The 57,671-nt window shown below is 69.8% G+C and carries 46 protein-coding genes and 2 CRISPR repeat arrays (1 of these 48 running past the window's edge); of the genes, 27 read left to right on the forward strand and 19 right to left on the reverse strand.

Annotated elements, in window-relative coordinates; genetic code table 11:
• Positions 1–29: 29 nt before the first annotated feature.
• Positions 30–257: a hypothetical protein gene (locus IDM40_RS24980; RefSeq protein WP_193124518.1), complete on the reverse strand. Its 228-nt coding sequence runs from the start codon at positions 255–257 to the stop codon at positions 30–32.
• Between the two features lie 365 nt (positions 258–622).
• Between IDM40_RS24980 and IDM40_RS24985 the strand changes: the two genes are divergently transcribed.
• On the forward strand, positions 623–2,086 hold the full coding sequence (locus IDM40_RS24985) for a Gfo/Idh/MocA family protein (protein ID WP_193124519.1): 1,464 nt from the start codon (positions 623–625) through the stop codon (positions 2,084–2,086).
• Positions 2,087–2,335: 249 nt separating this feature from the next.
• Here IDM40_RS24985 and IDM40_RS24990 read toward each other — a convergent pair whose 3' ends face one another.
• Complete coding sequence (locus IDM40_RS24990; protein ID WP_193124520.1) at positions 2,336–3,646, reverse strand: AI-2E family transporter; 1,311 nt, start codon at positions 3,644–3,646, stop codon at positions 2,336–2,338.
• A 994-nt stretch (positions 3,647–4,640) separates the two neighbouring features.
• Between IDM40_RS24990 and IDM40_RS24995 the strand changes: the two genes are divergently transcribed.
• Positions 4,641–7,445 (forward strand): WD40 repeat domain-containing serine/threonine protein kinase, encoded by a 2,805-nt coding sequence (locus IDM40_RS24995; RefSeq protein WP_328807124.1) that lies wholly within the window; start codon positions 4,641–4,643, stop codon positions 7,443–7,445.
• 103 nt (positions 7,446–7,548) lie between these two features.
• On the opposite strand, the gene IDM40_RS25000 is transcribed toward IDM40_RS24995, so the two are convergent.
• Genes IDM40_RS25000 through IDM40_RS25010 form a run of 3 tightly spaced genes read right to left on the reverse strand, consistent with a single transcriptional unit; the run spans position 7,549 to position 10,380 of the window.
• Positions 7,549–9,159 (reverse strand): PTS ascorbate transporter subunit IIC, encoded by a 1,611-nt coding sequence (locus tag IDM40_RS25000; RefSeq protein WP_193124522.1) that lies wholly within the window; start codon positions 9,157–9,159, stop codon positions 7,549–7,551.
• Between the two features lie 12 nt (positions 9,160–9,171).
• The gene (locus IDM40_RS25005; RefSeq protein ID WP_193124523.1) at positions 9,172–10,104 is read right to left on the reverse strand and encodes a PTS sugar transporter subunit IIA; all 933 of its coding nucleotides are present in this window, start codon (positions 10,102–10,104) and stop codon (positions 9,172–9,174) included.
• A 3-nt stretch (positions 10,105–10,107) separates the two neighbouring features.
• Entirely contained in the window at positions 10,108–10,380 is a 273-nt protein-coding gene (locus IDM40_RS25010; protein ID WP_193124524.1) for an HPr family phosphocarrier protein, read from the reverse strand.
• A 418-nt stretch (positions 10,381–10,798) separates the two neighbouring features.
• Between IDM40_RS25010 and IDM40_RS25015 the strand changes: the two genes are divergently transcribed.
• A complete protein-coding gene (locus IDM40_RS25015; protein WP_193124525.1) occupies positions 10,799–11,944 on the forward strand; it encodes an amidohydrolase family protein in 1,146 nt (381 codons plus the stop codon).
• A 30-nt stretch (positions 11,945–11,974) separates the two neighbouring features.
• On the opposite strand, the gene IDM40_RS25020 is transcribed toward IDM40_RS25015, so the two are convergent.
• Positions 11,975–12,916 (reverse strand): SGNH/GDSL hydrolase family protein, encoded by a 942-nt coding sequence (locus IDM40_RS25020; RefSeq protein ID WP_193124526.1) that lies wholly within the window; start codon positions 12,914–12,916, stop codon positions 11,975–11,977.
• A 105-nt stretch (positions 12,917–13,021) separates the two neighbouring features.
• On the opposite strand from IDM40_RS25020, the gene IDM40_RS28920 reads away from it, so the two are divergent.
• On the forward strand, positions 13,022–14,356 hold the full coding sequence (locus IDM40_RS28920) for a PucR family transcriptional regulator (protein ID WP_193124527.1): 1,335 nt from the start codon (positions 13,022–13,024) through the stop codon (positions 14,354–14,356).
• A 51-nt stretch (positions 14,357–14,407) separates the two neighbouring features.
• Here IDM40_RS28920 and IDM40_RS25030 read toward each other — a convergent pair whose 3' ends face one another.
• From IDM40_RS25030 to IDM40_RS25050, 5 genes are all read right to left on the reverse strand, one after another.
• A complete protein-coding gene (locus IDM40_RS25030) occupies positions 14,408–15,370 on the reverse strand; it encodes a glycine betaine ABC transporter substrate-binding protein (protein WP_235997925.1) in 963 nt (320 codons plus the stop codon).
• 11 nt (positions 15,371–15,381) lie between these two features.
• Positions 15,382–16,131: an ABC transporter permease gene (locus IDM40_RS25035; RefSeq protein ID WP_193124529.1), complete on the reverse strand. Its 750-nt coding sequence runs from the start codon at positions 16,129–16,131 to the stop codon at positions 15,382–15,384.
• Complete coding sequence (locus tag IDM40_RS25040; protein ID WP_193124530.1) at positions 16,131–17,288, reverse strand: ABC transporter ATP-binding protein; 1,158 nt, start codon at positions 17,286–17,288, stop codon at positions 16,131–16,133. The genes IDM40_RS25035 and IDM40_RS25040 overlap by 1 nt, the downstream gene beginning before the upstream one ends.
• Complete coding sequence (locus tag IDM40_RS25045) at positions 17,285–17,926, reverse strand: ABC transporter permease (RefSeq protein WP_193124531.1); 642 nt, start codon at positions 17,924–17,926, stop codon at positions 17,285–17,287. The genes IDM40_RS25040 and IDM40_RS25045 overlap by 4 nt, the downstream gene beginning before the upstream one ends.
• An 88-nt stretch (positions 17,927–18,014) precedes the next feature.
• Positions 18,015–19,268, reverse strand: coding sequence for a M24 family metallopeptidase (locus IDM40_RS25050; protein WP_193124532.1), 1,254 nt, complete (start codon positions 19,266–19,268; stop codon positions 18,015–18,017).
• Between the two features lie 255 nt (positions 19,269–19,523).
• Here IDM40_RS25050 and IDM40_RS25055 point away from each other — a divergent pair, with 255 nt between their 5' ends.
• The 3 genes from IDM40_RS25055 (at position 19,524) to IDM40_RS25065 (ending at position 22,980) form a co-directional block, all read left to right on the forward strand.
• On the forward strand, positions 19,524–20,762 hold the full coding sequence (locus tag IDM40_RS25055; protein ID WP_193124533.1) for a PucR family transcriptional regulator: 1,239 nt from the start codon (positions 19,524–19,526) through the stop codon (positions 20,760–20,762).
• A 203-nt stretch (positions 20,763–20,965) separates the two neighbouring features.
• Positions 20,966–22,114, forward strand: a complete 1,149-nt coding sequence (locus IDM40_RS25060; RefSeq protein WP_193124534.1) for a hypothetical protein — start codon at positions 20,966–20,968, stop codon at positions 22,112–22,114.
• Positions 22,115–22,455: 341 nt separating this feature from the next.
• Positions 22,456–22,980, forward strand: coding sequence for a pyridoxamine 5'-phosphate oxidase family protein (locus tag IDM40_RS25065; RefSeq protein ID WP_193124535.1), 525 nt, complete (start codon positions 22,456–22,458; stop codon positions 22,978–22,980).
• 33 nt (positions 22,981–23,013) lie between these two features.
• Here the strand turns inward: IDM40_RS25065 and IDM40_RS25070 are convergent, their stop codons facing one another.
• Entirely contained in the window at positions 23,014–23,412 is a 399-nt protein-coding gene (locus IDM40_RS25070) for an effector-associated constant component EACC1 (protein WP_193124536.1), read from the reverse strand.
• Positions 23,413–23,958: 546 nt separating this feature from the next.
• Here IDM40_RS25070 and IDM40_RS25075 point away from each other — a divergent pair.
• Positions 23,959–24,891: an ion transporter gene (locus tag IDM40_RS25075; RefSeq protein ID WP_193124537.1), complete on the forward strand. Its 933-nt coding sequence runs from the start codon at positions 23,959–23,961 to the stop codon at positions 24,889–24,891.
• 70 nt (positions 24,892–24,961) lie between these two features.
• Here the strand turns inward: IDM40_RS25075 and IDM40_RS25080 are convergent, their stop codons facing one another.
• Both IDM40_RS25080 and IDM40_RS25085 read right to left on the reverse strand, forming a co-directional pair.
• Complete coding sequence (locus IDM40_RS25080) at positions 24,962–26,383, reverse strand: pentapeptide repeat-containing protein (RefSeq protein ID WP_193124538.1); 1,422 nt, start codon at positions 26,381–26,383, stop codon at positions 24,962–24,964.
• Between the two features lie 224 nt (positions 26,384–26,607).
• Positions 26,608–27,336, reverse strand: a complete 729-nt coding sequence (locus IDM40_RS25085; protein ID WP_193124539.1) for a TetR/AcrR family transcriptional regulator — start codon at positions 27,334–27,336, stop codon at positions 26,608–26,610.
• Positions 27,337–27,444: 108 nt separating this feature from the next.
• On the opposite strand from IDM40_RS25085, the gene IDM40_RS25090 reads away from it, so the two are divergent.
• The 5 genes from IDM40_RS25090 to IDM40_RS25110 all read left to right on the forward strand — a co-directional run bounded on the left by IDM40_RS25090 (position 27,445) and on the right by IDM40_RS25110 (position 34,046).
• Positions 27,445–28,098 carry a hypothetical protein gene (locus IDM40_RS25090; protein ID WP_193124540.1) on the forward strand — a complete coding sequence of 218 codons (654 nt, stop codon included), beginning with the start codon at positions 27,445–27,447 and terminating at the stop codon, positions 28,096–28,098.
• Between the two features lie 503 nt (positions 28,099–28,601).
• On the forward strand, positions 28,602–32,054 hold the full coding sequence (locus tag IDM40_RS28725) for a protein kinase domain-containing protein (RefSeq protein WP_268959397.1): 3,453 nt from the start codon (positions 28,602–28,604) through the stop codon (positions 32,052–32,054).
• Positions 32,055–32,329: 275 nt separating this feature from the next.
• Positions 32,330–32,608: a hypothetical protein gene (locus IDM40_RS25100; protein ID WP_193124541.1), complete on the forward strand. Its 279-nt coding sequence runs from the start codon at positions 32,330–32,332 to the stop codon at positions 32,606–32,608.
• A gap of 115 nt (positions 32,609–32,723) precedes the next feature.
• A complete protein-coding gene (locus tag IDM40_RS25105; RefSeq protein ID WP_193124542.1) occupies positions 32,724–32,999 on the forward strand; it encodes a hypothetical protein in 276 nt (91 codons plus the stop codon).
• 168 nt (positions 33,000–33,167) lie between these two features.
• Positions 33,168–34,046 (forward strand): class I SAM-dependent methyltransferase, encoded by an 879-nt coding sequence (locus IDM40_RS25110; protein WP_193124543.1) that lies wholly within the window; start codon positions 33,168–33,170, stop codon positions 34,044–34,046.
• Positions 34,047–34,423: 377 nt separating this feature from the next.
• Here the strand turns inward: IDM40_RS25110 and IDM40_RS25115 are convergent, their stop codons facing one another.
• A complete protein-coding gene (locus tag IDM40_RS25115) occupies positions 34,424–34,669 on the reverse strand; it encodes a GntR family transcriptional regulator (RefSeq protein WP_193124544.1) in 246 nt (81 codons plus the stop codon).
• A 171-nt stretch (positions 34,670–34,840) separates the two neighbouring features.
• Here IDM40_RS25115 and IDM40_RS25120 point away from each other — a divergent pair, with 171 nt between their 5' ends.
• The 10 genes from IDM40_RS25120 (at position 34,841) to IDM40_RS25165 (ending at position 48,274) form a co-directional block, all read left to right on the forward strand.
• On the forward strand, positions 34,841–35,488 hold the full coding sequence (locus IDM40_RS25120) for a hypothetical protein (protein ID WP_193124545.1): 648 nt from the start codon (positions 34,841–34,843) through the stop codon (positions 35,486–35,488).
• Entirely contained in the window at positions 35,488–35,868 is a 381-nt protein-coding gene (locus IDM40_RS25125) for a hypothetical protein (protein ID WP_235997927.1), read from the forward strand. Before IDM40_RS25120 ends, IDM40_RS25125 begins: the two co-directional genes overlap by 1 nt.
• A 256-nt stretch (positions 35,869–36,124) precedes the next feature.
• A CRISPR array of direct repeats spans positions 36,125–36,398; the repeat unit is 29 nt.
• Positions 36,399–36,445: 47 nt separating this feature from the next.
• Entirely contained in the window at positions 36,446–36,928 is a 483-nt protein-coding gene (locus IDM40_RS25130) for a hypothetical protein (RefSeq protein WP_193124546.1), read from the forward strand.
• A 1,852-nt stretch (positions 36,929–38,780) separates the two neighbouring features.
• A CRISPR array of direct repeats spans positions 38,781–39,297; the repeat unit is 29 nt; unit sequence GTGCTCCCCACGCACGTGGGGATGGCCCG.
• 87 nt (positions 39,298–39,384) lie between these two features.
• A complete protein-coding gene (locus IDM40_RS25135; protein WP_193124547.1) occupies positions 39,385–39,960 on the forward strand; it encodes a glycerol-3-phosphate responsive antiterminator in 576 nt (191 codons plus the stop codon).
• A gap of 278 nt (positions 39,961–40,238) precedes the next feature.
• Positions 40,239–41,558 (forward strand): MFS transporter, encoded by a 1,320-nt coding sequence (locus IDM40_RS25140; RefSeq protein ID WP_193124548.1) that lies wholly within the window; start codon positions 40,239–40,241, stop codon positions 41,556–41,558.
• Between the two features lie 158 nt (positions 41,559–41,716).
• Positions 41,717–42,493 (forward strand): SDR family NAD(P)-dependent oxidoreductase, encoded by a 777-nt coding sequence (locus tag IDM40_RS25145; protein WP_193124549.1) that lies wholly within the window; start codon positions 41,717–41,719, stop codon positions 42,491–42,493.
• Positions 42,494–42,633: 140 nt separating this feature from the next.
• Positions 42,634–44,097, forward strand: coding sequence for an FAD-binding oxidoreductase (locus IDM40_RS25150; RefSeq protein WP_193124550.1), 1,464 nt, complete (start codon positions 42,634–42,636; stop codon positions 44,095–44,097).
• 147 nt (positions 44,098–44,244) lie between these two features.
• Positions 44,245–45,684 (forward strand): FGGY-family carbohydrate kinase, encoded by a 1,440-nt coding sequence (locus IDM40_RS25155; RefSeq protein ID WP_193124551.1) that lies wholly within the window; start codon positions 44,245–44,247, stop codon positions 45,682–45,684.
• A gap of 257 nt (positions 45,685–45,941) precedes the next feature.
• On the forward strand, positions 45,942–46,958 hold the full coding sequence (gene adhP, locus IDM40_RS25160; RefSeq protein ID WP_193124552.1) for an alcohol dehydrogenase AdhP: 1,017 nt from the start codon (positions 45,942–45,944) through the stop codon (positions 46,956–46,958).
• A gap of 29 nt (positions 46,959–46,987) precedes the next feature.
• Entirely contained in the window at positions 46,988–48,274 is a 1,287-nt protein-coding gene (locus tag IDM40_RS25165) for a GAF domain-containing protein (protein WP_193124553.1), read from the forward strand.
• A 141-nt stretch (positions 48,275–48,415) separates the two neighbouring features.
• On the opposite strand, the gene IDM40_RS25170 is transcribed toward IDM40_RS25165, so the two are convergent.
• The 4 genes from IDM40_RS25170 to IDM40_RS25185 form a co-directional block, all read right to left on the reverse strand.
• The gene (locus tag IDM40_RS25170; protein WP_193124554.1) at positions 48,416–49,543 is read right to left on the reverse strand and encodes an L-talarate/galactarate dehydratase; all 1,128 of its coding nucleotides are present in this window, start codon (positions 49,541–49,543) and stop codon (positions 48,416–48,418) included.
• A gap of 89 nt (positions 49,544–49,632) precedes the next feature.
• Positions 49,633–51,306 (reverse strand): tripartite tricarboxylate transporter permease, encoded by a 1,674-nt coding sequence (locus IDM40_RS25175; RefSeq protein WP_193124555.1) that lies wholly within the window; start codon positions 51,304–51,306, stop codon positions 49,633–49,635.
• A 28-nt stretch (positions 51,307–51,334) separates the two neighbouring features.
• Positions 51,335–51,925, reverse strand: a complete 591-nt coding sequence (locus IDM40_RS25180) for a tripartite tricarboxylate transporter TctB family protein (RefSeq protein ID WP_193124556.1) — start codon at positions 51,923–51,925, stop codon at positions 51,335–51,337.
• Positions 51,922–52,929 (reverse strand): tripartite tricarboxylate transporter substrate binding protein, encoded by a 1,008-nt coding sequence (locus IDM40_RS25185; RefSeq protein WP_193124557.1) that lies wholly within the window; start codon positions 52,927–52,929, stop codon positions 51,922–51,924. The genes IDM40_RS25180 and IDM40_RS25185 overlap by 4 nt, the downstream gene beginning before the upstream one ends.
• 184 nt (positions 52,930–53,113) lie before the next feature.
• On the opposite strand from IDM40_RS25185, the gene IDM40_RS25190 reads away from it, so the two are divergent.
• The 4 genes from IDM40_RS25190 to IDM40_RS25205 all read left to right on the forward strand — a co-directional run.
• Positions 53,114–54,013: a LysR family transcriptional regulator gene (locus IDM40_RS25190; RefSeq protein WP_193124558.1), complete on the forward strand. Its 900-nt coding sequence runs from the start codon at positions 53,114–53,116 to the stop codon at positions 54,011–54,013.
• Positions 54,014–54,105: 92 nt separating this feature from the next.
• Positions 54,106–55,032: a 5-dehydro-4-deoxyglucarate dehydratase gene (gene kdgD / locus IDM40_RS25195; RefSeq protein ID WP_193124559.1), complete on the forward strand. Its 927-nt coding sequence runs from the start codon at positions 54,106–54,108 to the stop codon at positions 55,030–55,032.
• 118 nt (positions 55,033–55,150) lie between these two features.
• Positions 55,151–56,788 (forward strand): aldehyde dehydrogenase (NADP(+)), encoded by a 1,638-nt coding sequence (locus IDM40_RS25200; RefSeq protein ID WP_193124560.1) that lies wholly within the window; start codon positions 55,151–55,153, stop codon positions 56,786–56,788.
• On the forward strand, positions 56,785–57,671 hold the 5' portion of the coding sequence (locus IDM40_RS25205) for an enolase C-terminal domain-like protein (RefSeq protein WP_193124561.1). The gene runs 442 nt beyond the window's last position; only the first 887 of its 1,329 coding nucleotides appear in the window; its start codon is at positions 56,785–56,787; its stop codon lies off the right edge, out of view. The genes IDM40_RS25200 and IDM40_RS25205 overlap by 4 nt, the downstream gene beginning before the upstream one ends.

Consider the following 57,671-nt stretch of genomic DNA (forward strand, 5'->3'; position numbering starts at 1 on the left):
ACCACTATCGAAAAGCAAACTCACTGAGATCACCTCAGTACCCCCGTTTCAGTGTTGATCTCATAGGTCATGCCGACTTGGCGTCCGGATACATACGTGGTGATGGCGGAGAACTCTCCATCGCGATCAACGCTGTAGCCGGTGAAGGCCGAGCCCTGGTAGGTCGCGGAGATGTTGCCGGAGGGGGAGAGCTCGGACTCGTCGATGTGGATCATGGTTCGGTTGCGGCTCTGGGGGTTGCGTTCCTCGCGAACCATGCTTCGAGCTCCCCTCCATCCATCGGGTCCCAGGTGTGCGAGGCCGAGGCCCAGGCCGACGCACTCCAAGGTGAAGCGTCCCATGGCGGGCAGGGCATGGTCGGCCCCGGGTGCTGGGCTCGATGCTCGAGGTCTCCGTGGGTGGTGGGTCCGGCTTCGGTGCCCGCTCGACGCGGGGCACCCGCCGGCGCTCGCGCCCCGCAACAAGTGTTGCTGGGGCAGGGGTCGTGGGAGAAGAGGGCGTCCCATGGCCGGTCTCTCCACACCAGGCGTTCCGGGGCGCGTTACCCGGACGGGCGTTAAGGGGGAGCCCCACGAGGAACGATCTGGGGTGTCCGCGCACCACCCCCGGCAGGAGATGATCCGTGCCCGAGCCCAGCCCCGTCCGCACGTCGGCCACCGCGCAGTCGGCCTCCGCGCAGGGGGACACCGTGCCCTCGCCCGCTGCCACGCCGGCCACCACCGCGTCGGCCCCCGCCCCCGCCCCCGTCCGCATCGCCGTGCTCGGCGCCGGAGGCCGGGGCGCCGCCAACTACGGCCGCTGGTTCGCCGACCACCCCGACCGCGCCCGCCTCGTCGCCGTCGCCGAACCGATCGGGCACCGGCGCGACGCCCTCGCCGACCGGGCCGAGGTTCCCGCCGAGTTCCGCTACCCCTCCTGGCACGACCTCATGGCCGACGCCGACCGCCTCCACCTCGACGCCGTCGTGGTCGCGCTCCCCGACCACGACCACGTCGAACCGACCGTCGCCGCGGCAGAACGCGGGCTGGCCGTGCTCCTGGAAAAACCCATCGCGCCCGCCCTCGAACCCCTCCTCGACCTCGAACACCGGCTCTCCGGGCTGAAGCCGCGCATCGCCGTCGCACACGTGCTCCGCGAGACCGCGTTCTGGCGCGAGACCCAACAGCTCATCTCGGCCGGGCAGATCGGCGACCCCGTCACCATCCGCATCGAGGAGAACATCGGGTTCTGGCACTTCGCCCACTCCTACGTGCGCGGCAACTGGCGCCGCACCGACACCTCCAGCCCCATGGTGCTCGCCAAGACCTGCCACGACCTCGACCTCATCCGCTGGATCACCGGCCGCGCCCCCGAACGTGTCTCCAGCATGGGCGGCCTCCAGCACTTCCACCCCGGCAACGCCCCCGAAGGCGCACCCACCCACTGCGCACACGGCTGCCCCGTCGCCGACACCTGCCCGTTCCACGCCCCGCGCTACTACGCCGACGCCCTCGCCCACACCGACGACTGGCCCGTCGCCCTGCTCGGCCCCGACACCACCCCGGAAGGGCGCATGAAGGCGCTGGAAACAGGGCCGTACGGGCGGTGCGTGTACCGGTGCGACAACGACGCCGCCGACCACCAGCAGACCGTGTTCGCCTTCCCCGGAGGCCTCACCGCCACCCTCACCACCTCCGCGTTCACCGGAGCCAACACCCGGACCTTCCAGATCACCGGAACCCGCGGGGAACTCTCCGGACGCATGGAGACCGGGGCGCTGCGCCTGGAACGCTTCGCGCCCGGCCCGTACCCCGTCCCGCCGCACCTGGCCGGGCACGTGCGGGTCTCGTCCGAGGGGCCGATGGGGCACGAGGTGCACGAGTGGACCGCAGGGGCCGGAGGGGACACCGACATCGACCACCGCGGGCACGCGGGCGGCGACGACGCGCTCACCGAACGGTTCGTGGAGGCCGTGGCCTCCGGCGACTTCGAGGCGCACGTGGCCACGACGTTGGACGCGTCGATGGACAGCCACTGGATGGCGTTCGCCGCCGAGCGCTCCCGGCTGACGGGGAAAACGGTGGAGTGGGAGGACTTCCGGCGGTGAGGGTCTTCCGGCGGTGACGTTCTGGCGTGCTTGACGTGCTGGCGTTCTGGCTGACGTCTTGGCGCTGCGGGGTGCGGGGTGCGGGAGCGGGCTCACGGTGCGCGGGAGAGGAACGGGGCGAGGTCGTGGCTCCGACCTTCGGTCACCACGGATACGCGGGCGGCGGCTCAGGGGCCGGGGCGAGGCCGCGCCTCCGAACCCCGGTCCCCTGCCCCGAACCCCGATCCCCACGGGTACGTATGCCGCGGTTCAGTCGGCCGTCGAACCGGACCGTTCGGTCTCTGCCGACCCCTGCTGCGGTCCGTTCTCGCCCGCCGGATTCTGGGCGGACGCCGACGACGAAGGCCGGTTGCGCAACAGCGCGGTGAGCACCGCCGCGATGGGCGTGGCCAGGAACAGCCCGATGACCCCGCCGAGGATCCCGCCGATGGTGAGCACGATCAGGACCACGGCCGACGGCAGCTCCAGGGCCTGGCCGTAGATCCGCGGTGCGAAGACGTTGCTCTCCAGCTGCTGCACGAGGATCACCGCCGCGAGCACGATCAGCGCCACGATCCAGTTCTCCGTCACCAGGGCGACCAGAACGGCGAGCAGCCCGCTCACGAACGCACCGATGACCGGGAGGAACGCGCCCACGAAGGTGAGCACGATCAGCGGGATCGCCAGGCCGGTGTCGAGCACGATCAGCAACACGATGCCGATACCGACCGCGTCGAAGAGACCGACCAACGCCACGCCGCGCACGTAGCGGCCCATGACCCCGTAGGCGACCTGGCTGGAGTGGCGCAGGAGCGGGCGGGAGCGGCGCGGCAGGAGCGAGGCGACCCACTCCATGAGCTGGTCGCCCGAGTGCACGAAGTAGATGGTCAGCACGAGGACCAGCACGATGCCGAGCACGACCTGGCCCACCGCGGTCGTCGCCGTCCACGCGCCGCTGACGATCTGGCTGGTGTTGTCCGAGACCACCCCCTGGACCTGGCTCCAAGCGTTCTGGATCGCGTCCGTGAGCAGCGCCGGGTCGAGCCCGAAGGGCAGGTTCAGGGCCTGGAGCCCCGTAACCGCCTCGTTGACGCTGTTCACCAGGTCTTCGAAGCTCGCGACGGCCGGGGTCACGATCAAGGTGACGGCGAGGCTGTAGACCGCGAGGGCGATCACCAGGGTGAGCAGCGTGGACGACCCCCGGCCGAACCCGCGGCGCTTGACGGGGTTGGGCCGGCGCAACCAGTTGGCCAGCGGCATCAGCAGCGCGGTGAGGAACACGGCCAGAATCAGCGGGAGCGTCACCACCGCCAGGTAGGTGAGCGCGTAGACCAGCAGGCCCACCACGACGCCGACGACCAGCAGCCGCCAGCCCGCATCGCTCGCCGTGCGCAGGAGGTCAGCGGCGCGGGTGTCGTCGTCCGGGTCGGGCGCGGCCGAAGCTGCTGTTGCGCCTGCGGCCTCCTCCGCGTCCGAGGCCTCGGGATCGTCCTGCTGGGGGTGGTCCTGACGGGGGCGGGCCTGGCGGGCGGCCTCCCACTTCCTGCTCAGTTTCCCTGCTCCTGGCCATGGGGATCGCACATGCACTCCGTTCGCTGAATGGTGTGGGGAGGAGGCCGGGGCGGACGCGTGGTCGGTCCGTTCGGTCTCGTCCGCACGAGGGTGTGATCGTTGTGTGCCGTGTCCGAGCCCGGTCCGGAACCCGGGAGGCCGGACCCAAGAGGCCCGGAACCCGGGAGGCCCGCTGCCCCTCATCGCGGACCATCACGACCATGGGGGTTCCGGTGTCCTCCTTGCGGCACGGTCGGAATCAGTGGGCGCCCACTTCCCTGCGCCCACTACCCCCAGGTCGGACCGTAAGACGGCCTGCCGGATGAACAGGAAGAACACACGGGGTTCCGCGCGGGTGCCGTGCGGACACCCGGGGTTCTGCGCCGCCCAACGCGCCGACGGCACGGGTGCGCAGGTGCGGGTGCGCGGGTGGACGCCGGGCGCTTCAGAGTCTGCCCGGACCGACGTGAACCGGCGGGGAGGTCGGAGCCCGACCCCGGGATGGGCGTGTCGGCGGGGCGGCGCGCGTGGTCCGCGGGGGCGGCAGGGATGTCCCCATCGGTGGGAAGGGCGGGGAGGGGTGCCCATATCGCTGGAGGGGGTCCGCATCGGCGGGTGTGGCCCGTGTCGGGGGTGCCCGGATCGGCCACGCGCAGGCCCTGTGGGCGTTCAGCTCGGGCGTCGTCACAGCCGTGCGCCTGAGCTCTCCCAGGTCGCTGCCGAGGACTGAAGGTGGTCGGTCGCCCGAGTTCCGCGTGGGGTGGATGGGGGCACCGCGGACCGCACACGGCCGTTGCACCCCAGACCCGTTACCCCGCAGGACTTCCCGCTCCACAATCGATCGACGTGAACATAGGATCTGGTGGATCCACCATGGTCGACCGCTTGCGATGACCACCTTCCCGCAGCCGCCCCATCCACCTGAGGGAAGTGTCGTCCCGCTGCTGTGAGCAGTACAAACCCCCCAAGTCCTTGGCATGAGAGTAGATCCGTGGACCCCCTTCACCCCTCAGACCCCCCACACGTGGGGAGGTACCGGCTCACCGCACGTCTGGGCGCTGGCGGCATGGGCCAGGTCTATCTCGCCTCTACCCCCTCGGGACGCCAGCTCGTCGTCAAGATGATCCGCCCCGAACTGGCCGCCGAAGACGGGTTCCGTGCCCGTTTCGCCCGTGAGGCCGACGCCGCACACAGGGTCGGCGGCTTCCACACCGCCCAGGTCGTGGACGCCGACCCCGATGCTGAATCTCCGTGGATCGCCACCGCCCACATCCCCGGCCTCACCCTGGAACAGACCGTCCGCCGCAGCGGGCCCATCACCCCGTCCCCACTCCACAGCCTGGCCACCGGGCTCGCCGAGGGGCTCGACGCCATCCACGCCTGCGGCCTGGTCCACCGCGACCTCAAGCCCGCCAACATCATCCTGGCCGAGGACGGCCCCCGGATCATCGACTTCGGCATCGCCCGCCCTCTGGACGCCGACAGCCTGACCACCCAGGGCACGGTGTTCGGCACCCTGCCCTACATGTCGCCGGAGCAGACCGACGGCTCCCGCCTCGGCTCCGCCTCGGACGTGTTCTCCCTGGGGACCGTCCTGGCCTACGCCGCGACCGGCACCAGCCCTTTCACGGGCGCCACCATGGCGGAGACCCTGCGTCGCCTCATCAGCCCTCCGCCCGACCCGGGCGAGGTCACACCGGACGTGCGAGAGCTGATTGCCGACTGCTGGAACCACGACCCCGCCCTGCGGCCCACCCCCGGCCAGATCCTCGCCCGCTTCGAAGGGCTCGACCTCCACGGTTCCTCTCCGGCGTCCCATGCCTCCGGTGCCTCCCGGGCCGAACCGGGCAGTGATCCCCCACCGGCCTCCGAGACCCCTGACGCGGCACGCTCCCAACCTCCCGACGCTTCTCCGGACGACGCCGAGACCGAACGCAAGGCCACCCTGCGCCGCACCGAAGTCCAACCGCGGCGGGACACTGTCGAGGCGGAGGACTCTCCACAACCACGTTCTCCGGAGCGCAAACCCCGCGGCCCGAGCCCTTGGAAACTGTCACGAAGGCAGCAAACAGGGATCTTCGCCGGGGCGGCGGCAGTGGCGCTGATCGGTGTCCTCCTCTTCGTGCGCGACACCGACGAACCCGAACCGCCGGCCGAGCCCAGCGAAGCGACCACGTTCACCGGACACATCGACTCCGCGTGGTCGGTGGCCTTCGGTTCCGACGGCGCCACCCTCGCCACCGGAAGCCGCGACGGAACCGCACGGCTCTGGAACACCGACACCGGAGAGACCATCACCACCTTCGAAACGGACGACGAGAACATCTGGGTGAGGTCGGTGGCCTTGAGCCCCGACGGCGCCACGCTCGCCACCGGGAGCGATGACAACACCGTGCGGCTCTGGGACGCCGACACCGGAGAAACCACCGCCACCTTCGAGGGACAGGACGACCCGTGGTCCGTGGCGTTCAGCCCCGACGGCGCCACCCTCGCCACCGGAAATATCGACGGCACCGCACGACTCCTGGACGCCGACACCGGAGAGACCATCACCACCTTCGAAGGACACAACACCACGGTGAGGTCGGTGGCGTTCAGCCCTGACGGCGCCACCCTCGCCACCGGAAATATCGACGGCACCGCACGACTCCTGGACGCCGACACCGGAGAGACCATCACCACCTTCGAAGGACACAACACCACGGTGAGGTCGGTGGCGTTCAGCCCTGACGGTGCCACCCTCGCCACCGGGAGCGGAGACATCGCACGGCTCTGGGACACCGACACCGGAGAAACCACCGCCACCTTCGAAGGACACGACGACGACCCGTGGGCGAGCGAGAGCGTGAACTCGGTGGCGTTCAGCCCCGATGGCGCCATCCTGGCGACCGGGAGCGCTGACAACACCGCACGCCTCTGGGACACCGATACCGGAGAATCCATCACCACTTTGGAGGGGCATGAAGACACCGTGAGGTCGGTGGCGTTCAGCCCTGACGGTGCCACCCTCGCCACCGGGAGCGGAGACATCGCACGGCTCTGGGACACCGACACCGGAGAAACCACCGCCACCTTCGAAGGACACGACGACGACCCGTGGGCGAGCGAGAGCGTGAACTCGGTGGCGTTCAGCCCCGATGGCGCCATCCTGGCGACCGGGAGCGCTGACAACACCGCACGCCTCTGGGACACCGATACCGGAGAATCCATCACCACTTTGGAGGGGCATGAAGACACCGTGAGGTCGGTGGCGTTCAGCCCTGACGGCGCCGTCCTCGCGACCGGGAGCGCTGACAACCCCGCACGCCTCTGGGACACCGATACCGGAGAATCCAGCACCACTTTGGAGGGGCATGACGACACCGTGAGGTCGGTGGCGGTCAGCCCTGACGGCGCCGTCCTCGCGACCGGGAGCGCTGACAACCCCGCACGCCTCTGGGACACCGATACCGGAGAATCCAGCACCACTTTGGAGGGGCATGACGACACCGTGAGGTCGGTGGCGTTCAGCCCTGACGGCGCCGTCCTCGCCACCGGGAGCGATGACGAGACCGCACGGCTCTGGAACACCGACACCGGAGAAACCATCACCACCTTGGAGGGGCACGAGGACACCGTGAGGTCGGTGGCGTTCAGCCCTGACGGCGCCGTCCTCGCCACCGCGAGCGATGACGAGACCGCACGGCTCTGGAACACCGACACCGGAGCAACCATCACCACCTTGGAGGGGCATGAAGACACCGTGAGGTCGGTGGCGGTCAGCCCTGACGGCGCCACCCTCGCGACCGGGAGCGCTGACAACACCGCACGCCTCTGGGACATCGACTGAGCGCCCGTCCCGAGAGACGACGGGCCCGGCCGGAGCAGCTCCGGCCGGGCCCGCCCGGTCCATCACTCACGGGCGCTGCGCGGGAAACGCACGGTCTCCGGTGTCATTGCCCGGCGCGCGGCGGAGGCTTCGGTGCCCCCTTCGGGGGTGTGATCTTCGGGTAGGCCGAGGCGGTTCCGGCAGCGGACCCGCCGGCAGTGCCGCCCGAGCCGCCGGCCGTCGACGGTGCGCCGGCGGTCTCGGTGTCCTCGGTCTTCTCGGTCTCCCCGGTGGTGCCGGCCACCGGAGCGCGATGCGGCGAGGGGTCCCACCCCCGGTCCACCACGCGGCGCTGCACCAGGATCGCCGACAACAGGATCAGCAGACCCAACAGGCCCACGACGACGATCCCGCCCACCGAGCCGATGCCCGCGCCGTAGCCGACCAGGACACCGAACCAACCGAAATCGGTGTCGCCGAAGGTGGTGCCGGCCTCCCCGAAATCGCCGAGCACCAGGAGCAGCACCGCCGGCAGGAACGTGATCAACAGGCCGTTGACGAACCCGCCGGCCATCGCGCCCCGGCGGCCACCGGTGGCGTTGCCGTAGACACCCGCCGCGCCACCGGTGAAGAAGTGCGGCACCAGGCCGGGCAGGATCAGCGCCAGGCCCAGAGCCGGGTTCAGCCACAGCGTGAGCACCGCCAGACCGAGCAGCCCGCCCGTGAAGCTGAAGAGGAAACCGATCAGTACCGCGTTCTGGGCATAGGGGAAGACGATCGGGGCATCCAGAGCCGGCCTGGCACCGGGCACGATCTTGGCGGCGATCCCCTGGAAGGCCGGGACGATCTCGGCGAGGATCGTGCGCACACCGAAGAGGATCACCGCCACGGCGATACCGAACTGCAGTCCCTGGGTGAGCGCCTGCATGACGAAGTTGCCCGGGTTCTCGGCCCCGCCCTCGAAGGCCCCGTAGGCCGCCTCACCCTCGCGGGCGAAGTAGATCAGCGCGATCACCACGTACATCAGCACCATCGACAGTGCCGTCGCCACCATGGAATCGCGCAGGAACCGCAGCGACTCGGGCAGTTTCAGGTCCTCGGTGGAGCGGCTGGTCTTGCCGCCGACCAGCCGGCCGACCGCACCGGCGGCCACGTACCCCGCCGTGCCGAAGTGCCCCATGGCGATGCTGTCACCACCGGTGATCCGCTTGGTCCACGGCTGGGAGAACGCCGGGAGCGAGACCATGAGCACGCCCAGCAGCACACCGCCCACCGTGACCGTGAGGGCCCCGGAGTAACCCGCGGTGGCCAGCACGATGGTCAACAGCGTGGCCATGAACAGGATGTGGTGCCCGGTGAGGAACACATAGCTCAGCGGCGTGAAACGGGCCAGCACCAGGGAGACCGCGAAGCCCAGGATCATCAGCCAGGCCACCTGTGCCCCGTACTCCTCCTGGGCGATGCCGACGATGGCCTCATTGGTCGGGATCACGCCCTGGGCACCGGTCGCCCCCTGGATCATCACCCCCAGCGGGTCCAGCGCGGCCACCACCAGGTCCGCCCCCGCCCCGATGAGCAGGAAACCCAGGGTGGCCTTGACCGCGCCGCCGATGACCTGGCCGGTGGACTTGCGCAGGGCCATCAACCCGACCGCGGTGATCAGACCGATCAGGAAGGCCGGCACGGAAAGGATTTCATTGACAACGAATTCGGCGATGCCGACGAGCCAGTTCATTTACGTCCTCCCTCAGACGTCGTAGAGGTCGCGCAACGCCGCGTCGAGCTCGTCGGTGCTGGTGAAGTTCTCGATGACGCGCACCGGAACCCCGACGTCGCCCAAGGTCCGGGCGATCTCCTCCGACGTCAGGATCGCCTTGGCCTCACCGGCCCGCCCACGCGCGGAGATGGTGTCCGTGGCCTCCACGGTGAGGAACCGGGACCACCCCCAGGTGTCCAGGACCTGCTCGAGGGTGTTCTTCAGGAACAGCGAGGTCCCCAGGCCGTTGCCGCACACGGTCAGCACCAGGTGCCAGTCCTCGCCGGCGGATCCGGAGGGGGCCGCTGCCGAGGCGCCCCCGGCGTGTGCCTCCTCCGGGGCGGCCGTCGTTCCGGGGGTGTTGGCGGTCGCGGTGGTTCCGGCAGTTCCGGCAGTTCCGGTGGTTCCGGCAGTTCCGGCAGTTCCGGTGGTTCCGGTGCTTCCGGCGGTCCCGGTGGCCGGGGCAGGGGCCGGTTCCTGACCGGTGAGGATCGCCCTGACCTCGGCGGGCGACCGTGCGGCGTCGAGCGCGGCACGCTTGTCCGGCTTCCCGAGGATCTTGGCCAGGTCCGCCATCGCCCGGGTGTGAGCGCTGGAGTCCTCGGCGGCCAGCGCGACCACCAGGTCGACCGGATCGTGCGACTCGTGCCCGAAAGCGACCGGTTCGGCCAGCCGCACCCACGACATCCCGGTCCGGAGCACGGCCCCGGAAGGGCGGGCGTGGGCGAAGGCGAAGCCCGGGGCGACCACGATGTAGGGGCCGTTCTCGGTGACGTTGTCGACCATCGCCTGCGTGTAGGCCTCGGTGGAGACCCCGGCGGATTCCAGGAGTGCTCCTGCGCTGCGGATCGCGTCCTGCCAGTCCGCGGCCTGCACGTCGAGAACGATGGACTCGTCGCTGATGAGTTCGTCGAGGGACGCCATCGCTCAGGTGTCCAGCTCGGTCTCGAGCGTTTCGGCCAGCTCCTGCAGGGCGGCCTCCGCGCCCTCACCCTCCGCGGTGAGAACGACTTCATGGCCGTACTCGGCGCCGAGCGCCATCAGCCCCAGGATGCTGGCGGCGTCGAACGACTCCTGCGGTGTGTCGGCCTTCGCGATGCTGATGGCCATCGGCTGCGCGGCGGCGGCCTTGACGAACACCGAGGCAGGGCGGGCGTGCAGACCGGCTTTGGAACCGACGGTGGCGGTCTTCTGTGGCATGGGTTTCTCCCGAGGATCTGGTGATCATCTGCGCGCCGCCCGTACTGACGGTCCGGGTTCAGGGGTGAGGCCATCGGGGCGGAGGGGACAGGATGATATGCGGTGCGGGCCACAGGGGTACCAGGCCTGAGGTGGGCGGCCGGCGGCGGGGTCCTCGCGCCCGTTCACCTGCTGCTGGGTCTGCGTCGCGCACCCGTTGCTGTGTCTGTCCCGGTTGCCCCGGTGACCCCGGTCAGCCTGGTCGCCCGGGTCGCTCCGCTTCCACTAGTCCTCCGTCCACGAGGAAGTCCCAGGCGACATCCGCCGACGCCCCGTCCTCCACACAGACGTGCGGAAGGTTGGTCGGTCGCCCGAGTTCCGCGCGGGGTGGGTGGGGACGCTGGGGGAGAAGGGCAGCAGGTGGAAGGGGTGGGACACCATGGCCACAGGTTCCGATCCGGGTGGCAGCTCTGTTCCGGGTGGCACCTTCGGTCGGGGAGGCGCCTCCGGCCCGGGCAGCACCTCGCTTCCGGGCCGCGACGCCGACCTGGGCAGTGCGCCTGACCCCGACAGCGCCCCTGACCCGGGTGACCCGGGCAGTGTTCGGGCACGGGCGACCGCGATCGACACCCACGCACACGTGTATCCGGCCTGGTACCTGGACCGTCTCGAAGAGATCGGCGTCGACCCACAGAGCACGAGGATCGCCCGCGGCCTGGGCGCGGACTCGACCGGCCAGGACCTGGCGGAGCGCTTCCGGTGGATGGACCGCGCACGGGTCGGCCTGCAGGTGCTCGCCGTGACACCCCAGGTCCCTTCCGGCCCCGACCCGGCGTCCTCACTCGCCGCCGCCCGGGAGGTCAACGACCACTACGCCGACCTCGTGCGCGGCCGCCCCGACCGGTTCCTCGCGTACGGAACGCTCCCGCTCCCGCACATCCGGGAATCCCTCGCCGAGATCCCGCGCATCTTCGGGGAGCTCGGCATGGCCGGGGTGTCAGTCACGACGCTCGCCGGCGGCCTCTCCCTCGCGAGCAGTGAACTCGACCCCGTGTGGGAAGCGCTCGACGAGCACGGCGCCGTGGTCAACATTCACCCCACCGGGTGCGGGGCGCGCTCGCCCATGATCACCGAGCACCGGCTGGAATGGGTCAACGGAGCCCCCGTCGAGGACGCGACCGCCACGCTGCACCTGCTCAAGGCCGACGTTCCCCGCCGGTTTCCGCGCCTGCGCTTCCACATCGCGCACCTGGGCGGGGACCTCCCCTTCCTCGCACAGAGGATCGAGGACAACTACGAGGACTGGAACGCCTTCCCGGCCTCACCGAACGAGGTCCTGCGCACCATGTGGTTCGACGCGGCCAACTTCCACACGCCGTCGCTGCAGCTCGCCGCGGCCACACTCGGGGCGTCGCAGATCCTCGCCGGTTCCGACCACCCGTACTTCCAGCGGGAGAAGTACGTCAGGGCGTTCCACTACGTTCGCCGGGCGCCCCTGTCCGAGGCGGACATCGACGCTGTGCTCACCGGCAACGCCGCGGCGCTCTACGGGTTGGAGGGCAACGGCCGGGCCGGGGGCCGTTGAGGGCCGACCCGGGCCCGGCCGTCCGACGCTTCACAGCAGCGGCGTAGCGCCCTGCGGTCCGACCTGTTCGGCGATCGCCCGCCCGAAGGCCTCCATGCCCTGCTCGTTGGGGTGCAACGGGGCGGCCGCGCTCTGCGGAACCAGTCCCTCGATGAAACGCTCCTCCGGGTCCGCGCACACGTCGTGCCCGGTCCCCACCGCTTCCAGGTCCACGTACGTCGCACCGTGCTCGTGCGCCCGATCGGCGAGGGCCTCGTTGAGGTAGCTCGTCGAGCCCTGCAGATAGTCGGCGTCATCGGCCCAGACCGGCTGGGTCGGCCAGCAGCCGCCTTCCCGGATGTAGTGCCCATAGCCCGCCACGACGACCTCGGCGTCCGGGGAACGCTCACCGATCTCAGCCAGCGCCTCGTCGAGCTCGGGAACCCAGGCGTCCACCGCCTCGGCGATGGTGTCACCGCCGTCGCCGGTCAGCGCCTCCTCACACGACCTGCCGTGGGGTTCGGGGGCGAGATTGATGCACGAGAGCGCGTGCACGACCAGGTCGACGTCGTTGCCGCCGACCGTGAGGGTGACCAGGTCGGTGTCCTCCTCCAGGGCGTCGTACTGCGGGGGAAGGAACCCGAACTGGCGGCCCTCGAAGTCGGAGGTCTTCGCGCCCGAACACGTCACGTCGTTCAGCTCGGCGCCCAGCTCCTCGGCCAGGACGGCCGGGTAGTTCCGGTTCGAACGCAGGCAGGCCAGGTTGGGGTCCTGGTCCGGGATGAGGGGGCCCGCGGCGGCCGAATCCCCCAGTGCCACGTAGTCGAAAGTGCCCGCCGTCGCGCCGACCTCAGCCCCGTCGCTGTCGCCGGTGTCCGCGCCGCCGGTGTCGTCCGTGCGTTCCGGTGCGCTCGCGTGCGCCGGCGGGGCCGCCCATCCGAGGCCGGCCGCCAGCACGACCACGACACCGCTCTTGATCCATCTTCCGCTCATACTGCCTCCGCTGTACGTTCGCGGTCAGTGACCTTCCAGAGCATGGTGTGGGTCACAGGCGCCCCGTCGCCTTGGAACCTGAACAGAGTTGTGGAGGCCGCCGTTGTGACCCGTGACAAGACCGGCGAGCACACGGGCCCGCCCCTGCCCGCCACCCCCTCCCCGACGACCCGTCCCCGCACCCCCGAGTACCGGCCCCCGAGCATCGGCGGCACCGAGGCACACCTGCGGCTCCTCGCCCGACTGCCCGAACTCACCGCGCTCACCACGGCACAGCTCGTCGAACACATCGCGGTCTACGCACGCCTGCCCGCCGAGGAGATCGACGGGGAGGTCCGCGACATCGCCGCATGGCTCATCCGCACCTTCGCCGAGACCTTGAGGACCGGACGCCCGCCCGAGGCCGCCGACCTCGACCGGTTGCGCCTGTCCGCGGCCAAGCGGGCCGAGGAGGGCGTGGCCGCGGACGCGGTCGTCTCCGCCTACCACGTGGGTGCCTGCGCCTGCGCGGACGACCTCTTCTCCAGGGCCGAACCGGACGACCTGCCCGACGTGCTCGCCCTCAACAGAACCCTCGTCGACTACCTCGGCCGGGTCTGCGCCGCCGTCACCGCCGGCTACACCGAGGAGTACCGGGCCCTGCTCGGCGAAGGCACCGCCGAACGCCAGTCCCTGCTCTCGACCCTGCTCGCGGGGGAGTGGGAACAGGGGGCACCCGACCACGCCGGGGTCCGCCCCGAACCCTGTTACCTCGTGCTCTCCCTGTCCGTGGGAACCCACCCGGACGAGCACGCCAGCGGCGTCGACACGGCCGTGGCCGCCCGGCGCAAGGTCAGGCGCCTGCGTACCGAACTCGAACGCCACAGCGCCGCGCCCGTCCTGACCCGCATCTCCCCGAGCGAGGGCGTCGCCCTGCTCCCGCACCCCGGCCCGCCCACCCACGTCGCCGACCGGGACTGGCAGAGGGTCGAGGAGCTCCTACGCATGCTGACCCGCACCGCCGGCGTTCCGGTCACCGCGGGCGCGGCCCCCAGCGACCCGGGCGGGGTTCCAGAGGCCGCGCGCCTGGCCGCGCAGCTGCGCACCATCGCCGTGTCCGGACGCCGGCCACCGGGACTTTACCGCCTCACCGACCTGCTGCTGGAGTACCAGCTCACCCGGCCCGGGCCCGCCCTCGACCACCTGGTCGGCCTGCTCTCGCCCGGCCTCGACCACCCCGACCTGCTGCCCACCCTGCGCTCTTTCCTGGACAGCGACCTCAACCGGCGGAGCACGGCCACGCGGTTGGGGGTGCACCCCAACACGGTGGACTACCGCCTGCGCCGGCTCACCAGGCGTACCGGGCTCGACCTGGCACGCAACCACGACCGGATGCTCGCCCGTGCGGCGCTGGCCGCGTTGGACCTCAGGGAGGGAGAGGCCACGGAGCCCGGGCCCTGAGGTGCGGGGGCGCTGGGCGCATTGGTGGCCGGTCACGCCGCGACGGTCGCCTCACCCCGCGGACACGAAGCCCTCCTGCACGAGGAAGTCCCAGGCGACATCCGCCGGCTCCTCGCCCTCCACATCGACACGGGCGTTGAGCCCGGTCATCGTGTCGTCGTCCAGGCGCTCGGTCAGCGGGTCCATCAGCTCGGCGATCTGCGGGTACTCCGCCAAGGCCTCCGCGTTCACCACGGCGGAGGCGTTGTAGCGGGGGAAGTACCCCTCGTCGTCCTCGAGCAGCACCAGATCCAGGGCGAGGACACGGCCGTCGGTGCTCTGCACCTGGGCGGCGGTGCAGACACCGTCGGCCACAGCCTGGTAGGTGGCGCCCTCGTCCATGAGGCTCTGGGCCTCGCGGGGCACCGGCGGGATCCCGTACTGCTCCAACATCGGTTCGAAACCGTCGTTGCGGGCCGCGAACTGGGCGTCGAGGCAGAAGGTGCGGTCGGCCTCGTCCAGATCGGCGAGGTCGGAGATCCGACTCAGACCGAGCTCCTCCGCCGTCTCCCGGGTCACCGCGAACGCGTAGGTGTTGTTCAGGTCGGCCGGTTCCAACCACGCCAGGCCGTTCTCCGCGTCGGCGTCGCGAACGGCCTCGTACTGTCCGCGTTCGTCGTCGATCGGTTCCTCGTTGCCCAGGTAGTTGATCCAGCCCGTCCCCGTGTACTCCCAGTGCAGATCCAGGTGCCCTTGCAGCATCGACTCACGGCCGCTGTTGGACCCCGGGATGTTGGTGAGGTCCTCCACCTCGGCCCCCGCCGACCGCATCAGGATCACGGCCATCTTTCCGAGCACGATCTGTTCGGTGAAGTCCTTCGACCCCACACTGAGGGTGGCGCCGTCCAACTCCACCCCCTCGACCGGGCCGGCCGGATCCCCGCTCGGCGTGTAGCCGCCCGCGGTGCCCAGACCGCAACCGGCCAGCACCCCGAGCGCGACAGCACCCGCCGTCAACGCACCTGCCCTGGACATGGTCGGTCGGTTCATACGAGCCCCCGAGGCCGCAGGAGCAACTCCATGACACGGCCGGCCCACTCCACGAGCAGCGCCAGCAGAGCCACGAGGATCGCCCCCGAGACCAGAATCGAATAGCGGAACATGATGATGCCGGTCTGGACGAGCAGGCCCAGGCCTCCGGCGTCGATGAAGGTCGCGAACGCCGCCGCGCCCACCAGCAGGACGAGCGCCGTGCGCGCGCCCGCCATGATCACGGGCATCGCGACGGGCAGTTCCACGCGCATCAGCACCTGCGTCGGCGACATGCCCATCCCGCGCGCCGCCTCGACCGTGCCCCGGTCGACGCCGCGCAGGCCCGCGACCGTGTTGGCCAGCACCGGCAGGAACGCGTACAGCGTCAGCGCCAGCACCGCCGTCCAGAGGCCGAAGCCCAGCACGAGCGCCAGCAGCACGATCACGCCGATCACCGGGGCCGCCTGCCCGGCGTTGGCGATCCCCGTCACCAGAGGGGACAGGAACGCGGCGCGGCTGCGGGTCAACAGCACACCGCAGGGAACCGCGAGTGCCAGCACCAGCACGGTGCAGATGAGCACGATCTGCAGGTGCTGCCAGGTGAGCTCGAGGATGTTGCTCCACGTCAACAGCCGGGCCTCGACGTCCCCGAGGTCCGCGGTCAGCCGCCAGATCACCCATGCGGCCAGGACCAGCACGACGAACGCCGGCAACCCTTGGATGAGCAGCTTGTCCTCGCGCGAGAGTGTGGACAGCCGCCGCATCACAGGGCTTCCTTCTGCAGGCCCTGGATGTGCGCGGTGACCGTGTCGTAGCTGATCACCCCGAGGTAGCGGTCCCGTGCTCCGGTGACCATCGCACCCCCGTGGCTGGAGACCAGCATCGCGTCCAGGGCGTCGGACAGGGTGGAGCGGTGGTCGACGACCGTCTGCAGCGCGTGGCCGGGCGCCGGCACCGTGCGGTGCTGGGCGAGCGTGCGCAGGAACAGCCATTCCCGAGGGCGGTCGCGCTCGTCCAGGACCACGACGGACCTCTCACCGGCGGCCTCGACCCGGGGGACGACCTCCGCCACCGGTTCACCCACACGGCAGGTCTGCGGGTGGCTCAACCCCAGCTCACCCACGCGTTGCAGGGTGAGCTGCTTGAGCTTGGACCCGGACCCGATGAAGTCCGCGACAAAATCGTCGGCGGGCGAGGCAAGGATCGTCTCCGGGGCGTCGTACTGGGCGATGTGCGCGCCCTCCTGCAGGATCAGGATCCGGTCGCCCAGTTTGATGGCCTCGTCGATGTCGTGCGTGACGCAGACGATGGTCTTGCGCAGCTCCTCCTGGATGCTCATGAGCTCGTCCTGCAGCCGCTGCCGGGTGATGGGGTCCACAGCGCCGAACGGTTCGTCCATGAGCACGATCGGAGGGTCTGCCGCGAGCCCGCGGGCCACACCCACGCGCTGTTGTTGCCCGCCGGACAGCTCCTTGGGGAACCGGTCCCGGTAGACGTGCGGGTCCAGCCCGACCATGTCCAGGAGCTCGTCCACGCGTTCGGCCGTGCGATCGCGTTCCCAGTGGAGCAGGCCGGGGACCAGCCCGACGTTGTCCGCGACGGTCATGTGGGGAAGCAGTCCGCCGCCCTGGATGACGTAACCGATCGAACGCCGCAACCGGGTCGGATCGTGGGCCGTGATGTCCTCGCCGTCGATCAGGATTCTGCCGGAGTCCGGTTCGATCAGCCGGTTGATCATCTTCAACGACGTGGTCTTGCCGCAGCCGGACGGGCCGACGAACATCACGGTCTCGCCCGGTTCCACGGTGAGCGACAGGCCGCCGACCGCCGGGGCCTTCTGCCCCGCGTACTGCTTGACCACGTCCACGAGCTCGAGCTGCGCCCCGGTACCGGCCTGTTCTGTGGTGGCGGTCTGATTCATACGGTGATCCCCTTCGGAGTGGTCAGGCGCGAGAGCAGGACGAGAACGGCGTCCAGGACCAGGGCCAGGAGCACGATCCCGACGGTGCCCACGAGCGCGGAGTTCAGGGCGTTCGCGCCGCCGGCCTGAGCGAGCCCGGTGAAGATGTACGTGCCGAGCCCCGGGCCGAGGGCGTAGGCGGCGATCGCCGCGACACCCATCGACATCTGTGCCGACACCCGGACACCGGTCATGACCACCGGCCAGGCCAGGGGGAGGCGCACCCGCCAGAACACGGCGGCACCGCTCATGCCCTGTCCCCGCGCGGCTTCGATGAGTCCGGCGTCCACGCCCTGCAGGCCGACCACGGTGTTCCGCAGGACGGGCAGAGTCGCGTAGAAGGTCACCAGCACCACTGCCGGGACCGCGCCGATACCGACCAGGGGCAGAAGCAGCCCCAGGAGCGCGAAGGAGGGGATGGTCAGACCCACGGCGGAGACGGTGTTGGCCACCGGGGCCAGGCCCTCGCGCGAGGTGACCAGGGCCGCCAGCGCAACTGCGGCGACGGTCGCCAGAAGAAGGGACTGAACGACCAGGGAGAAATGTTGATACGACTGAAAGAGAACGTCCGTCCAGCGCGCATCGATGAACTGGACCATCGAATTATTTCCTGTTCGGAATCTGAAGGTCTCTGTGCATGCTCACTTCGAGGTGAGTTCGTTCTGCGGTGGTTTTCGCGGCGGGGGATCAGTGCAGGAGGCCCTCCTCGAACGGGAAGCGCGAGAGCACCTCCACCCCCGTCTCGGTGACCAGCACCTGGTCCTCCAGCTTCACGCCCTCATCGCCACCGTCGAGGCCGATGTAGCTCTCCACGCAGATGACCATCCCGGGGGTGATATCACCGTCGTAGCCGGCGTCGGGGAAGTCGCCCTCGTGGTACAGGTACGGGTACTCGCCCGTCATCCCGCACCCGTGCGCGGACAGGTAATAACGGTTCGCGTAGTACCGGTCGGGGATGTCCCAGGCCTGCCGGGCGTAATCGCGGAACGACATTCCCGGGCGCAGGATCGAAATGTTGTGCTGCAGTTGTTCGTGCGCGACCTTGTACAGGGTCTTCTGCTCCTCGGACGGGGCGTTCGGGCCCGAGTGGAACGACCTCGAGAAGTCCGAGTAGTAGCCGAAACAGCCCACCACATCGGTGTCCAGGGCGATGAGCTCGTCGGGGCCGATGACGTTGCGGCTCGTCTCCTGGAACCACGGGTTGGTCCGCTGCCCGGCGTTCAGCAGACGCGTCTCGATGTAGTCGCCGTCCTGGGCGATCACCGAACCGTGCAGCACCGACCACAGTTCCGTCTCCGTGAGACCGGGCTCGATCGCCGCACGCAGCGCCGCCACACCCCGTTCGGTGGCGCGGAGCGAGGCGCGCACGCACTTCATCTCCTCGTCGGACTTGACCGACCGCGCGAGTTCGAGCGCGTACTGGGCGTCGACGACACGGATCCCCTTGCCGTTCAGCTCGATCGCGGCGCCGGCGTTCATCCGCTCCAGGCCCACGGTCGCGCGCTCGCCGACCAGGCGGGACAGCTCCTGGGCCATGTCGTCGGCCCAGGCGCGCTCCCTGGCGCCGATGAACGGTCCGGCGGCGACAAAACTGGCGGTCCTGGCGGGGCGGATCTCGTCGATGGTCTCGAGCCCCTCGGCGAGGTGCATGCAGCCGGTGAACTCGTAGAGCACGGAGCGCTCCTGCGTGAGGAGGAGGTACCGCGAAGGCGCATTGCGCATCGAGAAGACCTGCATGTTCCGCGCTCCGGTGGCGTAGCGGATATTCACCGGATCGGACAGGATCACCGCGTCCATTCCGAGGTCGGCCATCTGGGACCGAACCCTGTCCATTCGGTATTTCCGAACCGCCGGCAGGTCGATGTCACCGCGGGGTTCGCGGTCCAGGTGCGCAATTCCGTCCAGGTCTGCGCGTTCGGCATGCCAATCGAGTTCGGCCACTGAAAGATCCCTTCCCCTTGCTGTTCCCCTCGGTGCGTAGGGCCGTCGCCCTGCCGCGGGGTCCCGCTCTCCGGTCCGATGCACCATCGTGGCTGGTCCAGTAGGTGTGTGTCATCGGACCCGAGTCCAGACTTCGGGAGGTCCCACCGGCCTGTGTTGCTACACTTGTCGAAATATGGGCATCACACCGAAAGAAAATTTTTCCGGCCGTCGTTCCCGGTTCCGCGTCGCCGTGGGAGGACAGAAGGAGAAACGGTGAACAGCCTGCAATGGATCACCGACCAGATCTCCGAACGTCTGGAACGGGCCGTCTATGTCGAGGACGGGTCGTATCGCCCCTTGGTGAACAGCGCCCAGATCGGCCGGATCGACGATGCTCGCGTGAAGGCCCTGCTGGACCGGAGCGTCACCGAAGAACACTTCCGCTATTTCGTCGACTCCGGGGTCTCGGCCGCCATGGAACCCCTGCGGGTGCCGGCCAGCACCGAGCACGGGCTGCTGGCGCGAGTCGTGGTTCCGGTGACGTCGGGCTCGCACGTGCTCGCGAGGGTCTGGCTCATCGACAGTCCGCGCCTGGAGGAGGACGACCTCGCGTGGATCCTCGAAGCGAGCGCCGGCATGAGGCCGTACCTGTTCGACCGCAACGAGCAGGCCCGGCGACGGACCGAGGCCGACGGCCAGGTGCTGCGGGAGATCCTCCACGCCGGGCAGGACCGCAGGGAGGACCTGTTCCGGCGGCTGTACGACGACCACCACGGTTCCGTCGCGCAGCAGGCACGCGCGTGCGTCCTGCAGTTCACCCCCTCGTCCCCGGACCCGGGCCGCGGCGCACCCGAGCCGGTCGCGCCCGTCCAGCCGGCCGAGATCCTGGACACCCTCGTCGCTCTCCTCGAGTCGCACAAGGTGGCGGGGTACCAGCGGGGTGACGAGCTGCTGATGCTCGTCTCGCCCCGCCGCCCGGATGCCTCCGTGCTCGAGCCGGTCTCCGGTGCAGCGCGCCGCGCGGCCCTGTTGCACCGCGTCGGCCTGGACGCGATCGGGCTCGGGGGCGCACTGCACTCCGCCGATGGGGTCGGGGTATCGGCACGGCAGGCCGCCTACGCCGCGCGGGTTGCGCGTCGTGTCGGGGGTTCGAACGGTGAGGCGTGCTGGGACACCCTCGGCGAATACCGCCTGTTCGCGGACGTCGGCTGGGACCTGGACGGGGTGGCGTCCCTCCACGAGGGGGCGGCGGCGCTGGTCGCGGACCATCGCACGCCGCTCGCGGCCACGCTGCTCGCCTACCTGGAACGCGAGGGCGACGTCGGTGTGACCGCGGAGGCGTTGAACGTGCACCGGACGACGCTGTACTACCGCATCAAGCGGGCGCGCGAGGTGTTGGGCGAGGACCCCGCCGGGTCGGCCCGGTTCGGGATCCACGCCGCGCTGCGGCTCGCGGAGCTGGCTGGGCTGTGCACACCCCCGCCGCGGGGGCCGGCGGGCCAGGTGCGTTGAACCTGCCGGGGCGGACGCGCGGTCGGGCCGCGGGTGCCGAACAGATGCGGTCGGCGCTGCGGCGCGCGCCGCTTGTGAACGCCTTCCCCTGTACGGGCGTCCCATGTGAACAACGGGGGCCGGGTCACCGTGCCCACGGGGCCGACGCAGCGAAGGACGCAGCGAAGGACGCAACGAAGGACGCAACAAAAAGGGGATGCTTCATGGGCAACGGGCCCACCGAACACAGGACGAACCGCAGGCGTACCCGCACCCGCGCCGGGGGCGCAGCGGTGGCCGCAGCGGCAGGCGTCGCCGGGGTCGCAACCGCCGTGGCGCTGGCCTCGCCCGCGCACGCGCAGGCGGATTGGGAACAGGTCCACGGATCCGTCGAGGAAGGCGGCTCCTACACCGCGGTCGCCGCCACCGCCGCCGACGAGGTGTGGGCGTTCGGGTCCGACGGGGAGGACTCCGACCCCGAGACCCCGCGGCTCCAGCGCTGGGACGGGCAGGACTGGCAGGAGGAGACCGCCCCGGACGCGCTGACCTCCACCCCCGTCGCCGCCGACGCCGACAGCGACGGCCAGGTCTGGGCCCTCGCGCACTCCTACGACGCCGGTGCCTCGGCCGCCCACTACGACGGCGAGGCCTGGTCGGGCGTCGAGATCGATGCCGACCTGGAGCCCACGGCGCTCGCCGCCACGGGGGAAGGCAACGCCTGGCTGCTGTCCGGATCCGCCATGGGTGAGCCCGAGGCCGCCTACTTCGACGGCGAGGCGTGGACCCCGCAGTCCGCTCCCTCTGTCAGCGAGGGCCTGGGTTCCGATGAGGCCGGTGAGGTCTTCGCGGTCGGCAGCGGCGGGGGCGGGGACCTGGTCGTGGAACGCTGGGACGGCAGCGGCTGGGTCCCGGAAGACATCCCCGAGGTCGACATCCCGGGCGGTGAACCCGGAGGGTCCTTCAACGACGTGCTGGTGCGCTCCGCGGACGACGTGTGGGCGGCCGGCCACATCAGCTGGAAGGACAACGACGAGCTCAACCACAGCCTGCCCGTGCTCGCCCAGTACGACGGCACCGAGTGGACCGTGGAGGTCGGCGAGGAAGAGGGCGCCTACGAAGCGATCGTCGACGACGGCGAGGGCGGCCTGTACCTGGCCGACAGCCACTGGAACCCCGTGCTGGAGCACCGGACCGCCGACGGTGAGTCCACCCGCCAGGAGATCGTCGGCGAGGACCACGACATCGTGTTCGGCGAGCTGGACAGCGTGCCCGACGGTGCCGGCGCGGTCATGGCCGCGGGCGCCGTCGACCAGGGTGACCCCGAGGAGCCCAGCGGGCACGGACGTATCTACGGCACCGGGACCTGGTACTAGAACCGGGGCGTTCCCCGGAAGGTCTACGACCCCGGGGATCTTGCTACTGGAGGCAATATCGGCGCTGAACCCGGCTCCGGTAGCAAGATCCCCGCAGAATGAACCCGGCCGGAGCAGAGCTGCGGCCGGGTTCCGCTGTGTCGGTCGCATTCGGACGGGACGCACAGGACAAGGGATCGGTCGGCCGCGGTCGCCTTCGGGAGCCGGGGGGCGTGGTTTCGAGCCAGCGGTCCCTGCTGCGCGACGGGTGGAGGTTTCCCAGGCGCAGGCCGGGGCCGGGTTCTTCCGGGCCGGCGGGGTACATCCGAGCGAGGACATCCGCTCGAGACCGAGGACAGCCGATGAGCGCCGCCGTTCCCACACCTCCCACCCCCGAACTCCACCCCGATTACAGCGACCCCTCAGCCGACCCGACACCGTGGGCGGCGGTGGTGGAGGCGGTCCAGCGCGCGGAGATCTTCTGGCTGACCACCGTGCGCCGCGACGGTCGCCCGCACGTCACCCCGCTGCCGGCGATCTGGTTGGACGGGGTGCTGTACTTCTGCACCGGCGCCGAGGAACAGAAGGCGGTCAACCTCGCCGCCGAGGACCGGTGCATCCTCACCACCGGGAGCGACCGGTTCCGCAGCGGCCTGGACGTGGTGGTCGAGGGCACGGCCGCCCGGGTCACGGAGGAGCCGTTGCTCCGGCGGCTGGCGGACCTGTGGTTGGAGAAGCTGGACTGGCCCTGGGTGGTGGCCGACGGCGCCTTCCAGCACGAGACGGGCGGGGCGGCGCTGGTGTTCGGGTTGACGCCGCACAAGGTGCTCGCGTTCAGCAAGGGCGACCCGTTCGCCCAGACCCGGTTCCGGTTCCAGGAGCGCTGATCGGGGCGCCGGGTATCGGGACGCGTCGGCGATTCAGGAGGGGGCGGGATCGGCGTCGGGATCAGGGCCGTCCTGCTCCACGACCTCGGCCTTCGAACCGGACTCCAACTCCTCGGTGACGCGCTCGATGAGCTGTTCCGGCTCCGAGACACGCTTGGCCTGCAGCTCGAGGGTCGTGCCGTCCTTACGGGTGATCTTCAATGACACGTCGGTCGTGCGGTGCTTGATGTAGGTGACCATGGCCGTGGTGACCGCTGCGGGTGCGCCGGCCGCCACGAGGGCGAGGATCTCCGGGAAGAAGGAGACCACGTCTCTGGCCTGGACGACTCGGCCGCCGGTGACTTCGCCAGAGATGGTGTTCCGGACGGCGGGCTCTTCGGCGTGCTTCTCCGTGGGCTCTTCGTCGGGAGGTTCGTGGTGGGGGCTCTCCATGCGGGCAGTGTAGAGGCCCCCGATTTCTGCGTCGGCGTTTTTCGGATGGTGCATACGAGAACTCTCGGGCAACCGGAAACGCGTGGGGCTCAGGAGAAACAGAAACCGTCCGAGAGTCACGAGTTCGGGGCCCTCGGGGCGGCTCGCAGGCGTACCTTCGGTGGGTGCCTCTCGCGGCCCCGATCAGGCCGACCAGGTCCCGTCCGTGCCCCGGCCAGGCTCTGACCAGGGCCCGGACGGTGGTGGAACCCTACGCTCCCTGATGCGCGGGGATCATAGGACGTTCGGGGACGCGAGTGAGGGACGTTTGGCGCTGCTTCGCTATATTTGGACCCTCTGTGTCTGAATGAGGGGTGGGAATTGTCCACGGAAACACCGGCACCCGCTGACCAGGTCCACGGACCCGGCGGTCCCGATGGGCCCGATGGGCCTGGCGGGTCCGACGGGTCCGAGGGTTTCGGCAGGTCGGACGGGCCCGGCAGGGGCGACAGGGATGAGGCCGGGGCCGGTGCGCGCCTTCCGGCCGGGGTCGCCGGCATCGACCGAATGGTGAGCAGCCGCTGGTTCACCAACAGCATGCTCGCCGTCATTCTGGTCAATGCCGGAATTTTGGGCGCCGCGACCTATGAGAATGCGGCGCTCCCATATTTGATCGCCGCCGAGCGTGTCATCATCGCCGTCTTCGTCGTCGAGATGCTGCTCAAGCTCTACGCGTGGCGGGGATCCTTCTTCAAGAACGGCTGGAACTGGTTCGACCTGTTCGTCGTGGGGGTCTCCCTCATCCCCGCCAGCGGCCCCTTCGCCGTGCTGCGCGTCCTGCGGGTGCTGCGGATACTACGCATCATCACCGCCGTCCCCCAGATGCGGCAGGTCGTCAGCGCCCTCTTCAAGTCCGTGCCGGGCATGGGCACCGCCATCGGGCTGCTGCTCGTCGCCGTCTACACCTTCGCGATCCTCGCCCAGCAGCTGTTCGGCGAGACCGTGCCCGAGTTCTTCGGCGACCTCGGCACGACCCTGTACACGCTCTTCATGGTGATGACCACCGAGGACTGGCCCGACGTCTCCGACGCGGTGCTCGAACACCACCCCATGGCGTGGACCTTCTTCGTCGTCTACATCGTGCTGACCGCGTTCATCGTGCTGAACCTGGTCATCGGCGTGATCGTGGCCTCGATGGAACGCGAGGTCAACGACGACCGGTGGAAGGAGGACCAGCGCCTGGAGGAGGAGCAGCACCAGGCCGTCATGGGCCGCCTCGCCGCGCTCAACGCGCAGGTGGAGCACCTGACCCGGGTCGTGCAGGATCTGGGTGGTGAGCCGGGGGAGTCCCGGGAGTCCCGGGAGTCCCGGGTGTCCGGGGAGTCCGAGGGGCCCGGGAGGGAACCGGGCGGTGACCCGCGTGGTTCCGGTGGGTCTGGTGGTTCCGGTGGTGCAGGTGGCCACGGTGGGCCCTCAGGCCCGGCTGCTCCTGACGACTGACCGTCGGCGGTGCCGAGTGACTGCCGACGGGACCGAGGCCCGCGTTCCGGGGATCACCGCCCGCGCAGGTTCACCGCTCGTTCCCGGGCATCCGTGCCTGCCACCCGGGCGGCAGGTCCACCTGAACGTCCGGCGAGGCGTTGTAGACCGCCGACAGCAGACCGCGGGGAGGATCCAGAGAACGCACCTGCCCGCAGCTGATCTCGCCCCCGAGCAGCTGGAAGCCCGTGAAGTCGGCGGCCGTGCCCTCGAAGACGACCTCCTTGAAGTAAATCAACCCCCGGTGGAGCTCGGCGCGACCGAACTCCACCTCTCCGGAGCGGAACTCCGCCCCGGAGAAGTCCACCACGTCCGCGTCCATGAGGCCGGCGGCGAGGCGTACCGGTCCCAGGTCACCTCTGGTGATCGGGTGCTCCAGTGTGCCGGGGGAGAACGTGGTGAAAGAGAAGCTGACTCTCCCGCCGATGAACCGGGCGCGGTTGAACTTCACCTCCGGGCTGAGGAACTTGGCCGTCCTGAAGACGGTCTCGCCGCCGGTGAACCTCGCGCCGGTGAAGTCGGTTTCATCGCACAGGAACCTCGCCCAGGTGAAGTCCGTGCGCCCGTCGGCGAACTCGGCCTGGGCGAAGCTCACCTTCTTGCCGTAGAACTGCGCCCCGGAGAGGTCGCCTCCGTCGAAGACCGCGCCGGTGAAGTCGTAGTCCCGGTCCTGCCATCGCCGGTCCTTCCGCAGCCGGGACCCGAGGATGCGGATGATCGTGTGCCGCACCTCCCGGAGTGAGGCGAACTCCAGTTCCTGTTCGCGGATCTCCTTGCGTTCCTCCGGTGAGGCGTACTCGGGCGCGGGCCCCGGCGCCGGCGCGTAGGGCATGCGCAGGTAGTTGCAGAGCACGTTGACGACCATCTGCACCAGGTCGTCGCGGTCCTCCGACGCCTCGTCGGCCAACCGGGCCAGCGCGTGCACCCCGACCACCCGGACCGCAGCGTGCTCCGAACCGAGTTTGTCGCCGGCGCTGTCGAAGGTTTCGGTGAAGAGCTTGGAGACCTCGCGCTGTTCTCCGGACTCGGTGGTGCGCTGACGCCGGTAGGTGACGACCAGCGCCGCGACACCGACCAGACCCGCGACGACCGCGAACGCGCGGAAGCCGATCGCGTCCAGGTCACCGGCGGACAGGGTCGAGGGCAGGTCGAAGGCGGGCATCCCGAACACGAGCCAGATCAGCAGGCTCATGTACGCCACGGACGCAAGGGCGACCGTCCAGGCGCCCAGGATCATGCGGCCCAGGGGGACACCCCGGAGGTCCGGCCGGGGCAGGCCGCGGCGGCGTAGGAGGAACCATCCGCCGGCGGCGGCTGCCAGGCCGACGACGGTCGCGAGCCCGAGCGCCGCCCAGCGGAAGGGGAGCCCGTCGGGCACCAGGTCGACGAGGGCGGTGAGCAGCGGCCGGGCGACGGCGGTGAGGCAGGCCAGCGCGAAGAGGACCAGGGTCACCGGGATCCACGGGGGCTGCGCGGATCCTTGGGAGGGCGGGCCGGACGAAAACGGAGCGGAGGGCGAGGACGGGGGCATGGCCGTAACCGTAGCCGGAAGGGTCCGGCGGGGGTGCGGGGAGGGAAGGACACACGTGATCCGTGAGGCTCCGCCCATCATTCGCGACGCCCTGCCCGGACCCCCACTGCGTTCTCGACCGGTCCGGACAGCCATGGGGGTGAGGGTCAGGTGGCGGGACTGCCGGCCTCGCCAGGCTCACGAGGATCGCTCGGGGCCAGCACCGCATCGACCGCCGCGTACAGCGTCTCCGTCTCCCGCTGGGCGAGCGAGTCCTGCGCAGGCAGCGCCCGCTCCAGCCCCAGACCGTTGACGACGGTGGACAGGAACCGTGCCCGCCGCGGGATGTCGTCGCGCGGCAGAGCCGTTTCCTGATCCCCCTCCTGATCCCTCTCCTGGGCGAGCACCTCGAGCCAGTCCTCGATGCGGCGCTGGGCATCGCGTTCGATCGTCAGGTACGCCTCGCGCAGCTCTTCGGTCTGCTCGGCCGCGATGAACGTCTCGACCATGCGGGACATGGCCTCGCGCGCCTCCGGTCCGCGGCCCGCCGCCGTCAGGACCTGGCGCAGCGACTCCACGAGGCGGTCCCGGGCGGGGAGCGAGGTGTCGTCGATGCGGTCCGCAGGCACGATCCAGTCGTAGATGCGGCGCATCACCTCGTCCCGCAGTTTCTGCTGGGTGGGGAAGTGGTGGCGCAGGGACCCCACGCTCACCCCGGCACGCGACGCGACCGTGCGCACGCTCAACCGCGCCGCCACACCGTCCTCGCGGAGGATGCCCGCGGCCGCCTCGAGGATCCGCTCGCGGGTGCTGGGCGCCTCGCTTGTGCTGGAACCTCTGGATGCGCTGGATCCGCTGGCTGCGCCAGGTGCGTCGGCTGCTCCGTCATCGCTCATGGTGTCGTCGGCCTCCTATTAATACACCGTACTAGTACGGCGTGTTACTCTGCATGCGATGCGACCAGTACAGCGTATTGCTTCGGTGGGAGTGCCAGGAGGTACACCGTGTTCCAGCAGGTGAAGCGCCGTCGTGCCGAAGGGCGCGTCGAACCCGGCGACGGGCGGGAGCTCAAGCGGTTCCGCTGGTGGCAGCTGCCCGGACGCGCCCTCTTCCACCTCGACCACACCGGCCCCCACGGCGAACCGCGCCGGTACTCGGTGGACGTACGGCACTGGCAGAACCAGTCGTCCGGCGAGGTCAGGGCCCAGCTGTACCGCGACGGACACCAGCAGGCCGGCGGCAAGATGCCCGTCGCCTTCCCCGTCGAAGGCGGTGTGATCGAGGTGGCGATGAGCGGCTTCGGTATCAAGCGCTGCCATTTTGTGGCCGACGACGGGAGCGAACGGCAGCTGCGCCCGGACCCCCGCTCCCCGGAGGGGCGGCGGGCGCGCTTCGAGCGGAACCACCCGCTCGCGAGCCGTGTCATCGGCGCCGTCTCGGTCGTGGCGCTCCTGATCGGTGTGGCCCTACTGCTGCAGCAGGTCGCCGGGCAGCTCGCGCAGATCCCGCCCGTCGTCGAACGCTTCGGGCAGATCGAACCCCTGGTCACCCTGCCGATGTGGTTGAACATCAGCCTGGCTGTGGCCGCCGCGGCCGCCAGTACCGAGCGGGCGTTGCGGTTGCGCTACCGGTGGTACCTCGACGCCGTCGCGAACTGACGGCGGGGGAGGGCTGTGGGCGGCGGAGGGGCGGAGGAGAACCCGCGGAGGGGCGGAGGAGAAGCGTCGGGGAAGAGTCGGAGAAGTGGTGGAAAAGCGGGGGAGAATCGGCTGAGGGGCCTGCTCGGTGCGCGCGCTGCGGGGCGGTGAGTGTGTGGCGGGTGGGCACAGTGGGTGCGGTGGGTGCGGTGGGTGCGGTGGGTGCGGTGGGCTCGGTGGGCTCGGTTGGTTCGGTGGGTGTCGGTTCGCGGGAAGCCGCCACACGGCCGTGATTCGGGCGAGCCGCCGCGTGGCTGTAAACGGATCAGAACCAGGTTCCGGTACCGCACGTCCCAAACCCCGGGGAACCTGAGACAATCCCTCGAACCGGCGGCACGCCCGCGTGCCGCCCGACCGTTCGACCGCAGCCACCCGCCGCACGGCGGCACAGCTTCACGACCCACAGCCGCACGACCCACAACCTCACATCGGCAACACAGCACGACCCGGAAAGCGCCTGTACGTTGCATCCCCTCAGCCCAGCGAGCCCCGAGAGTTCCGCGAATTCCGAGAGCCACGCGAGCCCCGCAAGTGCCGCGAGCGCCGCACATGTCGCGAGTTCTACAGGTCCCGAGCGCCCTGCGCGTGCTGCGAGTGCCGAGAGTTCCGCGAGCGCCGCGGGTCCCGAGAGCCTCGCGGGTGCCGCAGGTGCAGCGGGCGCCGCGCACCCCACCCGCGTCGGCCCGTACCACCTGACCCACCTCCTCGGATCCGGAAGCGTAGGCACCTCCTACCTCGGCGCCGGCCCGGCGGGCGAACGCGTCGTCGTCAAGGTCATCCACCCCGAGCTCGCCGCCGACCCCGACTTCCACGTGCGCTTCGTGCGCGAGAGCGCGTCCGCGCGCGGGATCGACAGCCCCCACACGGCGCGGGTGTTGGATGCCGACCCCGAATCTGAGACCCCGTGGATCGCGACGGAGTACGTCGACGGGATCACGCTGGAGCGCACGGTTTCCGACTTCGGCGTGCTCGGAACGGCTGCGCTGCGCGTGCTCGCGACCGGGCTGGCGCGTGCGCTGGAGGAGCTGCACGGCAACGACCTCGTGCACGGCGACCTGAACCCGCGCGACGTGGTGCTGGTCGAAGACGGGATCCGGTTGGTGGACTTCGGCGGCGGGCGCCTGGCCACCCGGTTGCCCGACGACGTGCATGACCTCGCTGTGGACCAGGTGCGGGAGGGCAAGGCCGCGGACGTGGGGACCGGGACGCTGGTGGAGCCCGGGACCTCTGGGGCGGACGGGTCCGAGAGCGAGGGAACTGGGGAAGGCCCTGCCGGTGAGGCCGGGGAGGTCGGAGAGGCCCCCGAGCCCGAGCTCGAGTCCGAGTCCGAGCCCCGCGAACTCTCCGAACCCGCCGAAGGATCCGATTCCGAGATCCCCGTCGGCCCGGCACCCACCGGTGCACGCGTGGCCGGACAGCCGCCGGCGCCGACCGGTCCGCCGGTCTCGGTCGAACCCCCGGACCCCACGGGAAAGCCGGTATCGGTGGAGCCTCCCGACCCGACCGGGGAACCGGTGTCCGTGGAGCCTCCCGTCGAGGAGGAGCGCGACAACAGCCCGGCCGAGGTAGATGCGCCTGAGACCGATGCGAGCGGGGCCGAGGCGGCGCGTACGCACTCGGGTTCGGCAGACGCAGACCCCGACTCGGGGCCGACGGGTTCGGGCTCGGAACCGGAGCCGGACGTTGTTGCAGAGGCATCGGCTTCCGGGGCGAGTCCGGACCCGACAGGACACTCGGGTGTGAACACCGAGGCCGCCGGCTCCGACGCGACCGGCACCGAGACCGCCGACGCCGACCAGGCCTCAGAGAATGACGGTTCCGCGGTCCCGCGTTCCGCGCGCGGATGCCCGCTCCCGCACATCCCTTACAAGGCGCCCGAGCAGGTCGAAGGGGGCATGGGCGACGCCTTCTCCGACATGTTCGCGCTGGCCACCGTGCTCGTGTACGCGGCGACCGGCGAGAACCCCTTCGCGGCGGAGACCGATGAGGAGGCCGTACAGCTCCTGACCGGGGACGCCCCGGAGACCCACGACCTTCCGGTACTGCTCCGCACGCTCGTCGCCGCCTGCTGGAACCGGACACCGGAGTCGCGTCCGACGTCCGCGCAGTTCGCTGCGGCGCTGGCCAACAGCGAGCCGCCGGAGCAGAAGCAGGCGTCCTGGGCCGAGGGTGGCGGCGATGCTGGTTCCCGGTCCGCGGCAGGGGCTGCTGGGGCTGTTGCGGCGGGTGCGGCCGATCAGGCAGGCGCGGCGCACGGTGACGCAGCGCCCGGTGAGGCCGAAGCGTCCGAGGTAGCCGACGGGCGTGGGGCGAGCGGTGCCGGTCCTGCGGGAACCGGGATCGGAGCCGGAGCCGGGATCGGATCTGGATCTGGATATGGAACCGGAACCCCAGCGGCTTCCCCGGACCCCTCTCCCTCTTCCTCCACGGATTGCGCCCCGCGTCGATCGAGCGCGGCGACGGCCTACCCGGTCGCGCATGGGCACGCGGTCCCCGAGGGGCAGGCCGAGCCGAGGCTCGCGCCCAACCGCACGGGCACGTTCCAGCTGCCCGGGCCGGAGGACGTGCGCCGGTACGAGCAGGGGTCCGAGGGGGCTTCGGGCTCCGGGACCGGGTCCGGATCTGGCTCCGGGCCCGGATCGGGTTCTGCCTCCGACGCCGCGCTGGCGGCCGCAGCGGCAGCCGCTGTGTCCGCGGGTGAGGACCCGGACGGCAGCGCTGAGCGCACCGGCACCTTCACCCGGCGCGGGCGGGAGAGCACACCTGCCCGGGGCGGGGCGGCTGGAACATCCGGAGTGTCCGGAGCGGCTGCCCCCTCCGGAACATCGGGATCCGCGGGTTCCGGGGCGTACGAGGGCTCCGAGGGCCTCGGGGGACAGGGCGGACCAGGCGGACCGGATTTTTCCTACGGCCCTGCCGGTTCCCATCCCTACTCGGCTGCGGGCGTGGACGCGCCCGCTCCTGCAGCCGGGGCCGACGCAGCCGGCGCAGGCGCCCCGGAGACCGTCGTCGCACGGTGGGCCGGCGGCCAACCGACCTTCGGCGCGCTGCCGCCGTGCCCGCAGGGGCTGCCGCCCGGTCCGGCCGAGGTGAGCCCGGACGGGAGCATCATCGCCGTGGCCAGCTACGGCGCGATCTGTCTGTGGAACGGGAACGACGGCACGCACCTGGGGGAGTTCACCGGGTTCCGGAAGTCCGTCAACGTGGTGGCGTTCAACGCCGACGGGACCCTGTTGGCGTCGGGGCACGAGGACCGGTGCGTGCGCGTGTGGGACCTGGTGAACATGCGTCCGCTGGGGGTGTTGGCCGGGCACGCGGGCACGGTGTCGTGCCTGGACTTCTCGCTCGACGGGAACTTCCTGGTCAGCGGTGCCGGCGATCGGCACGTGTTGCTGTGGGACCTGCGGGTCGGGCGGAGCGTGGTGAGCTTCCCGGGGCACGAGGACATGGTGTTGTCGGTGGTGTTCTCGCCGGACGGGTCGACGATCCTCAGCGGGAGCAGTGACCGGAGCGCGCGGATGTGGCGCACCGACGGGACCCCGGTTGCGGTGCTCGCGGACTACGAGACGGTGGCGCCGATGGTGTCGGCGACGGCGTTCAACCCCCTGAAGCCGGTGATGCTGACCGGGGATTCCAACGGGGTCGTGCGCACGTGGGCGTCGGACACCGGGGCCGAGGGGCCGACCTTCGCCGGGCACCATGACCTGATCTGTGATGCGCGGTTCAGTGCGGACGGGTCGTCGTTGATCACCGCTGGGTGGGACGGGCAGGTGTTCGTGCGGGACACGATTCACTATGCGCCGGCGGCGGCTCTGCGGACGGGGCAGGCGCGGTTGCGGTGTGCGTCGCTGACGAGGGACGGGCACATGATCGTGGCGTCGGGGGCAGGGTCGCCGGTGTTGGTGTGGCGGTTGTGAGGGGTGTGGGGGTTTCTCACCCGCGGCCCGTCGCGTTGAGCTGCGCTCGAGAGCTGGGCTCGCTCGGCTGTCTAGAACTGGACAGTCGAGAAGGGTTCTCGGTCAAAGGTTCTGCACAGACTGCTGCGGGTTGTCGCGGCCACCAACCCGGGTAGGGCGGAACCTGAGTAGATCTACGCCTACACCGACAATGAATACCCCCAGGGCGAGATCTTCGACGTCACCCTCGACGAAGTCGCTGATCCCGTGTGGCCCCCGCGGGAGGAAGGATACGTATGGTCGAGCTGACCCCTGAAGAAGAGTATTACTACGCCAACGCTTCGATGGCGATGCTCTTCGACCTGGCTCAAGAAATTACCACGCAACTCGGCGGTGAGTATGTCGCCCTCTACCGCGCCGCGCGGAATGAGGAGGAGCGGGGGCAGTGGATCCGGCTGATGCGCGAGGCCCATGACATTCGTGAGGGTCTGGACCCTGACGATCGTCAAGCTTTGATCGACCAGATCACCCGGTGGAAAGCTGAGCTTTCCCGGGTGCGAGGTCGTGAGAACTGAATCAGGCTCCGAAGGCCAGCGAGGCAAGGCGTGTGTGGTTCCAGGGGCGAGATCTTCGACGTTACCCGCGACGACGTGGGGGTCCCGTGTGGCCCCCGCGGGAGGAAGGATATGCATGGTCGAGCTGAACCCTGAAGAAGGGCATTACTACGCTAACGCTTCGATGGCGATGCTCTTCGACCTGGCGGACGATATTGCCGAGCTGATCGGTGGCGAATGCGTCGCTCGGGTGGACGCCGCCGCCACTGAAGAAGAGCGTGAACAGTGGATGCAGCACATGTTTATATTCAATAAAGAAAAAAGGGCGCTGGGGGTCGACGACCGGGACGCTGTGATCGCTTATATTATCCGAGGAAGGTCTGAATGCGATCGACTTCGGAATGAGTGGTAGTGACTGATTACGGGCTGATCGGCGAAGAACTGAATAGTCGCTTCAAGGGCATGGTTTTCCGTCGGTAGGCATGACGGCACGCGCGGGATCCCGACGACCGCTGGGATTCCCGGCTCGAACCGTTATAGGGGCCTGGCCGCCGGTACCCCTGAACGCTAGGCTGCGCCGATGGACCGAGCGACGGATGTGCCCCAGACGCCCGCCCCTCCCGCAGATCCAGCGCAGCAATCCGCCGCGCACCAAGGCGCTGCGCACCAAGGCTCCGCGCAGCGAACCACGGCGCAACCGACATCCGCCCACAACGCGGATCCGTCCCAGGCCAACGACTACGACAGCTTCGCCGAGGCGTACGCGGCCGACAACGAGAAAAACCTGCTCAACGCCTACTACGAACGGCCCGCGATGCTGGCGCTCGCCGGAGACGTGTCCGGCCGTCGGATCCTGGACGCCGGCTGCGGGGCGGGCCCTCTGTTCGCTGCCCTGCAGGAACGCGGCGCCGAGGTCACCGGGGTCGACGCCAGCGCCGAAATGCTGAGCCTGGCCAGGCGGCGGCTCGGGGACGACGCGAGTCTGTACGTGGCCGACCTGAGCCAACCCCTCCCGTTCGCCGACGGTGTGTTCGACGACGTTGTCGCGTCGCTGGTGCTCCATTGCCTGGAGGACTGGGGTCCGACGCTGGCCGAGATGCGGCGCGTGCTCAGGCCCGGTGGCCGGCTGCTCGTCTCGGTGCAGCACCCGTTCGTGGACTACGCGATCCAGGACCCTCGACCGGACTACTCCAAGACCACGAGCTTTTCCACTGAGCTCACGTTCAGCGGACGCTCCGTCCCGATGGAGTTCTGGCGGCGGCCGCTGCACGCGATGACGGACGCCTTCACCGCCGCCGGTTTCCGGATCTCCGTCATCAGCGAGCCGCCGCCCGACCCCGCCGCCCGTGACCTGTTCCCGGACGACTTCCGGAAGCTGGCGAGCGGTATGGCCTTCCTCTTCTTCGTGCTCGAAGTCGAACCTGAACCCGAGCCCGAGCCGGAACTCGAAACCCCGTAGCTTCCCAAGCCCTCAGTCCCCAGTTCCTCGGGCCACCAGCTCCCCGACGGCGTGCGATGAGCACGCTCGCGGCATTGAGCGATCGTGCCAGGAGCCTCGGATAGTGACAGCGCGGGCGGTCGATGCATGGCGAAGCGCGCCGCGCACGGAGGAGCGTCGGCCGCGACTACTCGGGGCGTTTCACCGCGAAGGTTCCGCGCCCGGGGACGCGCAGGATCAGCCCTTCGTCCTTCAACAGTGCGTAGGCCGACCGGGCCTTGGGCTGGCGTACATCAGAACCTGCTCTGCACGCAGAAGATGGTCGCGGCCGAGAGGCCGCCACTCCGCTGACTCTGCGATGAACATGCTCTGGCTCAGGCGAGCACGCAAGGGCTTCTCTACGACCTCTTGGAGACATCCGCGGCGTACGTGCCCTTGCCGGGCACGCGGATGATGAACCCCTCCTTGGTCAGGAGCACATAGGCCGATCGCGCAGTCCGCCGCGAGACGTTGAATTCGTGGCAGACATCTGTCTCTGACGGAACCGGACGGTTGGCCTCATAGGTGCCGTCCTGGATCCGTTCGCGGATCACACGGGCAATCTGCTGGTACATCGGTTCCGGGCCGTCGAGATCAAGCACCATCTGAAACTAGCTGAACTGAACATATGCACACTAACCCGACCCAGTACGTGCTAGCACGTGACAGGTGGGCCAAGCTCACGTACTGTGAAGCATCCCCGTAACGCACGGGACCCCCGCGACGTGTTAGCGCACGCCCGGGGGCCATGGCCGACCTGTTGGAGGCAGGACGACATGTTCAACCCTATTGCTTTGCTCTGTTTGCTGGTGCGCATGGTGCGCGCCTCGCAGGGCGTGCACATCTCAGCCTTCGGATACGTCCGTGAGCTGGCGGGCGAAGTCCAGCGGAGCCGGACCCGCCAGAGCTGCCGGAACCCCCAGGACCGGCGGAACCGGTCGCGCCGCGTGCGGCGCTACGCCGAGCGCATCCCTCGCCTCGGCTCCGGGATCGAGTCCGGGCCCGAGTCTGGGCCCGAGTCCGAGTCTGAGCCCGGGGTCGATGCCGATTCCGACTCGGGCCTCGAAGCCACCGTGCACGGTTTCGCCGTGCGTGACGCGGCGAGCGTCAACGTCTCCGTGCCGGCGGCGATCGTGCGCGGGCGTTGCTTCGTGAGCGGACGTGCCACGGGCGCGCGTCCGGTGGAGAGCCGGAAGTTGGCGCTGGCGGTGCTGTGCGCGCTGGCCGACCAGGACCGGCGCGGCCTGGGACTGCGGGGCCTGGACGTTGACCTGGATCCGGGCCTGGGTCTGGATCCGCGAGCCCTGGACCGGCCCGACAGGGTTCGGCCGGACGGGGGCAGGCCCGACCGTGTTCGCTTTGACCGGGTTCGTAATGACCGGGCTCCGGGCCGGGACATGCTCGTGGTGGGGGAGGCGGCGTAATGGACATCCACATGGACGAGTTCCTGGACGCAGCCTCCGACGCGCTCGCCGTTCCGCCCGGCCCGCATCCGGTGGCGGACTTCCTCCTCGTGCGCGGGCTGCGCCGTCGTACGGACGCGGTGCGTCAGGCGCTGGAGCTCGTGCGGCGCGACGGGGACGCGGACGAGGCGTTGGAGCTGCTCGACCGGGTGCTGTCGGAGCCTCCGGTGCCCGCGCGCGTGAGCGAGTGCGGGCTGATCGACCCGGGGCCGGGTTCGCGGTCGAGCCTCAGCTCGAGTCCGGACCCGAGCCCGGGTGCGCATGCGCACCCGCATCCGGGGGCGGAGGCACAGGCTGATCAGGGGTTCCTTCCCCGACCGCGTCCGTGGCCTGGGCTGTGACCCTGTTGCCCGCTGCCGCGTGGGTGCGTGGGCGGCCCGGCGGATCGTGATCCCGGATGCCTGATGAGTCGGGGCCTGTTCTGTTCGAGCAGGCCCCGTCATAATGGCCGCGTGGTCGCAGGGCAGGGAGTTCATGCGCGCAATTTCCGGTGGACTAGGATCACGCAGAGAATTCGAGTGGCCACAGTAGTGCGGGCGGCAGCTCCGAATGTGGTTGCAGAACCATAACGCGCTACATCGCACCAGGTCACTAAGTGTGTTCCCCACGCACGTGGGGATGGCCCGTACCTGAATCAACCGACAGCGGCCGACGACGCGTGTTCCCCACGCACGTGGGGATGGCCCGATGTCGGAGGCGGTCGCGATCACGGAGAGCTCGTGTTCCCCACGCACGTGGGGATGGCCCGCAGGATCCGGGATCTCCGGACTCGGGGACGCCGTGTTCCCCACGCACGTGGGGATGGCCCGCGGCGGCGAGTATTGAGTTGTACGGCGTTGCCGTGTTCCCCACGCACGTGGGGATGGAGCGGCTGCCGAATACCCTGCGGGCCGAGAACAGGACCTCTGAGGAGATGGCATGACGCGGATCGGAATCACCGGCCACTCGAACCTCTCGGCTGACAGCGTTCCTCTCGTGCGCGAGGCCCTGGCCGGGGTGCTCGCGCCGTACAACGATGGGGAGCTGGTCGGCCTGTCGTGTCTCGCCCGAGGGGCTGATCAAGTCTTCGCCGAGGTCGTGCTGGAGGTCGGCGGTCACCTCGAAGTCGTGCTTCCTTCGGTCGACTACCGCGAGGCGAAGGTCAAGCCGTGCAACCTCGACCAGTTCGACGACCTTTTGATGCGCTCGACGCTGGTCCGCTACATGCCGCACAAGAGCGCCGGGCGGGAAGCCTACGAGGACGCGAACGAGACGATCCTGGATGGCATCGACCGGCTCGTGGCCGTGTGGGACGGGAAACCGTCGGACGGCAAGGGCGGCACCGGGGACGCCGTCGAGGCAGCACAGGACCGAGGCGTCCCCGTGGACGTCGTGTGGCCGGACGGTGCGCGGCGACAGTAGGCCGGTTCTCTCCGGTCTCGTGCACGGACCGCGGGCGCTCGTCGTGCGTCAGCTGTGCGTCAGAACGTGCGGCGCGGTCCCTCGCCACTGACGTTCCATCGCGTCCCGCGGCCAAAAGCCTGTGGACCCTTGGACTCGTGCCTCTGAATGCCTGATGAGTCGGGGCCTGTTCCGTAAGGGTAGGTCCCGGCATGCTGGCCGTGTGCCGTGCACAGCAGGGAGCCCCATACGCGCAATTGCTGGCGGACTATGCTCACGCCGAGAATGCGAGTGGCCACTGTTGCGCGGGAGACAGGTTCGAATTTGGTGGCAGAACCATAACGCGCTGTATCGCACCAGGTCATTAAGTGTGCTCCCCACGCACGTGGGGATGGCCCGTCGAGTTCCGCAAGGTCGTCCACGCGGCCCTCGTGCTCCCCACGCACGTGGGGATGGCCCGCGCTCGTAGTCGGTCTCGGGCACGCAGTCGCGGTGCTCCCCGCGCACGCGGGGATGGCCCGGATGAGCAATCGGCCGACTCCGCGTCGCTGATGTGTTCCCCACGCATGTGGGGCGCCGTTGACGGCGCCGTCGGGCACCAGGTGGGCGGCGGGATCCCTTCGGGCTGTGTGAGCCGGCGCTGGGCAACACGGGGGAACAAGGGAAAACCCCGCCGGAGGGTCTTGGTTTCCGGCGGGGTTCCTGCGCGGCTCGGACGGAAGAGCGCGGGTCCGGCGGCTTGAGGCCACGCGGGTCGAGCCGCGTCACCTCGGACGGAGCCGCCCGGACGAGTTCCGCCTGCACTCCAGGCCGCGCGGGCTTTTTGCTTTCCCTGCTCGGCTCTGCTCAGAGCAGCACAGTGCAGCTCAGGTCAGCCGCGTTCGCAGGGCGAACTCGCTCTTACCGGCGGGCGAGATGACGTGGTCAGCAGGTGAGGCGGGTGAGACGCATGAAGCACGTGAGGCACACGGGACACGTGTCGTGTGTGACGTGACGTGAGGTGTGTGCGGCGCCGTCGGTGAGCCGGCCCTGGGATGAGCTCGGCGAGCTCCGATTGCTCGTCCACGTGCTCGTCCACGTGATCCACGTGGTGCACGTTCTCCACTTGCTCGTCTTGCTCCTCCACCAATGCGCCCCCGCGGTAATGGTGGAAGGAGTGGTCGTGGGCGGCCGTCCCGAACGAGACGGAGAACGACGAAGAGAACTAGGCAGAGAACGAGAACGGGAATGGGTAGGTCACGCCGTTCTCATCCGTGCCAGGGATCGCCCCCGTCGGCACATCCGGCAATGCGGCTCGGCGAATTCACCACCCCCTACAGCTCCCACGGGGGTGGACGTCGAAGTCGAGGCCGAAACCGAAGTCGAAATCAGAGTCGGCGCCGGTGCGCGGCCACGGCCCGCCCTCGCGGATCCGTCATGGCTTGCGTTGAGGCTGTTGAGGCTCTCGCACATGCCTGCTTCCTCCTGTCCCTCCTGCGCGGTCCGGGTGGCCGCGCGTTCCGGCGCTGCTCCGGTGCGTTCCCGTGTGTGTTCCGTGCGGCCTTGGGCCCTTGGAGTCCTGTGGGTCCCTGTCGGCCCGGTGCCGTGATGCGTGGTCGCGGCTGCTTGCTGACACACTCCAAGTTAGAGATCAGGGCAGCCGTGAACATCGGTCGCAAGGACGAACCGGGGGTCCAACGAACGTTGGGTATCCGGGGCACCGGAGGGCGACGAATGGCTGAGGAAAGCCGCCGGTCGTTGGTCACCGGCCGCCCGCGTAATTGCCTGTGGACCGAGCTTACGTAGAGGGTTCGAGTAGCTACAGTGGTGCGGGCGACAGTTCCGAATTTGGTTGCAGAACAATAACGCGCTGCATCGCCCCAGGTCATGAAGTGTGCTCCCCACGCACGTGGGGATGGCCCGGTTCCGTGCTCCTGGTCCCAGAGGATTGTCTGGTGCTCCCCACGCACGTGGGGATGGCCCGCGGCGGTCTTCTGGTAGGCCAACTTGCGGACAGTGCTCCCCACGCACGTGGGGATGGCCCGGGCACGGCAGGTGCTTCCGGTCTGGGGGTCGTGTGCTCCCCACGCACGTGGGGATGGCCCGTCCAACAAGATCGACGCACTCCTTGAGATCCTGTGCTCCCCACGCACGTGGGGATGGCCCGAGAGCGCCGAGGGGCAGCACAACGGCCAGTTGGTGCTCCCCACGCACGTGGGGATGGCCCGAGTCTGGGGGTCGTAGACCGCGTTGCGGACCGGTGCTCCCCACGCACGTGGGGATGGCCCGGTCCAGTACATCGCGCTATGTGGGAGTGAGCTGTGCTCCCCACGCACGTGGGGATGGTCCGTCCGAGTACACCTGGGCCACGAACCCCTCCACGTGTTCCCCACGCACGTGGGGATGGCCCGATCTCACCGGGGCGGTCGAATGGCCGCATACGCTGGTCCGATGCCCGGCGGCGCACGCCGCCGCCCGCGCCCGGACGAGGAGACCCCATGGCAGAACCGGCAGAACCACTCTCCGAGATCCTTGCGGACGCCCCGGTCGTCGCCAGCGTCAAGAACCCCGAGGATCTCTCCGCCGTACTGCGCTCCGACTGCCAGGTGGTGTTCCTGCTCTACGGCACCCTCCTGGACCTGCCCGAACTGGTGCAAACTCTGAAGGACGCCGACCGCACCGTTCTGGTCAACGTCGACCTCCTCGACGGCTTCGCAACCAAGGACGTCACAGTCCGCTTCATCGCCGAACGCACGTCGGCGGACGGCATCCTCAGCTCGAAGGCCTCCCTGGTCCGCACCGCCCGCGAGTGCGGCCTCTTCTCGGTGCACCGCTTCTTCCTGATCGACTCCATCTCCTACCGCAACCTCGTCCCGCAACTCCGCTCCTCCCGCGCCGAGTGCGTGGAGATCCTGCCCGGCTGCGTCCCCCGCGTCATCTCCTGGGTGGTCGAGGAGATCGACGTCCCGCTCATCGCCGGCGGCCTGGTCTGCGACCGGGACGACGTCTTCGCCGCGCTCAAGGCCGGGGCGGCCGCCGTGGCTTCGTCCAACCACGAGGTGTGGAAGATGTAGCCGCCGCGAAGCGGAGTGAAGGCGGCCGCGCAAGCGGCCGCACGGGCCGCCGCGCAAGCGGTAGCGCAAGCCTGCGAACAGGGCAGAGTCCACACCCGGTGTTGACACCTCAGTGAGGGGAAACTACTGTCCTTCACACAACAGAACACCGGCCCCGCCTGGCACAGTTGTCACAGCTGCAACGGCTGTCACGGCGGCGGCAGTTACTAGAGACCAGAGAACAGTAACTCCTCGATTCATGGGGGAGTGCTGTTCTTTTTTTATGTCACGGGGTGGAAATGAGCACGAGACGGAAGTGGACGGAGTTCCTGATTCTGGCGATGTCGTGCGGCATCATCTTCCAGGTCGGCTACATCCGTTTCGTGTTCCTGGGCCCGACCATCGCCGCCCTCGAACTCACGGCGCAGCAGTACGGCAGCATCATCTCGGTCTTCGGCGCCACCGCGATCGTCATGTACTTCTTCGGCGGATGGTTCGCCGACCGCTTCTCCCCGAAGCTGCTCATCGCGCTCGGCCTGGCCGGAACCGGGCTGCTCAACTTCTACATCGCCCAAGCACCCGGCTACTGGGGCACCCTCATCGCCCACGTGCTCACGGCGGTGCTGGCCATGGGCCTGTACTGGTCGGCCCTGATCAAGGCGATCAGCCTGCTCGGTGAGTCCGACGAACAGGGCCGCCTCTTCGGGTTCCTGGAAGGCACCCGCGGCGTGACCTCCACGCTCGTGGGCCTGGTCGGCGCAGGCCTGGTCGCGGTCGCGGTGACCGACGCCTTCGGTGTGCTCTGGCTGATCAGGATCTACGGGGTGCTCAACCTCGTGCTCGCCGCCCTCGTGCTCTTCTACGTGAGCGTGGGCTCCAAGGCCCCCTCCGACGACGAGTCCAGCACCGTCTCGATCCGCCAGCTCTGGCTCGCCGCACGCAACAAGTACACCTGGCTCATCGGCATCACCGCGATGCTGATGTACACCTTCTACACCCTGCTCGGCTACTTCTCCCCACTGCTGGAAACCCACTTCGGCGTCGCCGCGGGGCTGATCGGCGTCATCGGCGTCATGCGCACCTACTTCTTCCAGCTCGCCGCCCCGGTCGGCGGCCTGGTGGTCGACAAGGTCACCCGGTCCTCGCCGCGGTTCCTGCGCTGGATGTTCGCGGGCTGCCTGGTGATCGCCGTGGCGTTCCTGATCATGCCGCGCTCGGACTCCTTCGCGTGGCTCGCCGTCGTGCTCATGTTCGTGCTGTCCCTGTTCGTCTTCGCCTCCCGCGGCGTGTACTTCGCGACCGTCGGCGAGGTCGAGATCCCGCAGAACCAGCGCGGCGGGGTGATCGGGCTGGTGTCGGGCATCGCGTTCCTGCCCGACGCGTTCCTGCCGTCGGTCGCCGCGTGGTGGATCGGGGACCCGAACGCCAACCCGCCCGTGGCGGAGGCCGGCGGCGGATACACGGCCATGTTCAGTGTGCTGATCGCGGCGGCCCTGCTCGGGCTGGTCTTCACCAAGCTCACCGAGCGCGCCCGCGCCCGCGACCTCGCCGCACGCACGGCCGACACATCGCCGCCCCCGTCCCCGGCCACGACCACGACCACGACGCCGACCGGCTGAGCAGGCCGGAACGCCGAGACGACCGGAACCCGGCGGGGCTCCATCTCTCGCACCGCACGACATCTCTCGCACTGCACGGCCCGACCGGACCCGACTCGACCCGACCCGGCCGCCCCCCGCGGGCACAGCGCCGGGCCCGCACCCGAAGGACCTCACCCATGGACATCAGCGAATTCAACACCGGCTTCTTCTCGCTGGAGGGCAAGAACGCCGTCGTCACCGGAGGCAACACCGGCCTCGGCCAGGCCTTCTCCGTGGCCCTGGCCAAAGCCGGCGCGAACGTCTTCGTCCCCTCCGTCACCGAGGACGACGGAACCACCCGCCGGCTCATCGAGGCCGCCGGGCGACGCATGGAATTCCTGCACAGCGACCTGACCGAGCGCGGGGCTCCCCGCCGCATCGTGGACGGCTGTGTCGAAGTGTTCGGTTCGATCGACATCGTGGTCAACTCCGCCGGCATCAACAAGCTCGCCGAGGTCGAGGAGTTCGGCCGCGACGAGTGGGACCCGATGGTCGCCCTCAACCTGACCGCGCCGTTCGAGCTCAGCCGCGAGGCGAGCCGGCACATGATCCCGCAGCGCTCCGGCAAGATCATCAACATCGCGTCGCTGTTCTCGTTCCTCGGCGGGCAGCAGTCACCCGCCTACGCGGCGACCAAGCACGGCATCGCCGGGTTCACCAAGGCCTACTGCGACGAGCTCGCCCAGCACAACATCCAGGTCAACGCCATCGCGCCCGGCTACTTCGCCACGCCGCTCACCGAGGCGACGCGGTCGGACGCGGAATCGAACCAGCGGGTGCTCGACCACATCCCGGCCGGCCGCTGGGGCGACACCGCTGACCTGATGGGCACCGTCGTCTTCCTGGCCTCGCGCGCCTCCGACTACGTCAACGGCCACGTGCTGCCGGTCGACGGCGGCTACCTGGTCCGCTGATCCCGTCCGGATCCCGTCCGGGTTCCGTCCGGAGGTCCCGTCCTGAGCCCGCCCTGAACCGCCTCAACCCCGCGCACGTCCGCACCCCTCGAGCCCGCCCCGCCCGGGCCCACCGCACCAGACAAAGAGGTATGCACACCATGGCCGCATCGCGTTCCGCCCTGTCCCACGCGGACATCGTCGCCCAGCTCCGCAGCCTGCTCCCCGAGGGGCAGATCGTCACCGACGAGCAGCAGCTCAAGGAGGCCAGCGTCGACCGGTTCAAGAAGTACCAGTCGGTGCACGGCATCTACGACGGCCCGTTCCCGGTCGCGATCGTCAACGCACGCAGCACGGACGACATCTCGAAGGTCCTCGCCTTCGCCGACGAGAACCTGATCAACATCGTCGCCCGCACCGGACGCACCGGCACCGAGGGCGGGCTGGAGACCTCCGTCGAGCACACCATCGTCCTGGACGGCTCCGGCCTCGACGAGATCATCCGGATCGACGCCGAGAACATGCAGGCGACCGTCGGCGCCGGCGTGCAGCTCCAGGACCTGGAGGACGAGCTGCGCAAGCAGGGCCTGACCACCGGCCACTCCCCGCAGTCCAAGCCGCTCGCCCAGTACGGCGGCCTGGTCGCCACCCGCTCCATCGGGCAGTTCTCCACCCTCTACGGAGCCATCGAGGACATGGTGGTCGGCCTGGAGGCGGTCTTCCCCGACGGGTCGGTCTCGCGCATCAAGAACGTGCCGCGGCGCGCCGCCGGCCCCGACATCCGCCACATCGTCATCGGTAACGAGGGCGCCCTCGCCTACGTCACCGAGGTGACCGTCAAGGTCTTCACGTACCAGCCCGAGAACAACGAGTTCCACGGGTTCCTGGTCGACGACATGGCCACCGGCATCGCCGCGATCCGCTCCGTCGTGGTGAACGGCTTCAAGCCCTCCGTGGTGCGTGTCTACTCGCCGGAGGACGCCCGCCAGCACTTCGCTGACTTCTACGACGGCAAGGTCGTCGTGGTGTTCGTCGCCGAGGGGCCGAAGGGCATCGTGCAGGCCACCAGCGAGGAGATCCTCCGGGTCATGGGCGGGCACCCGCACACCGTGGTCGACCCGAAGCGCATCGAGAGCTGGTTCGACAACCTGAACTGGGGCGTCGACAAGATCGAGGCCGAGAAGCGGGCGATGCTGGAGTCGAACGAGCTCGGGTACACCACCGAGGTGTCCGTGGACTGGTCGCGCACGGTCGAGCTGTACGACAGCGTCATGCACCGGATCCGCACGGAGTTCCCGGCGGCCGACGACCTGACGATGCTGGGCGCGCACTCCTCGCACAGCTACCAGACCGGCACCAACCTGTACTTCGTGTACGACTACACGATCAACTGCGAGCCGCGCGAGGAGATCACCACCTACCACGAGCCGCTGAACAGGATCATCGTGGAGGAGGCGCTGAAGGTCGGGGGCTCGATGGTGCACCACCACGGTGTCGGCAAGTACCGCGCACCGTGGATCACCCAGGAGCACGGCAGCGCCTACCCGGTGCTGGAGGCGCTGAAGTCCGTCTTCGACCCCAACGGCATCATGAACCGGGGCACGATCTTCCCGACGGACGCCTGAGCAGGCCGTTCGCGGTCTCCCGCCGCTGTCCCCGCCGGGGCGGCGCCCAGCACCGTTTTCTCGTCAGCGTCGCCCGGGCACCCGCGCCCGTCACCGTCGTCCCTGCATCCTCGTCGCCCCGGCACCAGTCCTCGCAACGGAGCACACATGTCCGACACCCGCCCCCGCTACCTCATCGCGATCGACAACGGCTCGCAGTCCTCCAAGGTCACCGTCTTCGACCAGCACGGCACCGCCGTCAGCGAGGGTGTCCAGGAGCTCCGTCCCTGCCACACGCCCCGTCCGGGGGTGGTGGAGCATCCGGACGACGACCTGTGGACCTCCATCGGCGAGGCCGCCCGCCGTGCCATGGCCGGCTTCACGGGGGACCCGGCCGACATCGCCGGCGTCGGGCTGTGCACGATCCGCTTCTGCCGGGCGGTGCTCAAGGGGGACGGGAGCCTCGCGCAGCCGGTGATGAGCTGGATGGACGAGCGGGTGTCGCGCCCGTACGAGCACACCGACCCGGCTGCGGCCAAGGTGACCGCGTCCTCCGGCTACATCACCCATCGGATGACGGGGCACTTCCGGGACACCGCCGCGAACTACGCGGGGCTGTGGCCGCTGGACCCCGACACCTGGCGGTGGAGCGAGGACGAGTCGGTGCTGAAGTCCTTCGGTGCTCCGCGGGAGATGCTGATGGAGCTCGTCCTGCCGGGGGAGGTGCTCGGCGAGGTGACCCGGGAGGCGGCGGAGCACACCGGTATCCCGGCGGGGTTGCCGGTCGTGGCCACCGCCAACGACAAGGCGGTCGAGGCGCTGGGGTGCGGACTGCGCAGCCCTGACACGCTCCTGGTGTCGCTGGGCACCTACGTGGCGGGGATGACGACGGGCGACTGCTATATCCCTGATGGGGACGGGTTCTGGAGCAACTACGCCTCGGTCCCGCACGCGTACCTGTACGAGAGCGACGGGGTGCGCCGCGGGATGTGGACCGTGAGCTGGTACCGGGACCTGCTCGGGGAGGAGGCGGTCGCCCAGGCGCGGGCCGAGGGGGTGTCGGCCGAGGAGTACCTGAACGCCGGGGCCGCTGCGGTGCCGCCCGGGAGCGATGGGCTGATCACGGTGCTGGACTGGTTGGCGCCGACCGATGCGCCCTTCCGCAAGGGCAGCATCATCGGCTTCGACGGGCGCCAGGGCAAGCACCACATCCACCGGTCGATCCTGGAGGCGTTGGCGCTGACCGTGCACGAGGCGGCCGAGCGCATGGGGGCGGCGTTGGGCACCGAGTTCCGGGAGGTGGTCGTGTCGGGTGGCGGGTCCAACTCTGACCTGGTGCTGCAGATCTTCGCGGACGTGTTCGGGGTGCCCGCGCAGCGCTCGGCCGTCGCCGGCGCGGCCGGATTGGGTGCTGCTGTGTGTGCCGCTGTCGGTACGGGGGTGTACCCGGACCACGACCGGGCGGTCGAGGCGATGGTGCGGGGCGGGGAGGTGTTCGCGCCCGACGCGGAGAACCACGACCTGTACCGGCGGCTCGGTGCGATCCACCGCGAGGTGCGGGCGCACACGGATCCGGTGTTCCGGCGCACGCACGAGATCTTCGGCTGAGCGGTTCCCCGTCTGCTCAGCACCGACCCCCACGTCGGGAACCCCTGGTGGAGAGGGATGCGATCAAGCATCAACCTCCGTCGGGGGTCTGGCGCTCACCCTGTGCACCCGCCCGATCCGGGCCATTCTCTTGCAACCTGCCTGCAACGATCGTGTCACTAACGTGACGGGCGTCACTAAGAAAAGGCGTGCGACCGTCGGCTGTCGGGTGAACGCTCCCGGCGGCACGGACCCCGCCCCGACCCTCAGGGAGCGCCGTGAAAACAGCCGTTGTCAAGGACTTCACCCAACCCTTGTCCGTCGAAGACCTGGATGCCCCCGACCCGGGTCCGGACCAGGTACTCGTCCAGGTGGAGGCCTCCGGCCTCTGCCACACGGACATCCACGCCGCCCGCGGCGACTGGCCGATCAAGCCCTCTCCGCCGTTCATACCCGGCCACGAGGGCGTCGGCATCGTCCGCAAGGCCGGCGAACAGGTCCGCCATGTGCGAGTCGGCGACCGCGTCGCCATCGCCTGGCTCGCCCAGGCTTGCGGGCGTTGCGACCACTGCGTCACCGGACACGAGACTCTGTGCGAGGAGCAGCTCAACAGCGGCTACTCCGTCGACGGTGCCTACGCCGAATACGCGGTGGCGTACGGCGACTACGTCGTGCGGGTCCCCGAGGGCATCGACCCGCTCGATGCCGCACCGCTCTCTTGCGCCGGTGTGACGACCTACAAGGCGCTCAAGGTATCCGGCGCTCGCCCGGACACGCGTGTACTCATCTCGGGTATCGGCGGGCTGGGTCACCTCGCTCTGCAGTACGCCAAGGTGTTCGGCGCCGAGACCATCGCGGTGGACGTCACCGACGCGAAGCTCGAACTCGCCCGGGAGTTGGGCGCCGACCACGTCATCGACGCGCGCACCGCCGATGTGCCGAGCGAGGTGCACCGCCTCGGAGGAGCTGACGCGGCCATCGGTGTCGCTGTGAGCAACGCGGCGTTGCGTGCCGCTTACGGGTCCCTGCGCCGCGGCGGTGCCTTGGTTCTCGTGGCCCTGCCCGAGGACGGCGCGCTCGAACTTCCCGTGTTCGAGCACGTCCTGGGCGGCAAGAAGGTCATCGGCTCGATCGTCGGCACGCGAGAGGACCTTGCCGAGGTGTTCCGCCTGCACCAGCGCGGCCTCACCCGCGTCATCCGCGAAGCGCGCCGGCTGGACGACGTCAACGACTGCTTCGAGGAGGTGCTCGCCGGGTCGGTCTCCGCGCGGCTGGTGTTCGACTTGCGGAGCTGAACCATCACGCGGGCCGGAGGGAGACGCGTATGCCCGGACACACGGCAGGACCCGTCCGACGGCCGGGGCCGGACCCCGTGACCGAGCGCCGCGCCGTCGCTGCCGCTCACGACCGGTTCCTGTCCTCCGGGTGGTCGCCCTCCCGCCTGCGCCCTCTGGTGCGCGAGTCCTGGGAGCGATCGGTCAGCAGCGGGGTCGACCCCGATGGGGTACGGCCCCGCGTCGATCTCGGCTCGAGCGACCTGGGCGCCCTGCGCGAGGCCCACCCGCTCGCTCCCCTCCTGCCCCTCTTCCGCCGACTGCTGTTGGAATCCGCGCCGGACAGCGGTCACATCGCCGCGCTCGGCGACTCGGGAGGCCGGCTGCTCTGGGTGGACGGCGATCGTACACTGCGTTCTCGGGCCGAAGGGATGCACTTCGTCGAGGGCGCGGACTGGCGGGAGCAGGCCGCGGGCACCAACGCCCCCGGTCTGGCCCTCGCCCTGGACCAAAAGGTGCAGATCTTCGCCACCGAGCACTTCGGGCGCAACGTCCAACCGTGGAGCTGTTCGGCAGCACCGGTGCACGACCCTGACACCGGCGCGCTACTCGGCGTACTCGACCTCACCGGCGACGACTCCGCCGCCTCGCCCCACGCACTGGCTCTCGTCCAAGCCACTGCGACCGCCGCGGAGAGCGAACTGCGGCTCCTCCGCCTGCGCGGCGCGGCCCCAGGGCCCGCCCAGCTACCCGACGACCTCATGGGGTCCCGGGCAGTGCTGCACGTCCTGGCCCGCGACAAGGCTGCACTGCAGGTAGACGGCAGAACCGTGGAACTGAGCACCCGCCACTCCGAGCTCCTCCTTCTGCTCGCCCGGCACCCCCACGGCCTCACCGGCGACGCCTTCACCGCTCTGCTGCGCGAACACGACGCCTCCCCCGTCACCATCCGCGCCGAGATGTCCCGCCTGCGCCGCCTGCTCGGCGACCAATTCCTCGCTTCCCGGCCCTATCGGTTGAACGTCCCGGTCTCCACCGACGCCGATGAAGTCCACCGCCTCCTCGCCCGCGGGGAGCACAACGCCGCCTTCCGGGCGTACCCGGGCCCGGTCCTGCCCCGTTCCGTGGCGCCGGGAGTCACGGACGTCCGGGACGAGCTCACAGCCGAGCTCCGCTCCGTGCTCGCCTCGGCCGCCGCCGACGACGCACTCACGAGCTGGGCCGGCCGCCCGGACGGACGCGAAGACCCACGCGTCCTGCGAGCAGCGCTGAGCACACTTCCGCAACGCTCTCCACGCGCCACGATCCTCCGCGCCCACCTCGACAGACTGGCCTGAATCGACGCTCAGGAGGAACGGTCAGGCGTCGGCCCGACCCCGGTAGCAGTCCCGGGGTTCGTGGTGTTCCCCGGGCGGGCGGGGATATCCGCGTGCGCGGGGAGCGACGAGGGTTCTCCTGCTCCTACTGGTCTCTTACTCCTACGCCTGCCCGAAGCTGATGGACTCCGTCGTCCACGCGCGGGCTTGCTCCGACATCGTCACCCCGAGCCCCGGACGGTCGGGCACCAGCATCCGCCCGTCCTTCGTCTCCAACCGCTCGTTGAACAGCGGGTCCAGCCAGTCGAAGTGCTCCACCCACGTCTCCCGCGGGTAGCAGGCCGCCAGGTGCAGGTGGATCTCCATCGCGAAGTGCGGCGCCAGATCCAGACCACGCTGATCAGCAAGGGTCATCAACCGCAGGAACTGCGTAATACCCCCGACCCGCGGCGCGTCCGGCTGAATGATGTCGCACGCGGCACCGTCGATCAGCCGCTCGTGCTCAGCAACGGACGCCAGCATCTCGCCCGTCGCAATGGGGGTGTCCAGGGTGCGCGTCAGCCGCGCATGACCCTCGACGTCATAGGCGTCCAACGGCTCCTCGATCCACGTCAGATCGAACTCCTCCAACCGCCGACCCATACGCAGCGCCGTCGTGCGGTCCCACTGCTGGTTCGCGTCCACCATCAGCGGAACATCGTCACCGATGTGCTCCCGAACCCCACGCACCCGCCGCAGGTCCTCGGCGTTGTCCGGCAGCCCCACCTTGATCTTGACCGCCCCGATCCCCTCGTCGAGAGACCGGGTCGCCCGCTCCTTCACCTCGTCCAGCGACGCGTTCAAGAACCCGCCCGACGTGTTGTACGTACGCACCGAATCCCGGTGCGCCCCGAGCAGCTTCGCGAGCGGCAACCCGGCACGCTTGGCCTTCAGGTCGTACAGCGCCACGTCGAACGCCGCCAGCGCCTGCGTCGCCAGACCCGAACGCCCCACGGACGCCCCCGCCCACTGCAGCTTGGTGATCAACCGTCCGATGTCGTTCGGGTCCTCACCGATCAGCCCCTCGGCGACCTCGGCGGCGTGCGCGTACTGCGCGGGCCCGCCGGCCCGCTTCGAGTAACTGAAACCCAGTCCGTGCTGGTCCTGCTCGGTGGAAATCTCGGCGAACAGGAACACGACCTCGGTCATCGGCTTCTGCCGTCCGGTGAAGACCTTCGCGTCGGAGATCGCGTTCCGCAGCGGCAGTGTGACCGAGGACAGCGAGACCCGACGGATCGAGTCAGCAGGCATGGGGGCTCCTTCGTCTTCATCAGTGGTCAGGAAGGTAAGGGTGGGGTCTGGGGAAGGGGCTCCGAGCCGGACGGCCCGGAGCCCTGTGGTCAGGTCCGGTCGGAGCCGCCGGGGGAGGAGGGACCATCACCGGAACCCGAACCGGTCCTGGCGTCGACCGCGTGGTCCGGGCCGTCGCTGTCGCCGCCGTTGGCGTTGCCCGCGCCGCGATCCGCGCCGTCCGAGCCGTCGTCGCCCTTGGCAGAGACCCCGGTCGGCACGCCCCCGATCAGGTCGGGCCGCCGCGACTTCACCAGCTTCACCACGATCGGCACCAGCACGACCAGCAGGAACACACCCAGCAGCGTCATCGCGATGGGGTGCCCGGTCACCCGGGTGACATCGCCGTCGAACATCAGCAGCGAGCGGCGGAAGTTGTCCTCCAGCAGCGATCCGAGCACGAACGCCAGCACCAGCGGCGCCGGGTCGAACCCGTACTTCTTCATCAGGTAACCGAGCACGCCGAAGACGATCACCACCATCACCTCGAAGATGCGGTTGCTGATGGTGAAGGCACCGATGCACACGATCAGCACGATGATCGGCGACAGGATCGCCGTGCGCACGTACAGGATGCGCACGAACAGCCCGATCAGCGGGATCGCCAGGATCAGCAGCACCATGTTTCCGAGGTACATCGAGTTGATGACGCCCCACACCAGGTCCGGGTCGGTCGTCATCAACTGCGGCCCGGGGGTGATGCCCTGGATCAGCAGCGCGCTGAACATGACCGCCATGGTCGCGTTCGCGGGGATACCGAGCGTCAGCAGAGGAACGAACGAGGACGTGGCCGCGGCACTGTTCGCCGTCTCCGGCCCGGCCACACCCTGGATCGCGCCCCTGCCGAACGGCGTCTTCGTCTTCCCCTTGCCGAGGCGCTTCTCGATGCCGTACGAGGCCATCGCGGAAACCGTGGCACCGCCGCCGGGCAGCAGCCCCAGCAGGAACCCGAGCACACCCCCGCGGCCGATCGACCCGGCCGACTCCTGCATGGTGGATTTGGACGGCAGCACCCGGTCGGTGGCCACGGGCATGCTCGTGGCGTTGCGGCGGCGCTCCAGGTTGTGCAGGATCTCCGCCAGCCCGAACACACCCATCGCGATCGGCACGAACTGCAGCCCGTCGGTGAGCTCCAGGTTCCCTGCCGTGTACCGCAGCTCGCCGGTGAACGCGTCGCGCCCGATCGTGGCCAGCAGCAGACCGACCGCCGCAGCGGCCAGCGCCTTGAGCTTGGAACCGTTGCCGATGGTGGCGACCAGCATGATGCCGAGCAGCGTCAGGGCGGTGTACTCGGGCGGGCCGAACTCCAGCGCAAAACCGGCGATGGCCTGGGCGACCAGGGTCAACACGACGATCGAGACCGTGCCCCCGACGAAGGAGGAGACGGCACCCACGCCGAGTGCCTTGCCGGCCTGGCCCTTCTGCGCGAGGGGATACCCCTCCAACGCGGTCACCGCCGAGGACGTCTCGCCGGGCAGCTTCAGCAGAACAGCGGTGACGGTGCTCCCGTAACTCCCGCCGTAGAAGATGCCGGCGAGCATGATGATCGAGGGGATCGGATCCATGCTGTAGGTCAGCGGCAGCAGGATCGCGATGGTGGCGGCGGGCCCGAGGCCGGGCAGGACGCCGATGGCCATGCCGGCGATCACGCCGATCAGGCAGAAGACCAGGTTCTCGGGCTCGAGGAGGACTTCGAACCCCTGGATCACGGGCGTGAAATCCATGGTGGAACGCCTTTCAGGGGGATGAGGGTCAGAAGAGGCGGGGGATCGGGACGGCGAGCCCGTACACGAAGGTCAGGTAGAACACCGCGACCGCGATCACCGAGATCGGCACCGACAGGCGCAGCTTCTCCTGCCCCAACACGCTCATCCAGAAGACCAGCAGGGCGACGGAGGGGAGCTCGAAGCCGACGTAGGGGAAGAGCTGCACGGCCACGGCCAGCGCGACGACGGCGACCGCAACGGCGACCGCGTCCTTCGTGATCGGTTCGGCGTCGGTGAAAGTGGCCGCACGGGCCGCGATGAGCAGGCCGATCACGATCAGGATCATCGACACGATGCCGGGCCACGTGCCGGCGCCGGGCTGGGAGAGCGAGCCTAGGCCGAGGTCCAGGGCGACGGCGAGGGTGCCGACCCCGGTGAGGGCGACGACGGCGCCGCAGACGAGGTTGGTGGTGCGGCCGGCGCGGGGGGTGTCGTCCGCGCTCTCTTCCGGGCCGTGGTCCGCGGCTGGGTCCGTGGGCTGGCCCGTGGAGTGGCCTGTGGCCTGGTCCGGGGCGGTCCCGGCGCCGGATGCCTCGGCAGCCCCGCCGCCGTTGCCGTCCTGGGCGGTGTCCGTCATGCGTCCTCACCTCCGAGGTCGAGGCCGTTCTCCTCGATGCGCTGCGCGTACTCGTCGGCCATCCCGGTCCACTGCTCCTCGACCTCCTCACCGGAGATCTCCTCGGGCGTCAGGTAGTTCTCGTCGTTGAACCCCTGGTAGTCCTCGGTGGCGGCGATCTCCTCGAAGCCCTCGCGCAGGGTGTCCTTGACGTCCTCCGGAGCGTCCGCGGGCATCGCGACGGCGCGGTACTGCGCGACCGGGATGTCGTAACCCTCCTCCACGGCGGTGGGCACGTCCTCCAGGTGCTCGTTGCGCTCGTCGGAGAAGATCACCAGAGGCGTGGCCGTGCCCGCCTCGATCTGCGGCATCGCCTCGCCGACCTGGACGGTGGCCACGTCCACCTGCCCGCCCATCACAGCGGTCAGCGCCGGGGCACCGCTGTCGAAGGGCACCTCGTTGCCCTCGATGCCGGCCTCCTCGAAGAGCAGCAGCTGCGCGAGCTGGCTCCCGGTGCCGATACCGGCGGTGCCGTAGGAGATGTCGCCGCTATCGGCCTCGACGTCCTCGACGCTCTCGTAACCGGTGTCGGCGTTGGCGACCATGATGTAGTCGTCGCGCGAGAGCCCCATGATCACGTCGAGGTCGTCCATGGAGACGGCCTCCTCCTCGGGCACGACCTGCGCGGTCGTGGTGATGAGGGTGGAGTTGAGCAGCGTGAGCTCGTAACCGTCGGGGTTCTGGTTCGCGACCTGCTGCGTGGCGATCGCGCCGTTCGCGCCGGGCTGGTTCTCCACCGGCATCGAGACACCGAACGCGTCCTGCGCCCCCTCGGCGAGGGCCCGCGCGATGAGGTCGGTGCTGCCGCCGGGCTCCTGGCCGACGGTCAGCGTGATGGGTTCTGCGGGGTAGTCGCCGCCCCCGACCGCGCCGTCGGTGACCCCACCGCAGGCGACGAGACCCAGAGAGAGGCCGCCGGCGACAACGGCGGCGAGTGGACGGCGCGAACACGAGCACCAGGACATGGGGGCCTCCTCGAGGGGCGGTGATGCGCGGGTGGCTGTTCCGGGGGAGTAGGGGCGTCGCTCCCGTTGTGGGCGGCGCCACACCGTTCTGGTTTCTCAGAGGTTAAGGAACAGTCGTGATGCCTGTCTAAGCCCGAAATCGTATAGCTTGATACCTTCCGTGCATTGCAGAAGGGGGCGTCGAATGCTCACGCTCGACCAGGCCCGCGCCTTCGTCGCCGTCGCCGAGGAAGGCCACTTCGGGCGGGCGGCCGAACGGCTCCACATGACGCAGCCTCCGCTGAGCCGACAGATCCAGAAACTGGAGAAGTCGCTGGGCGTCACGCTGTTCCTCCGAGAACCCCGCGGGGTGAAACCGACGGCTGCGGGGGAGGCGTTCCGCGACGAATGTGTACAGCTGCTGGAGATGGCCGAACGCGCACCCCAGCGGGCCCGCCTCATCGCCTCGGGCAAGGTCGGTCTGGTGCGGCTCGGTTACACCGCGGCCTCCGGGCTCAGCGTGCTCGGGCCCGTGCTCGCGCGCATCAAGGAGGCCGCCCCGGACGTGACGGTCGAGTTGCACGAGATGGTCACCGCCGCGCAGCTCGAGGCGATGCGCAACGGGGCGATCGACATCGGTCTTGCCCGCCCGCCGTTCCAGATCGAGGACGTGGAGTCCGCACTTCTGCTGACCGAGGCCCTGGTCGTGGCCGTGCCGAGCGGCCACCGGTTCGCCGAGCGGGGCACCCCCGTCTCCGGGCACGAACTGCGCCGCGAAGCCATGATCATGTACTCCGCCGAGCAGGCCCGCTACTTCCGCGACCTGGTGGTCGACCTCGTCGACGTGCGGTCGGACCAGGTGGCGCACACCGCGACCCAGATCCTCACCGTGGTCGCCCTCGTCAGCGCAGGCCACGGTGTGGCCCTGGTCCCGCAGTCCACGCAGCACCTGGGGCTGCCCGGGGTCGAGATGGTGCCGCTGCGGGAGTCGCCGGCGGACGCGGTGCAGCTGCACGCGGTGTGGCTGTCGACGTCGACCAACCCCGCGCTGCGCCACGTGCTCCCCGTGCTGCAGGAACCGGTCGACGCCCCACCGATGCAGTGAAGGTATCGGCGCATACGAATTATGGCTTGGACAGGCATCACACGGCGTTCCTAGCGTGAGGAACGTCCAACCCCTTCCCCTGGAGGTCCCTGATGCCGGACTACACGCCTGTCGAGCTCGCCGACATCCTCAAGGACGGCCTTCTGTCCTTCCCGGTCACGCCTTTCGACACCGATCACCAGGTGGACCGGGCCGCCCTCGTCGAGCACCTGGAGTGGCAGTCCGGTTTCGACATCGGCGGCCTGTTCATCGCCGGCGGCACCGGTGAGGGTTTCTCGCTCTCCTTCGACGAACACCGCCTGGTCACACGCACGGCGGTCGAGACGGTCCGCGACGGCGTTCCGGTGATCGGCTCCGCCGGTGGCAACACGGCGCAGGCGGTGGCGCTCGCCCAGCAGGCCGAGGCGGCCGGCGCCGACGGTCTGCTGCTGTTGCCGCCGTACCTGACCGAATCGACGCAGGAGGGCCTGTACGCGCACGTGGAGGCCGTGCTGCGGGCCACGGACATCGGCGTGATCCTCTACAACCGCGCCAACGCCATCTACGCCGCCGACACGGTTGCGCGGCTGGCCGAGGTCCACCCGAACCTGATCGGGTTCAAGGACGGCGTCGGTGACTTCGAGCAGCTCGCGCGCGTGCGGTCGGCCAACGGCGACCGGCTCTTCTACCTCGGCGGGCTGCCCACCGCCGAGACGTTCGCCCTCCCGCTGCTGCAGGTCGGGATGAGCACGTACTCCTCGGCGATGTTCAACTTCGTGCCGGAGTTCGCGCTGGAGTTCTACCGGGACGTGCGGGCGCAGGACCGCGAGGCCGTGCAGCGCAAGCTCACCGACTTCGTGCTCCCGTACCTGGACATCCGGGACCGCGGGAAGGGGTACGGGGTGTCGATCGTCAAGGCGGGGCTGCGTGCGGTCGGCCGCGACGCCGGGCCGGTGCGCCCGCCGCTGCGCGACCTGTCCGAGGAGGAGCAGGGCCGGTTGAACGCGCTGGTCGGGGCGGTGGCCCCGGTCGGGGCCTAGACACACCCCCGGGGATCTTGCTACCAGAGCAGGGTTCAGCGCCGATATTGGCTCCAGTAGCAAGATCCCCGCCCCCGAAGCGCATCCGCATGCAGCTCGCCACCACAGGGACCACACCATGAGCAGCACGAACGACCAGACACACCACTCCCTGATCGCCGGTGCACCCGTCGCCGGAACCGACGGGACCACCCGAGCCGTCGACCCCGCCCGCAACGCTGCGTCCGGCCCCGAGTTCAGCCTGCTCGACAACGGCCAGGTCGCCGAGGCCACCCGCGCAGCCGCCGACGCGTTCGCCGGCTTCCGCACGGTCACCCCCGAGGCGCGCGCCGCGTTCCTGGAGACCGCGGCCGAGCGCATCGAGCAGTCCGGCGCGGAGATCATCGCAAACGCCATGCGCGAGACCGGACTTCCCGAGGCCCGCCTGCAGGGCGAGCTCGCCCGGACCGCGAACCAACTGCGGCTCTTCGCGAAGGTCGCCCGGGCCGGCGACCACCACGGGGTGCGCATCGAACCCGCTCTTCCTGACCGCAAGCCCCTGCCCCGCCCCGACCTGCGCCAACGCACACTTCCGCTGGGGCCGGTGGCCGTTTTCGGGGCGTCGAACTTCCCGCTGGCGTTCTCCGTGGCGGGCGGCGACACCGCCTCGGCGCTCGCGGCCGGGTGCCCGGTCGTGGTCAAGGCGCACAACGCGCACCCCGCGACGAGCCTGCTCGTGGGACAGGCGCTGTCCGCCGCCGTCGCCGACCACGGGCTTCCCGCGGGTGTCTTCTCCCTGGTCTACGGCCGCGGGAACGCCATCGGGCAGGCGCTGGTCTCCGACCCCCGCATCAAGGCCGTCGGCTTCACCGGGTCGCGGCGCGGAGGCACTGCGCTGATGGCCACCGCCGCCGCCCGCCCCGAACCGATCCCCGTGTTCGCGGAGATGAGCTCGGTCAACCCGGTCTTCGTACTGCCCTCGGCGATCGCGGGCGGGCGCGACGCCCTGGCCGACGGGTTCGTGACGTCGCTGAACGGATCGGCCGGACAGCTGTGCACCGCCCCGGGCCTGCTCTTCGTGCCGGAAGGCAGCGACGGCGACGACCTGGTCTCCCGGGTCACCGAGAAGCTCTCGGCCGCCGCCGGCACGACCATGCTGACCCCCGACATCTGCTCCGCGCGCGTGGACGGGGAGAAGACGCTCGCCTCCGTCGACGGGGTGGGTGAGCTGGGCCGCGGCGGTGACGGGGACGGTTCGAACGCCCCTGCGCCCGCCGTGTACACGACCGACGTGGAGACCTTCGCCAAGAGCCCGGAACTCTCCGACGAGGTCTTCGGCGCCGTCTGCCTCGTGGTCCGCTACGCCTCGGCCGGGCAACTGCCGTCCGTGGCGGCGGAGCTCGAGGGGCAGCTGACCGCCACCGTGTGGATCGGAGCCGGGAGCGACACGGACACCGGCTCGGGCGCCGACCACCAGTCGGCGCGGGACCTGCTCGAAGCCCTGGAACTGCGCGCCGGCCGCGTGCTGTTCAACGGCTGGCCCACCGGGGTCGACGTCGGCGACGCCATGGTGCACGGCGGCCCGTACCCGGCGACCTCGGACGGGCGGTCCACGTCGGTCGGCGCGGCCGCCATCGAGCGTTTCCTGCGTCCGGTCGTCTACCAGAACGTGCCCGAAGCGCTGCTGCCCGCGCCCGTGCGGGGGCACAACCCCTGGAACCTGACCCGCCGGGTCGACGGCGCCACCGTGGTCGCCGGTGAGGAGGAGAACGCATGAGCAGCCACGGTCCCCGCGTCGCCCAGGTCGAGGTCGTTCCGGTCGCCGGCCACGACTCGATGCTGCTGAACCTGTCCGGGGCGCACGGCCCGTACTTCACCCGCAACGTCGTCATCGTCACCGACGACGAGGGCCGGGTCGGGCTCGGGGAGGTGCCCGGCGGCGAGAAGATCACCGCGACCCTGCGCGAGGCCGGGGAGCTGGTGACCGGGCGCCCGGTGGCCCGGTTCCGGTCGGTGCTCCGGGAGGTCTCCGACGCCTTCGCCGACCGCGACGCCGGCGGGCGGGGCGAGCAGACCTTCGACCTGCGCACGACCGTGCACACGGTGACCGGGTTGGAGTCGGCGCTGCTGGACCTGCACGGGCAGCACCTCGGGGTTCCGGTGGCGGAGCTGCTCGGTGCCGGACAGCAGCGCTCCAGTGTTCCGATGCTCGGGTACCTGTTCTTCGTCGGGGACCCGGACGCCACCGACCTGCCGTACCTGCGAGAGGAATCCGGGGACGCGTGGGAGCGCAGGCGGCGCGAGGAGGCCATGGACGCCGACGGGGTCGTCGAGCTCGCGCGGGCCGCGCAGGAGCGGTACGGGTTCCGGGACTTCAAGCTCAAGGGCGGGGTGCTCAGCGGGGACGCGGAGGTCGACGTGGTCACCGCGCTGCACGCGGAGTTCCCGGAATCGCGCATCACGCTCGACCCCAACGCCGGGTGGCTGCTCGAGGAGGCGATCGGGTACGGGCGGCGGATGCGCGGGGTCGTCGCCTACGCCGAGGACCCGTGCGGGGCGGAAGGACGGTTCTCCGCACGTGAGGTCATGGCGGAGTTCAAGCGGGCCACCGGGCTGCCGACCGCCACCAACATGTGTGCGACCGACTGGCGGGAGATGGC

Source organism: Nocardiopsis coralli (assembly GCF_014892575.1).
Classification (GTDB): domain Bacteria; phylum Actinomycetota; class Actinomycetes; order Streptosporangiales; family Streptosporangiaceae; genus Nocardiopsis; species Nocardiopsis coralli.

Excerpts from the sequence above, each read along its gene's own strand:
- IDM40_RS25075 (WP_193124537.1), top strand. The coding sequence starts at position 23,959 with ATGGTGAGCAGCCGCTGGTTCACCAACAGCATGCTCGCCGTCATTCTG.
- IDM40_RS25015 (WP_193124525.1), top strand. The coding sequence starts at position 10,799 with ATGGCCACAGGTTCCGATCCGGGTGGCAGCTCTGTTCCGGGTGGCACC.
- IDM40_RS25060 (WP_193124534.1), top strand. The coding sequence starts at position 20,966 with ATGGGCAACGGGCCCACCGAACACAGGACGAACCGCAGGCGTACCCGC.
- IDM40_RS25020 (WP_193124526.1), bottom strand. The coding sequence starts at position 12,916 with ATGAGCGGAAGATGGATCAAGAGCGGTGTCGTGGTCGTGCTGGCGGCC.
- IDM40_RS25070 (WP_193124536.1), bottom strand. The coding sequence starts at position 23,412 with ATGGAGAGCCCCCACCACGAACCTCCCGACGAAGAGCCCACGGAGAAG.
- IDM40_RS25115 (WP_193124544.1), bottom strand. The coding sequence starts at position 34,669 with ATGGTGCTTGATCTCGACGGCCCGGAACCGATGTACCAGCAGATTGCC.
- IDM40_RS25110 (WP_193124543.1), top strand. The coding sequence starts at position 33,168 with ATGGACCGAGCGACGGATGTGCCCCAGACGCCCGCCCCTCCCGCAGAT.
- IDM40_RS25035 (WP_193124529.1), bottom strand. The coding sequence starts at position 16,131 with ATGCGGCGGCTGTCCACACTCTCGCGCGAGGACAAGCTGCTCATCCAA.
- IDM40_RS25100 (WP_193124541.1), top strand. The coding sequence starts at position 32,330 with ATGGTCGAGCTGACCCCTGAAGAAGAGTATTACTACGCCAACGCTTCG.
- IDM40_RS25105 (WP_193124542.1), top strand. The coding sequence starts at position 32,724 with ATGGTCGAGCTGAACCCTGAAGAAGGGCATTACTACGCTAACGCTTCG.
- IDM40_RS25030 (WP_235997925.1), bottom strand. The coding sequence starts at position 15,370 with ATGTCCAGGGCAGGTGCGTTGACGGCGGGTGCTGTCGCGCTCGGGGTG.
- IDM40_RS25045 (WP_193124531.1), bottom strand. The coding sequence starts at position 17,926 with ATGGTCCAGTTCATCGATGCGCGCTGGACGGACGTTCTCTTTCAGTCG.
- IDM40_RS25165 (WP_193124553.1), top strand. The coding sequence starts at position 46,988 with ATGCCCGGACACACGGCAGGACCCGTCCGACGGCCGGGGCCGGACCCC.
- kdgD (WP_193124559.1), top strand. The coding sequence starts at position 54,106 with ATGCCGGACTACACGCCTGTCGAGCTCGCCGACATCCTCAAGGACGGC.
- IDM40_RS25005 (WP_193124523.1), bottom strand. The coding sequence starts at position 10,104 with ATGGCGTCCCTCGACGAACTCATCAGCGACGAGTCCATCGTTCTCGAC.
- IDM40_RS25125 (WP_235997927.1), top strand. The coding sequence starts at position 35,488 with ATGGACATCCACATGGACGAGTTCCTGGACGCAGCCTCCGACGCGCTC.
- IDM40_RS25000 (WP_193124522.1), bottom strand. The coding sequence starts at position 9,159 with ATGAACTGGCTCGTCGGCATCGCCGAATTCGTTGTCAATGAAATCCTT.
- IDM40_RS25180 (WP_193124556.1), bottom strand. The coding sequence starts at position 51,925 with ATGACGGACACCGCCCAGGACGGCAACGGCGGCGGGGCTGCCGAGGCA.
- IDM40_RS25135 (WP_193124547.1), top strand. The coding sequence starts at position 39,385 with ATGGCAGAACCGGCAGAACCACTCTCCGAGATCCTTGCGGACGCCCCG.
- IDM40_RS25175 (WP_193124555.1), bottom strand. The coding sequence starts at position 51,306 with ATGGATTTCACGCCCGTGATCCAGGGGTTCGAAGTCCTCCTCGAGCCC.
- IDM40_RS25170 (WP_193124554.1), bottom strand. The coding sequence starts at position 49,543 with ATGCCTGCTGACTCGATCCGTCGGGTCTCGCTGTCCTCGGTCACACTG.
- IDM40_RS25190 (WP_193124558.1), top strand. The coding sequence starts at position 53,114 with ATGCTCACGCTCGACCAGGCCCGCGCCTTCGTCGCCGTCGCCGAGGAA.
- IDM40_RS25040 (WP_193124530.1), bottom strand. The coding sequence starts at position 17,288 with ATGAATCAGACCGCCACCACAGAACAGGCCGGTACCGGGGCGCAGCTC.
- IDM40_RS25145 (WP_193124549.1), top strand. The coding sequence starts at position 41,717 with ATGGACATCAGCGAATTCAACACCGGCTTCTTCTCGCTGGAGGGCAAG.
- IDM40_RS25150 (WP_193124550.1), top strand. The coding sequence starts at position 42,634 with ATGGCCGCATCGCGTTCCGCCCTGTCCCACGCGGACATCGTCGCCCAG.
- IDM40_RS25140 (WP_193124548.1), top strand. The coding sequence starts at position 40,239 with ATGAGCACGAGACGGAAGTGGACGGAGTTCCTGATTCTGGCGATGTCG.
- IDM40_RS25185 (WP_193124557.1), bottom strand. The coding sequence starts at position 52,929 with ATGTCCTGGTGCTCGTGTTCGCGCCGTCCACTCGCCGCCGTTGTCGCC.
- IDM40_RS25010 (WP_193124524.1), bottom strand. The coding sequence starts at position 10,380 with ATGCCACAGAAGACCGCCACCGTCGGTTCCAAAGCCGGTCTGCACGCC.
- IDM40_RS24980 (WP_193124518.1), bottom strand. The coding sequence starts at position 257 with ATGGTTCGCGAGGAACGCAACCCCCAGAGCCGCAACCGAACCATGATC.
- IDM40_RS25065 (WP_193124535.1), top strand. The coding sequence starts at position 22,456 with ATGAGCGCCGCCGTTCCCACACCTCCCACCCCCGAACTCCACCCCGAT.
- IDM40_RS25155 (WP_193124551.1), top strand. The coding sequence starts at position 44,245 with ATGTCCGACACCCGCCCCCGCTACCTCATCGCGATCGACAACGGCTCG.
- IDM40_RS25130 (WP_193124546.1), top strand. The coding sequence starts at position 36,446 with ATGACGCGGATCGGAATCACCGGCCACTCGAACCTCTCGGCTGACAGC.
- IDM40_RS25085 (WP_193124539.1), bottom strand. The coding sequence starts at position 27,336 with ATGAGCGATGACGGAGCAGCCGACGCACCTGGCGCAGCCAGCGGATCC.
- IDM40_RS25120 (WP_193124545.1), top strand. The coding sequence starts at position 34,841 with ATGTTCAACCCTATTGCTTTGCTCTGTTTGCTGGTGCGCATGGTGCGC.
- IDM40_RS25200 (WP_193124560.1), top strand. The coding sequence starts at position 55,151 with ATGAGCAGCACGAACGACCAGACACACCACTCCCTGATCGCCGGTGCA.